This window comes from Microbacterium sp. EG9, from assembly GCF_059759475.1.
The window spans coordinates 842842-900160 of record NZ_CM186217.1; the positions used below are offsets into that span (position 1 = coordinate 842842).

49 protein-coding genes (2 of these 49 running past the window's edge) are annotated in these 57319 nt (G+C 71.8%); 36 read left to right on the forward strand and 13 right to left on the reverse strand.

All coding sequences use genetic code 11. The features are described 5' to 3' along the window. Positions 1-934 carry the 3' portion of an LLM class flavin-dependent oxidoreductase gene (locus AC6CQV_RS03920; RefSeq protein ID WP_292681899.1) on the forward strand. Its footprint begins 263 nt before the window's first position, so 934 of the gene's 1197 nt are visible here — the last part of the coding sequence; its start codon lies beyond the left edge, outside the window; the stop codon is at positions 932-934. Further along, positions 931-1593, forward strand: coding sequence for an FMN reductase (locus AC6CQV_RS03925; RefSeq protein WP_061782126.1), 663 nt, complete (start codon positions 931-933; stop codon positions 1591-1593). The genes AC6CQV_RS03920 and AC6CQV_RS03925 overlap by 4 nt, the downstream gene beginning before the upstream one ends. Before the next feature lie 22 nt (positions 1594-1615). Here the strand turns inward: AC6CQV_RS03925 and AC6CQV_RS03930 are convergent, their stop codons facing one another. Then, positions 1616-3469 carry a glycoside hydrolase family 15 protein gene (locus tag AC6CQV_RS03930; protein WP_498260340.1) on the reverse strand — a complete coding sequence of 618 codons (1854 nt, stop codon included), beginning with the start codon at positions 3467-3469 and terminating at the stop codon, positions 1616-1618. Positions 3470-3520: 51 nt separating this feature from the next. On the opposite strand from AC6CQV_RS03930, the gene AC6CQV_RS03935 reads away from it, so the two are divergent. Further along, on the forward strand, positions 3521-4906 hold the full coding sequence (locus AC6CQV_RS03935) for a glucose-6-phosphate dehydrogenase (protein ID WP_101306584.1): 1386 nt from the start codon (positions 3521-3523) through the stop codon (positions 4904-4906). On the opposite strand, the gene AC6CQV_RS03940 is transcribed toward AC6CQV_RS03935, so the two are convergent. Both AC6CQV_RS03940 and AC6CQV_RS03945 read right to left on the reverse strand, forming a co-directional pair. Beyond that, positions 4907-5587: a response regulator gene (locus AC6CQV_RS03940; RefSeq protein ID WP_498260341.1), complete on the reverse strand. Its 681-nt coding sequence runs from the start codon at positions 5585-5587 to the stop codon at positions 4907-4909. It lies immediately after the preceding gene. After that, positions 5584-6849, reverse strand: coding sequence for a sensor histidine kinase (locus AC6CQV_RS03945; protein WP_061782129.1), 1266 nt, complete (start codon positions 6847-6849; stop codon positions 5584-5586). The genes AC6CQV_RS03940 and AC6CQV_RS03945 overlap by 4 nt, the downstream gene beginning before the upstream one ends. 164 nt (positions 6850-7013) lie before the next feature. Here AC6CQV_RS03945 and AC6CQV_RS03950 point away from each other — a divergent pair, with 164 nt between their 5' ends. After that, entirely contained in the window at positions 7014-8456 is a 1443-nt protein-coding gene (locus AC6CQV_RS03950; RefSeq protein WP_061782130.1) for a cation:dicarboxylate symporter family transporter, read from the forward strand. A 38-nt stretch (positions 8457-8494) separates the two neighbouring features. Here AC6CQV_RS03950 and AC6CQV_RS03955 read toward each other — a convergent pair whose 3' ends face one another. Further along, positions 8495-9097 carry a DedA family protein gene (locus AC6CQV_RS03955; protein ID WP_082808059.1) on the reverse strand — a complete coding sequence of 201 codons (603 nt, stop codon included), beginning with the start codon at positions 9095-9097 and terminating at the stop codon, positions 8495-8497. A 151-nt stretch (positions 9098-9248) separates the two neighbouring features. Here AC6CQV_RS03955 and AC6CQV_RS03960 point away from each other — a divergent pair, with 151 nt between their 5' ends. Beyond that, positions 9249-11207, forward strand: a complete 1959-nt coding sequence (locus AC6CQV_RS03960; protein ID WP_498260342.1) for a GDSL-type esterase/lipase family protein — start codon at positions 9249-9251, stop codon at positions 11205-11207. 30 nt (positions 11208-11237) lie between these two features. On the opposite strand, the gene AC6CQV_RS03965 is transcribed toward AC6CQV_RS03960, so the two are convergent. Continuing rightward, positions 11238-11411: a DUF5302 domain-containing protein gene (locus AC6CQV_RS03965; RefSeq protein WP_157831623.1), complete on the reverse strand. Its 174-nt coding sequence runs from the start codon at positions 11409-11411 to the stop codon at positions 11238-11240. Positions 11412-11697: 286 nt separating this feature from the next. Between AC6CQV_RS03965 and AC6CQV_RS03970 the strand changes: the two genes are divergently transcribed. The 3 genes from AC6CQV_RS03970 to AC6CQV_RS03980 all read left to right on the forward strand — a co-directional run bounded on the left by AC6CQV_RS03970 (position 11698) and on the right by AC6CQV_RS03980 (position 15990). Beyond that, positions 11698-13977 carry a polyribonucleotide nucleotidyltransferase gene (locus tag AC6CQV_RS03970; protein ID WP_060959464.1) on the forward strand — a complete coding sequence of 760 codons (2280 nt, stop codon included), beginning with the start codon at positions 11698-11700 and terminating at the stop codon, positions 13975-13977. Between the two features lie 292 nt (positions 13978-14269). Continuing rightward, on the forward strand, positions 14270-15292 hold the full coding sequence (locus tag AC6CQV_RS03975) for an aldo/keto reductase (protein WP_205283190.1): 1023 nt from the start codon (positions 14270-14272) through the stop codon (positions 15290-15292). A 98-nt stretch (positions 15293-15390) separates the two neighbouring features. Then, complete coding sequence (locus tag AC6CQV_RS03980) at positions 15391-15990, forward strand: histidine phosphatase family protein (RefSeq protein WP_060959466.1); 600 nt, start codon at positions 15391-15393, stop codon at positions 15988-15990. A gap of 140 nt (positions 15991-16130) precedes the next feature. Here the strand turns inward: AC6CQV_RS03980 and AC6CQV_RS03985 are convergent, their stop codons facing one another. Continuing rightward, positions 16131-16610 carry a GNAT family N-acetyltransferase gene (locus AC6CQV_RS03985; protein WP_205283189.1) on the reverse strand — a complete coding sequence of 160 codons (480 nt, stop codon included), beginning with the start codon at positions 16608-16610 and terminating at the stop codon, positions 16131-16133. A 44-nt stretch (positions 16611-16654) separates the two neighbouring features. On the opposite strand from AC6CQV_RS03985, the gene dapB reads away from it, so the two are divergent. Then, positions 16655-17473 carry a 4-hydroxy-tetrahydrodipicolinate reductase gene (dapB, locus tag AC6CQV_RS03990; protein WP_498260343.1) on the forward strand — a complete coding sequence of 273 codons (819 nt, stop codon included), beginning with the start codon at positions 16655-16657 and terminating at the stop codon, positions 17471-17473. Further along, positions 17470-17919 carry a hypothetical protein gene (locus tag AC6CQV_RS03995; RefSeq protein ID WP_205283187.1) on the forward strand — a complete coding sequence of 150 codons (450 nt, stop codon included), beginning with the start codon at positions 17470-17472 and terminating at the stop codon, positions 17917-17919. Before dapB ends, AC6CQV_RS03995 begins: the two co-directional genes overlap by 4 nt. On the opposite strand, the gene AC6CQV_RS04000 is transcribed toward AC6CQV_RS03995, so the two are convergent. From AC6CQV_RS04000 to AC6CQV_RS04010, 3 genes are all read right to left on the reverse strand, one after another. Continuing rightward, a complete protein-coding gene (locus AC6CQV_RS04000; RefSeq protein ID WP_498260344.1) occupies positions 17920-18834 on the reverse strand; it encodes a TIGR01777 family oxidoreductase in 915 nt (304 codons plus the stop codon). Then, positions 18827-19252 (reverse strand): OsmC family peroxiredoxin, encoded by a 426-nt coding sequence (locus tag AC6CQV_RS04005; RefSeq protein WP_498260345.1) that lies wholly within the window; start codon positions 19250-19252, stop codon positions 18827-18829. The genes AC6CQV_RS04000 and AC6CQV_RS04005 overlap by 8 nt, the downstream gene beginning before the upstream one ends. Positions 19253-19338: 86 nt before the next feature. Next, complete coding sequence (locus AC6CQV_RS04010) at positions 19339-19773, reverse strand: TlpA family protein disulfide reductase (protein WP_060959472.1); 435 nt, start codon at positions 19771-19773, stop codon at positions 19339-19341. Positions 19774-19850: 77 nt separating this feature from the next. Here AC6CQV_RS04010 and AC6CQV_RS04015 point away from each other — a divergent pair, with 77 nt between their 5' ends. From AC6CQV_RS04015 to dapF, 17 genes are all read left to right on the forward strand, one after another. After that, positions 19851-20693, forward strand: a complete 843-nt coding sequence (locus tag AC6CQV_RS04015) for a thymidylate synthase (RefSeq protein ID WP_498260346.1) — start codon at positions 19851-19853, stop codon at positions 20691-20693. Further along, positions 20690-21187 carry a dihydrofolate reductase gene (locus AC6CQV_RS04020; RefSeq protein ID WP_498260347.1) on the forward strand — a complete coding sequence of 166 codons (498 nt, stop codon included), beginning with the start codon at positions 20690-20692 and terminating at the stop codon, positions 21185-21187. Before AC6CQV_RS04015 ends, AC6CQV_RS04020 begins: the two co-directional genes overlap by 4 nt. Before the next feature lie 28 nt (positions 21188-21215). Further along, the gene (locus AC6CQV_RS04025; protein ID WP_492491125.1) at positions 21216-21980 is read left to right on the forward strand and encodes an SDR family NAD(P)-dependent oxidoreductase; all 765 of its coding nucleotides are present in this window, start codon (positions 21216-21218) and stop codon (positions 21978-21980) included. A gap of 44 nt (positions 21981-22024) precedes the next feature. Continuing rightward, a complete protein-coding gene (dapA, locus tag AC6CQV_RS04030; protein ID WP_060959476.1) occupies positions 22025-23002 on the forward strand; it encodes a 4-hydroxy-tetrahydrodipicolinate synthase in 978 nt (325 codons plus the stop codon). A gap of 47 nt (positions 23003-23049) precedes the next feature. After that, positions 23050-24726, forward strand: a complete 1677-nt coding sequence (locus AC6CQV_RS04035; RefSeq protein ID WP_060959477.1) for a ribonuclease J — start codon at positions 23050-23052, stop codon at positions 24724-24726. 31 nt (positions 24727-24757) lie between these two features. Further along, positions 24758-25252, forward strand: a complete 495-nt coding sequence (locus AC6CQV_RS04040) for a GNAT family N-acetyltransferase (protein ID WP_060959478.1) — start codon at positions 24758-24760, stop codon at positions 25250-25252. 108 nt (positions 25253-25360) lie between these two features. After that, positions 25361-28048: an FtsK/SpoIIIE family DNA translocase gene (locus AC6CQV_RS04045; RefSeq protein WP_498260348.1), complete on the forward strand. Its 2688-nt coding sequence runs from the start codon at positions 25361-25363 to the stop codon at positions 28046-28048. Between the two features lie 38 nt (positions 28049-28086). Next, complete coding sequence (pgsA, locus tag AC6CQV_RS04050; protein WP_060959480.1) at positions 28087-28677, forward strand: CDP-diacylglycerol--glycerol-3-phosphate 3-phosphatidyltransferase; 591 nt, start codon at positions 28087-28089, stop codon at positions 28675-28677. After that, the gene (locus AC6CQV_RS04055) at positions 28674-29231 is read left to right on the forward strand and encodes a CinA family protein (protein WP_498260349.1); all 558 of its coding nucleotides are present in this window, start codon (positions 28674-28676) and stop codon (positions 29229-29231) included. The genes pgsA and AC6CQV_RS04055 overlap by 4 nt, the downstream gene beginning before the upstream one ends. Before the next feature lie 182 nt (positions 29232-29413). Further along, positions 29414-29734, forward strand: a complete 321-nt coding sequence (locus AC6CQV_RS04060) for a helix-turn-helix domain-containing protein (protein WP_060959482.1) — start codon at positions 29414-29416, stop codon at positions 29732-29734. 1 nt (position 29735) lies between these two features. After that, complete coding sequence (locus AC6CQV_RS04065) at positions 29736-29960, forward strand: DUF3046 domain-containing protein (protein ID WP_060959483.1); 225 nt, start codon at positions 29736-29738, stop codon at positions 29958-29960. A gap of 269 nt (positions 29961-30229) precedes the next feature. Further along, positions 30230-31285, forward strand: a complete 1056-nt coding sequence (gene recA / locus AC6CQV_RS04070) for a recombinase RecA (RefSeq protein WP_191008780.1) — start codon at positions 30230-30232, stop codon at positions 31283-31285. Next, the gene (locus tag AC6CQV_RS04075; protein WP_498260350.1) at positions 31285-32034 is read left to right on the forward strand and encodes a regulatory protein RecX; all 750 of its coding nucleotides are present in this window, start codon (positions 31285-31287) and stop codon (positions 32032-32034) included. Before recA ends, AC6CQV_RS04075 begins: the two co-directional genes overlap by 1 nt. 74 nt (positions 32035-32108) lie before the next feature. Continuing rightward, positions 32109-33659 carry a tRNA (N6-isopentenyl adenosine(37)-C2)-methylthiotransferase MiaB gene (gene miaB, locus AC6CQV_RS04080; protein ID WP_498260351.1) on the forward strand — a complete coding sequence of 517 codons (1551 nt, stop codon included), beginning with the start codon at positions 32109-32111 and terminating at the stop codon, positions 33657-33659. Next, on the forward strand, positions 33656-34570 hold the full coding sequence (gene miaA / locus AC6CQV_RS04085) for a tRNA (adenosine(37)-N6)-dimethylallyltransferase MiaA (protein WP_498260352.1): 915 nt from the start codon (positions 33656-33658) through the stop codon (positions 34568-34570). Before miaB ends, miaA begins: the two co-directional genes overlap by 4 nt. Next, positions 34567-34992, forward strand: a complete 426-nt coding sequence (locus AC6CQV_RS04090; RefSeq protein ID WP_191008776.1) for a GNAT family acetyltransferase — start codon at positions 34567-34569, stop codon at positions 34990-34992. Before miaA ends, AC6CQV_RS04090 begins: the two co-directional genes overlap by 4 nt. Positions 34993-35048: 56 nt before the next feature. Next, positions 35049-35912, forward strand: coding sequence for a diaminopimelate epimerase (gene dapF / locus AC6CQV_RS04095; RefSeq protein ID WP_191008775.1), 864 nt, complete (start codon positions 35049-35051; stop codon positions 35910-35912). A 36-nt stretch (positions 35913-35948) separates the two neighbouring features. Here the strand turns inward: dapF and AC6CQV_RS04100 are convergent, their stop codons facing one another. Further along, positions 35949-36590: a class I SAM-dependent methyltransferase gene (locus AC6CQV_RS04100; protein WP_101306568.1), complete on the reverse strand. Its 642-nt coding sequence runs from the start codon at positions 36588-36590 to the stop codon at positions 35949-35951. A 69-nt stretch (positions 36591-36659) separates the two neighbouring features. On the opposite strand from AC6CQV_RS04100, the gene hflX reads away from it, so the two are divergent. Next, a complete protein-coding gene (gene hflX, locus AC6CQV_RS04105; RefSeq protein WP_101306567.1) occupies positions 36660-38183 on the forward strand; it encodes a GTPase HflX in 1524 nt (507 codons plus the stop codon). Positions 38184-38667: 484 nt separating this feature from the next. On the opposite strand, the gene AC6CQV_RS04110 is transcribed toward hflX, so the two are convergent. Then, a complete protein-coding gene (locus AC6CQV_RS04110) occupies positions 38668-40578 on the reverse strand; it encodes a S9 family peptidase (RefSeq protein ID WP_498260353.1) in 1911 nt (636 codons plus the stop codon). A 313-nt stretch (positions 40579-40891) separates the two neighbouring features. Here AC6CQV_RS04110 and AC6CQV_RS04115 point away from each other — a divergent pair, with 313 nt between their 5' ends. Continuing rightward, positions 40892-41812, forward strand: coding sequence for a methylenetetrahydrofolate reductase (locus AC6CQV_RS04115; RefSeq protein WP_232783914.1), 921 nt, complete (start codon positions 40892-40894; stop codon positions 41810-41812). Beyond that, positions 41809-44130, forward strand: coding sequence for a 5-methyltetrahydropteroyltriglutamate--homocysteine S-methyltransferase (gene metE / locus AC6CQV_RS04120; RefSeq protein WP_498260354.1), 2322 nt, complete (start codon positions 41809-41811; stop codon positions 44128-44130). Before AC6CQV_RS04115 ends, metE begins: the two co-directional genes overlap by 4 nt. Before the next feature lie 43 nt (positions 44131-44173). On the opposite strand, the gene AC6CQV_RS04125 is transcribed toward metE, so the two are convergent. Next, positions 44174-47074 carry a TIM-barrel domain-containing protein gene (locus tag AC6CQV_RS04125; RefSeq protein WP_498260355.1) on the reverse strand — a complete coding sequence of 967 codons (2901 nt, stop codon included), beginning with the start codon at positions 47072-47074 and terminating at the stop codon, positions 44174-44176. Between the two features lie 22 nt (positions 47075-47096). Beyond that, entirely contained in the window at positions 47097-50432 is a 3336-nt protein-coding gene (locus AC6CQV_RS04130) for a TIM-barrel domain-containing protein (RefSeq protein WP_498260356.1), read from the reverse strand. 181 nt (positions 50433-50613) lie between these two features. Between AC6CQV_RS04130 and AC6CQV_RS04135 the strand changes: the two genes are divergently transcribed. From AC6CQV_RS04135 to AC6CQV_RS04160, 6 genes are all read left to right on the forward strand, one after another. Further along, positions 50614-51843, forward strand: a complete 1230-nt coding sequence (locus AC6CQV_RS04135) for an ROK family transcriptional regulator (RefSeq protein WP_061782138.1) — start codon at positions 50614-50616, stop codon at positions 51841-51843. After that, positions 51840-52787 carry a carbohydrate ABC transporter permease gene (locus AC6CQV_RS04140; RefSeq protein WP_082734139.1) on the forward strand — a complete coding sequence of 316 codons (948 nt, stop codon included), beginning with the start codon at positions 51840-51842 and terminating at the stop codon, positions 52785-52787. Before AC6CQV_RS04135 ends, AC6CQV_RS04140 begins: the two co-directional genes overlap by 4 nt. Continuing rightward, on the forward strand, positions 52780-53595 hold the full coding sequence (locus tag AC6CQV_RS04145) for a carbohydrate ABC transporter permease (RefSeq protein WP_060959495.1): 816 nt from the start codon (positions 52780-52782) through the stop codon (positions 53593-53595). The genes AC6CQV_RS04140 and AC6CQV_RS04145 overlap by 8 nt, the downstream gene beginning before the upstream one ends. 47 nt (positions 53596-53642) lie before the next feature. Continuing rightward, on the forward strand, positions 53643-54887 hold the full coding sequence (locus AC6CQV_RS04150) for an ABC transporter substrate-binding protein (protein ID WP_205283172.1): 1245 nt from the start codon (positions 53643-53645) through the stop codon (positions 54885-54887). A gap of 63 nt (positions 54888-54950) precedes the next feature. Then, positions 54951-56075: a glycoside hydrolase family 15 protein gene (locus tag AC6CQV_RS04155; protein WP_498260357.1), complete on the forward strand. Its 1125-nt coding sequence runs from the start codon at positions 54951-54953 to the stop codon at positions 56073-56075. Then, positions 56072-57319, forward strand: the 5' portion of a protein-coding gene (locus AC6CQV_RS04160) for a glycoside hydrolase family 31 protein (RefSeq protein WP_498260358.1). It continues 1017 nt past the right edge of the window; 1248 of the gene's 2265 nt are visible here — the first part of the coding sequence; the start codon lies at positions 56072-56074; the stop codon falls past the right edge of the window. The genes AC6CQV_RS04155 and AC6CQV_RS04160 overlap by 4 nt, the downstream gene beginning before the upstream one ends.

The following is a 57319-nucleotide window of genomic DNA, read 5'->3' on the forward strand; positions in this document are numbered from 1 at the left end:
GGTGAAGATCGCCGAGGACTACGCCATGCTGCAGCACCTGTCGGGCGGACGCATGGACCTCATGCTCGGCCGCGGCAACACCGGCCCGGTCTACCCGTGGTTCGGCAAGGACATCCGTCAGGGTCTGCCGCTGTCGATCGAGAACTACGCGCTGCTGCACACGCTGTGGCGTGAGGACGTGGTCGACTGGGAGGGGAAGTTCCGCACGTCCCTCCAGGGCTTCACCGCGACCCCGCGGCCGCTCGACGGCGTCGCGCCGTTCGTCTGGCACGGCTCGATCCGCACGCCCGAGATCGCCGAGCAGGCCGCCTACTACGGCGACGGCTTCTTCGCGAACAACATCTTCTGGCCCGCCGAGCACTACCAGCGCCTCATCGGCCTGTACCGCCAGCGCTGGGAGCACTACGGTCACGGCGCCCCCGAGACGGCGATCGTCGGCCTCGGCGGACAGGCGTTCATGGCGAAGAACTCGCAGGATGCCGTGAACCAGTTCCGTCCGTACTTCGACAACGCCCCGGTCTACGGTCACGGCCCCTCGATGGAGGACTTCACCGAGATGACGCCGCTGACGGTCGGCTCGCCCCAGCAGGTCATCGACCGCTACGCGGGCATGCGCGACATCTTCGGCGACTACCAGCGCCAGCTGTTCCTCATGGACCACGCCGGACTCCCGCTGAAGACCGTGCTCGAGCAGCTCGACTTCCTCGGCGGCGAGGTCGTGCCCGTCCTGCGCAAGGAGTTCGCGAAGGACCGGCCGGAGAACGTGCCCGACGCGCCCACGCACGCCTCGCTCGTGCGCGCCGCGTACGGCGACGGCCCGGCGCGCCAGGCCACCCCGCGCGCCAACCGCGGCGACAACCTCAGCGGCCCGTCGCCCTATCAGGACGCGCCCGCGCCGGCCGGCGCCGCGTTCGGTGTGGGGGCGACCCGATGAGCGCCCGGCGCATCGCCGTCGTCTCCGCCGGCCTGTCCAACCCGTCGTCCACCCGCATGCTCGCCGACCGTCTCGCGGCCGCGACCGTGACGGCGCTGGGGGAGCAGTCGGGACCCGACGGCGCCCCCATCCAGGCCACCGTCGACACGATCGAGCTGCGCGATCTCGCGCACGACATCACGAACAACCTGCTGACCGGCTTCGCGCCGCCCGCGCTGGAGTCGGCCATCAACACGGTGGTCTCGGCCGACGCGCTCATCGTGGTCACGCCGATCTTCTCGACGAGCTACTCGGGCCTGTTCAAGTCGTTCATCGACGTGCTCGATCCCGACGCCCTCACCGGCATGCCGGTGCTGATCGGGGCCAACGCGGGAACGGCGCGGCATTCGCTCGCGATCGACTACGCCATCCGTCCGCTGTTCGCCTACCTCCACGCCGAGACGGTCTCGACCGGCGTGTTCGCGGCATCCAGCGACTGGGGAGCCGCCGCCGATCAGGTCGCACCGCTGAGCTCGCGCGTCGAGCGCGGCGCCCGCGAACTGGCCGAGGCCGTCGCGCGCCGTCAGCCCGCCGGCAGCGGCGACCCGTTCGACCCGGCGAACTACCTCGGCGAGGGACGCTCGTTCGGCCACCTGCTCGGCGGTCTCGCCGGCGAGTGAGCCCGCACGTCGACGCCCCCGATCACGCTCCGGCGCGGTCGGGGGCGTCGCCGTGCGCCGCCTCGGCGCGGGCGAGGGCGGATGCCGCGCGCACCAGCGCCAGGTGCGACAGCGCCTGCGGGGTGTTGCCGGCCTGCCGTCTGCCGGCCACGTCGTACTCCTCCGACAGCAGGCCGACGTCGTTGGCGCGCGAGCAGGCACGGTCCATGAGCGCGCGGGCGTCGTCGAGCCGGCCGCTCGCGGCGTACTGCTCGACGAGCCAGAAGGAGCAGGCGAGGAACGGGTTCTCGGTGCCCTCGAGGCCGTCCACGCCGGACTCGGTCCGATAGCGCAGCACGAGGCCGTCGACCATCAGCGTGCGCTCGATCTCGGCGACGGTGGCCAGCATCCGCGGGTCGTCGGCGGCGCAGAAACCGACCACCGGCAGCAGCAGGAGCGACGCGTCGACCGCATCGGTGCCGGCGTGCTGCACGAAGTGCCCGCGCGCCGACACGCCGCGCCGATCGATGTCGGCGCGCACGCGATCGCGCAGACGCTCCCACCGCTCGTCCGGCCCGTCGAGGCCGAACTCGCGCACCGACCGGACGCCGCGGTCGAACGCCGCCCACACCATCGCCCGCGAGTGCGTGAACAGCTGCGGGTCGCCGCGGATCTCCCAGATGCCGTTGTCCGGCTCGTCGATGCGCTTCTCGGCCCGGCGCAGCAGGGCACGCTCGAGCGGCCACGAGATGTCCGACTGCTCGATGCCCGCCTGCCGCGCCGCGAACAGGCAGGTCATCACCTCGCCCGTGACGTCGGCCTGGTACTGCCCGGCCGCGCCGTTGCCGATGCGCACGGGGGCGGCGCCCCGGTAGCCGGGGAGGCTCGCCAGCTCGCGCTCGGCGAGGTCGCGCTCGCCGGCGATGCCGTAGACGATCTGCAGGTCGGCGGGATCTCCCGCGATGGCCCGCAGCAGCCACCGCTGCCAGTGCTCCACGACGTGCGCGAAGCCCTGTCCGAGCAGCACCTCGATCGTCAGGGACGCGTCGCGCAGCCACACGAACCGGTAGTCCCAGTTGCGGCCGCCGCCGAACTGCTCGGGGAGGGACGTGGTCGGTGCGGCGATGATCCCGCCGGTGTCGCGGTGCGTCAGCGCGCGCAGGGTCAGCAGCGAGCGCACCACGGCCTCGCGGTGCGGGCCGTGCACGTTGATGCGCTGCGCCCACGTGCTCCACCAGTCGCGGGTGCGGGCGAGAGCCGCGTCGACGTCGAGCGGCTCGGGCGCCGGACGGTGCGAAGCGTGCCAGGTGAGGGTCAGGTCGCGCCGCTCACCCGACGAGACGCGGAACGCACCGCGGTGCAGATGGTCGGTGGCGGTGAGGGCGGCGCCGCGCAGGAGCACCGCATCCGGGCCGGCGATGGCGGTCAGCTCGGGCGCCTCGGCGGTGCCGGTCTGGCGCACCCAGGGCAGGGCCCGCGCGTAGTCGAACCGCAGCCGCACGCGCTGCTCGAACTCCACGCTGCCGGAGAGGCCGACCACGCGCCGGACGAGGTCGGTGCGGCTCGCGGTGTCGAGGTGGTGCGGATCGACCGGGAGGCAGTCGTGCACCTCGGCGACACCGTCGGCGCTCTCCCAGCGCGTGACGAGCGTGAACGTCTCGCCGTCGTAGCGCCGCGTGTGCTGCGCCTGCGGATCGGTCGGGCGCAGCATCCACTGCCCGTGGTGCTCGTCGCCGAGAAGCGCGGCGAACACCGACGCGGAGTCGAAGCGCGGCAGGCAGAGCCAGTCGATCGAGCCCGATCCCGACACGAGCGCCGCCGTGCGGCTGCTGCTCAGCAGCGCGTAGTCCTCGATGGGCGCGGGCGAGGAGTCCGATCCTGCAGGTGCATCTGCCACGCAACGATTCTGCCGTCTCCCCGGGGCGGAGGGGCCACGTAGGGTGTGCTCATGGGCGACGTGTCGACACTGGCCATCATCGGAGCGAGCGGCGATCTGACCGAGCGGCTGCTGCTGCCCGCGGTCGCCGACCTGCTGAAGAGTCAGCCCGATCGCCGCATCCATCTGCTGGGGGTGGGACGCACGGCGCTCAGCGATGCGCAGTGGCGGCGTCGCGTGCGCACCGCGTTTCGCGAAGCGGATGCCGAGGAGGCGTTCGCCGCGGTGGCCTCCACGCCCTACCTCGCCGTCGACGCGACCACCGCCGCGGGGCTGCGCCGCGTTGTGCGCGACGCCCCCGACGGCCGGCTCGTGCTCTACTTCGCCGTGCCGCCGGCGGCCGCGGCGGCCGCGTGCGCCGCGCTGTCGCCGGGCGACCTGCCGGCGGGGACCGTGCTGGCGCTCGAGAAGCCGTTCGGCGAGGACGAGGCGAGCGCCCGCGCGCTGAACGAGGTGCTGCGGACGCTGCTGCCGGAGGAGCAGATCTTCCGCGTGGACCACTTCCTCGGCCGATCCACGGTGCTGAACGTGCTCGGCGTCCGCTTCGCCAACCGCCTGCTCGAGCCCGTGTGGACGGCCGAGCACGTCGAGCGGGTCGAGATCCGGTTCGACGAGACCCTGGGCCTCGAGGGGCGCGCGGGCTTCTACGATCGCGCGGGCGCCCTCGTCGACATGATCCAGAGCCATCTCCTGCAGGTCATGGCGGTGGTCGCGATGGAGCCGCCCGCGGCGCTGAACGCGACCGACGTCCGCGACGCGACCGCCGCGGTCCTGCGCGCCACGCACGTCTGGGAGGACAACGCGGTGCGCTTCTCCCACCGAGCCCGCTACACGGCCGGCACCGCCGGCGGCGAGCAGATGCCCTCCTACGTCGACGAGTCGGGCGTCGACCCCGCACGCGAGACCGAGACGCTGGCACAGGTCACCGTGGAGGTGCGCAACGCGCGGTGGGCGGGCGTGCCCTTCACGCTGCGGTCGGGGAAGGCTCTGGATGCCAAGCGTGCGGAGATCGACGTGGTGCTCCGGCCGGTCCGCCACCTTCCCGCGGGCTTCACCGGCGACGCCGCCGGCAGCGTCATCCGCTTCTCCCTCGGCCCCGACCGGGTCACCATGGACATCTCCGTCAACGGCGGCGACGGGCCGTTCGCGCTGCACCGGGCCCGCCTCGAAGCCGATCTCGGCCTGGGCTCGCACCAGGCCTACACCGAGGTGTTGGCCGCGATCCTCGACGCGGACGCGATGCTCTCGGTGCGCGGCGACGTCGCCGAGGAGTGCTGGCGGATCATCCAGCCCGTCCGCGACGCCTGGCGGCGCGGCGACGTGCCGCTCGAGGAGTACGCCGCCGGATCGAGCGGGATCGGGTGGGACGACGCGGGCGTCGCGGCATCCGGGCGCTGATCAGCGCCAGCGGTACTCCGTCTCGGGACGCCCGCGCGTGCCGTACCGCGGCGAACGCTCGACCCGTCCCGCGTCGGCGAGGTGTTCGAGGTAGCGGCGCGCCGCCACGCGCGACATCCCCAGCGCGTCGGCGGCCTCCGTCGACGAGAGGGGGCCGCGGTCGCGGACCGCGTCCGACACGCGATCGAGGGACGCCGGAGACAGGCCCTTCGGCAGCACGACGGGGCCCGTCGGGCGCAGAGCGCCCAGCATCGCGTCGATCTCCGACTGCGTCGCCGCTCCGGTCGCGGCACGGGCTCGCGCGCGATACGCGCGGTACTGATCCAGTCGATCGTGGAAGGCGGCGAACGTGAAGGGCTTCACGAGGTACTGCACCGCACCGAGCGCGATCGCCTGACGAACCACGTCGGCGTCGCGCACCGAGGTGATCGCGATCACATCGACGTCCGCGGCGCGCGCCCGGATGTGGCGCAGGACGTCCAGCCCCGTGCCGTCGGGCATCGTCATGTCGAGCAGGACGAGATCGATCCGCGACCGCTCGGGCGCCTCGAGCACCGCCGCGACGGCGGCGCGCGCGCCGGCGCATTCGGCGACGACCTCGAAGCCCGGCACGCGGCTGACGTAGGTGCGATGCAGCTCGAGGGTCAGGGCCTCGTCGTCGACCAGCAGCACCCCGATCATGACAGTCCCGTCGGCAGCACCACGCGGAACGTCGTCGGCGACAGCCCCAGCGAGATCGTCCCGCCGACCTCGTCGACGACCGCGCGCACCAGGGCCAGACCCACCCCCCGGCCGTCCGCGCCGGCGGGCTTGGTCGAGAAGCCCCGTTCGAACATCCGCGCGCGGGTGTGCTCGTCGGGCCCCTCGCCCGAGTCGGCGACGCTGAGCAGCAGCTCGTCCTCGGCGGTGCGCGACATGTGCACGCGCACCCAGCGCGGCTCCGGGCCCGCGGCCGCGGCATCCAGGGCGTTGTCGATCAGGTTGCCGACGAGGGCGACCGCGTCGATCGGTCGGAGCAGCGAACGGGGCGCGTCGGCGGCGATGTCCGCGCTCCACTCGATTCCCCGCTCCATCGCCTGGGACGCCTTGCCGAGCAGCAGCGCCCCCACCGTCGGGTCGCCGTCCGTCCGCGCGGCGACCTGGTCGACCAGCGCCTGGCTCTGGCGTGCGGAGTCGGTCAGGATGCCGATGGCGTCGGCGCTCCGGCCGAGCTCGATCAGGGCGACGGCGGCGTGCATCCGATTGCCGTGCTCGTGCGTCTGCGCCCGCAGCGCCTCGCCGAGCGTGCGCATCGACTCGGCCGAGGCGAGGGTGTCGCGGATCGCTCCGGCGGGGAGGTCGCCGGCGACGCTCCGGGTCGCTCGACGTGCGAGCACCGCCCCCGCCAGTCCCGCCCCGACGAGGGCGAGCCCGACCGCCGCGACCACCAGCAGCCGCGGCACGACCTGCGCGGTGACGGTGCGCACCGTCACGCCGACCGACACCCAGCCCACGAGGCGCCCGTCCGCCTCCACCGGCACGATCGTGCGCAGCGACGGACCCAGGGTTCCGGTGAATTCCTCGGTGATCGTCTGCGGCGACGGCGGGATCGTGCCGATGTAGTGCTGGCCGATCTGGGCCGGGTCGCGGTGCGTGATGCGGATGCCGGCCGTGTCCATCACGGTGACGAAATCGACGCCCGCGCTCGACATCACCTCGCGCGCGATCGGCTGGAGCGTGCGCGTGGCCGCCTCGCCGTCGCCCGCCGCGAGAGCGGACCGGACCTCGGGAAGGCCCGCGAGTGTCGCGGCGACGGCCTGGGTCGCTCGCTCCGCCTCGGCGCGGGCCGCCCGCTGGGCCTCCAGCACGAGCAGCCCCGCCGTCCCCAGCGCCAGCACGAGCGCCGCACCGGCGAGCCACAGGAACAGCCGGGACGCGGCGCTGCGTCCGATGCTGCGGGCCATGGCGCCCCTCTCGACGGTGAACGGCGGTGGCGTGCGTCGCCGCCCGGGGGCGGGACCAATACGACCACAAGTGAACCACGAGGTCCCGGCGGGCGCACTCTGGGCACGTGGCCGCCAACGTCGGCGGTCCGCGAACAACGACCCGTTCACACCTGGAGGCGGACATGGCCCTCTCGACGACATCTTTCAGACTCCCCGGCTACAACTGGCGCCGCGGCAAGACGTCCTGGGACAAACACACCTGGCTCTACGTGTCGGTGATCATCGCCGTCGTGCTGGGCGCCGTCGTCGGCCTCGTCTGGCCCGAGTTCGCCAAGGGGCTCGAGCCGATCGGCAAGGCGTTCGTCAACCTCATCAAGATGATGATCGCGCCGATCATCTTCTGCACCATCGTGGTCGGCGTCGGTTCCATCGCCAAGGCCGCCACGGTCGGCAAGATCGGCGGGCTGGCCCTGGGCTACTTCATGGTGATGACGACGTTCGCGCTGTTCATCGGCCTCGTCGTGGGCAACATCATCCACCCGGGTACGGGACTGGACATGTCGAGCTCGACCTACGACGCATCCAGCATCGAGGCCACCTCGACCACCCAGTTCCTCATGGGGATCATCCCCACGACGTTCTTCTCGGCCTTCACCGGCGAGAGCGTGCTGCAGGTGCTCTTCATCGCGCTGCTGGTCGGTTTCGCCCTGCAGGGACTCGGCAGCAAGGGCGAGCCGATCATGTACGCCGTCAAGCAGCTGCAGGTGCTCGTGTTCCGCATCCTCGGGATGATCCTCTGGCTCGCCCCGATCGGCGCGTTCGGCGCGATCGCCGCCGTGGTCGGCAAGACCGGCTTCGCCGCCATCGTCAGCCTCGGCATCCTCATGATCGCGTTCTACATCACGTGTGCCGTGTTCGTCTTCGGCATCCTCGGGGTGCTCCTGTACGCCGTCACCCGCGTGAACATCCTGCGACTGATGAAGTACCTCGGTCGCGAGTATCTGCTGATCGTCGGCACCTCCTCGAGCGAGTCCGCCCTTCCCCGGCTGATCGCCAAGATGGAGCACCTCGGCGTCTCGAAGCCCGTCGTCGGCATCACCGTCCCGACCGGCTACTCCTTCAACCTGGACGGCACGGCCATCTACCTGACGATGGCGTCGCTGTTCATCGCCGCGGGCATGGGAACGCCGATGTCGTGGTCCGAGCAGATCGGCCTGCTCGTGTTCATGATCATCGCCTCCAAGGGCGCCGCCGGGGTCACGGGGGCGGGTCTGGCGACGCTCGCCGGCGGGCTCCAGGCCTTCCGCCCCGACCTCGTCAACGGGGTGGGCGTGATCGTGGGCATCGACCGGTTCATGTCCGAGGGGCGCGCCGTCACGAACTTCACCGGCAACGCCGTCGCGACGCTGCTCATCGGCACCTGGACGAAGCAGATCGACCGCGACCGCGTCCGCGAGGTGCTCGCCGGTCGGGCGCCGTTCGACGAGTCCACCCTCACCGGTGACGGCCACGACGGCATGTCCACCGCGACCGGCGCCGTCGGCACGCAGGGACTCGAGCAGGCTGCCCTCGACGAGGCCGCCGCGAAGGAGGAGCGCGCCCGCCGCCGGGCGGCCGCGCACTGACGGCGCGGTCACGTCGCCGCGTCCGGGCGTGCCTGTCCTCAGGCCTCCGGGGCGCGGCGTCGCCGCGCGCGGCCCGCCACGGCGTCGGCGGCCGCGCCGAGGGCGAGCGCGAGGGCGATCGAGACCGCGACGGCGACGACCGTGCCGCCGGGCACGATCGCGGCGACGGCGGCTCCCAGCAGCGCCTGGTAGAGCGCCCACGCCGTCGCCGCGGGAGCGGCCAGCAGCAGGTACCGCGGCACCGGCATGCGGGAGGCGCCCGCCGCGAGATTGACTGCCAGGCGGGCGAACGGGATGAAGCGGGCCGTGAACATCAGCGTCGCCCCGCGCCGCGCGAGGGCGTCGCGGGCCCAGCCGAACGCGGCGGTCACGCGCGGCCCCCGCATCCATCGCCAGCGATCGAGGCCGACCGTTCGTCCGAGGGCGTAGCAGCCGAGGTCGCCGAGCAGGGCGGCCAGCGCGGCGACGGCGATCACCGCGATCAGCGGCGGCGCGCCCTCGGCCACCGCCAGCGCGCCGAAGGTCGTCACCGCCGCCTCGCCGGGGATCACGACGAGCAGCGCATCGCCCAGCACCAGCCCCGCCATCGCCGGCAGCGCCCACGGGCTGTGCGCGAGAGCCTGGAGCCATGCGTCCGTCACCGTCCCGGAGTAGCACGGGCCCATGAACGCGCGGCGAACGCGCGCGGCGGGGATGACCGTGCGGTGACCGTCCGCGGAGCGTTCGGGGAACACTGCGTTCCCGGGGCCCGTCAGCACGCCCCCGGGGCCGCGCACCCGCGACCCTGGACCCATGAGAGTCGCGTTCGTCGCCGAGTCGTTCCTGCCTCACATGAACGGCGTCACCGGATCCGTCCTGCAGTCCGTGCGTCATCTCACCGCACGCGGCCACGACGCCCTCGTCATCGCGCCGGGTGCGCCGGGTGCGCGCTCGGATGCGACCACCACCCTGCTGCCCTCCGTGCCGCTGCCCGCCTACCGCCAGGTGCGCATCGCGCTGGGGCGCACCGGGACGCTCGCCGGCATCCTGCGCGACTACGCGCCCGACGTCGTGCACCTCGCCTCGCCGTTCGTGCTCGGCTGGCGCGCCGTCGCGGCGGCGGAGGCGCTGGAGCTGCCGACCGTCGCGGTCTACCAGACCGATGTCATCGCCTACGCCCGCAAGTACGGCGTCCCGCGGGCGACCGCCCTGACCGCCGCGCACGTGGCCCGTCTGCACGGCCGGGCCACGCTGACGCTCGCGCCCTCGTCGTCGGCGCTGCGACAGCTCGACGAACTGGGCGTCGATCGCACGCGGCTGTGGGGCCGGGGCGTCGACACCCAGCGCTTCCGCCCCGAGCACCGCAGTGAGGCGTGGCGTTCCTGGATCGCGCCGGGCGAGGTGATCGTCGGCTACGTCGGGCGTCTGGCCCCCGAGAAGCAGGTGGAAGACCTGGCGGTTCTCGCCGACATCCCCGGCGTCCGCCTGGTGATCGTGGGCGACGGCCCCGCCCGCGCGCGACTGGAGCGCGCGCTGCCGCGCGCCGTGTTCCTCGGCCACCTCGCCGGCGCCGAGCTCGCCCAGGCGATGGCCGGCTTCGACGTCTTCGTGCATCCGGGGGAGAGCGAGACGTTCGGGCAGACCATCCAGGAGGCCCACGCCAGCGGCGTACCCGTGGTCGCGACCGGTCGCGGCGGCCCCGTCGACCTCGTGCGCTCCAGCGTCGACGGCTGGCTCTACCGGCCGGGCGACCTCGACGACCTCCGCGATCGCGTGCGCGACCTGGTCGGCGACGCGAGCAAGCGTCAGGCCTTCGGAGCGGCGGCGCGGGCCGGCGTCGAGGGGCGGACCTGGCCTGCCCTCGTCGACACGCTGGAGCAGTACTACCTCGAAGCGCGGCGGCTGCACGGCGCGGAGCGCGGCACACGCGTCGGGTCGACCTCGGCCCCCGCGGCGGAGCGTCCGGCGCCGCCGCCGCGCGGATGGTCGCGCATCATCGCCCTCGGCGACTCGTTGACGGAGGGGCTGTGCGACACGTCGCGGATGCCGGAGGGGGAGTACCGCGGCTGGGCGGACCGCCTGGCGACCCTCCTGGCCCAGCGCTCGCCGACACCGGTGCGCTACGCGAACCTCGCGGTGCGCAGCCGCCGTGTCGGCGACCTCCTGGACGAGCAGCTCCCGCGCGCGCTCGCGATGCGTCCCGAGCTCGCGACCGTGCTCATCGGCGCGAACGACCTCGTGTCGCACCACGTCGACGCCGACACCGTGGCCGCCCGGGTCGATGACGCGGTCGGCCGCCTGCGCGCGGCGGGCAGCGATGTGCTGCTGGTCACGCCGTTCCTGCCCGACCGCCGCGCCTCACGGCTGTTCTCCCGCCGGTTCGCCCGCTTCGCGGTGCGGCTGCGCGAGATCGCCGCCCGGCACGGGGCCTTCCTGCTGGACCTCGAGAGCGATCCCGACATCGGCGAGCGCGAGAAGTGGGCGCACGACAAGGTGCACCTGAGCTCGCGCGGGCATCGGTTCGTGGCGTACCGCGCCGCCGAGGTGCTCGGGCTGCCGGACGTGGAGGCGCTCGGTGCGCTCGACGCCGCCCTGCACGCCGACGACGACCGCCCGGTCAGCGGCACGTGGCTCACCCGCGACGCGCTGCCGTGGGCGTGGCGGCGGCTGCGCGGGCGCACGGCCGGCGACGCCGTGACGGCGAAGCACACCGACTACGTCGATCTTCCCGCCGGCGGGTCGTCCGACCGTGCGCGCACGCCCCAGCGCTGACCCGCGATGACCGCGGGACGCGTCGGCGCGTCAGCCGCTCTTGCGGCGGAACTCCCGCTTGGTGACCGCGCCGTGCGTGCCGTGCACGGCCGAGTCGCCGTCCAGGTGCGCCTCGCCGGTGCGGCTCTGCGCGTTCTTCTTGTCGAGCGCCTCCCTGAACTTGCGCTTCATCTCCTCGGATGCCGTGGTGTCATCGGTGCTCATGCCCCCAACCATACGCAGGCGAGGGCGCGACTGATAGGCTTGGGCAGGTTGCCGTGGATCTTCTGCGGCATCCGGAGCAGGCCGGCAGGAAGCTGGTCCCCTGTGGTGGGTTCCCGTTCGACGCGATCCGATGCGAACGGTGGCTTTCTACTGGTGGCCAGCGCTGACCGTCCCGGCGGCGCCTCACGCGGTGCCGCCGCGCGTCTGGATCTGCCCGTTCCTGCTCCTTCGCACGATCTCGTGCGCGAAACGCGCGCGCGAGTCTAAACAAAGAAGGAGAGACCTCTTGGAAGGTCCAGAAATCACCGCCGCCGAAGCCGTTCTCGACAACGGCCGCTTCGGCACCCGCACGATCCGGTTCGAGACCGGACGACTCGCGCAGCAGGCACAGGGTGCCGTCGCCGCGTACCTCGACGAAGAGACCATGCTGCTGTCGGCCACGAGCGCGGGCAAGCACCCGCGTGAGGGCTTCGACTTCTTCCCGCTGACCGTCGACGTCGAGGAGCGCTCCTACGCCGCCGGCAAGATCCCCGGCTCGTTCTTCCGTCGCGAGGGCCGCCCCTCCACCGAGGCGATCCTCGTCTGCCGCCTCATCGACCGTCCGCTGCGCCCGTCGTTCGTCGACGGCCTGCGCAACGAGGTCCAGATCGTCGTGACCGTGCTGAGCATCGCCCCGGGCGAGTACTACGACGCGCTCGCGATCAACGCGGCATCCCTGTCGACGCAGATCTCCGGTCTGCCGTTCTCGGGCCCCATCGCCGGTGTGCGCCTCGCGCTCATCCCGGGTCACGGCGAGCACGCCGACCAGTGGGTCGCGTTCCCGACGGCCGCCCAGGTCGAGGAGGCCGTGTTCGACCTCATCGTCGCCGGTCGCGTCCTGGAGGACGGCGACGTCGCGATCATGATGGTCGAGGCCGAGGCCACCGAGAACAGCTGGAACCTCATCAAGGCCGGCGCCACCAAGCCCAGCGAGGAGATCGTCGCGCAGGGTCTGGAGGCCGCCAAGCCCTTCATCACCGCGCTCGTCGCCGCGCAGAACGTCGTCGCGAACACCGCGGCCAAGGAGATCCAGCCGTACCCGGTCTTCCCGCCGTACGCGACGGAGACCTACGACTTCGTCGCCGGTCGCGCCTACGACCGTCTGGTGCCGGTGTACCAGATCGCCGACAAGATCGAGCGCCAGAACGCCGACGACGCCGTCAAGGACGACGTCAAGGCTCAGCTGGTCGCCGCCGTCGAGGCGGGCGAGCTGCCCGACAGCGCGCTGGCCGAGTTCGGCGCCGCCTACAAGTCGGTCACCAAGCTGATCGTCCGCGGCCGCATCCTCACCGAGGGCGTCCGCATCGACGGCCGCGGCCTGGCGGACATCCGTCCGCTGGATGCCGAGGTCCAGGTCATCCCGCGCGTGCACGGCTCCGCGATCTTCCAGCGCGGTGAGACCCAGATCCTGGGCGTCACGACGCTGAACATGCTCAAGATGGAGCAGCAGATCGACTCGCTGTCGCCGACCACGAGCAAGCGCTACATGCACCACTACAACTTCCCGCCCTACTCGACCGGTGAGACCGGCCGCGTCGGGTCGCCGAAGCGTCGCGAGATCGGGCACGGCTTCCTGGCCGAGCGCGCGCTCGTTCCGGTGCTGCCCAGCCGCGAGGAGTTCCCCTACGCGATCCGTCAGGTGTCCGAGGCCCTCGGCTCCAACGGCTCGACCTCGATGGGCTCCGTCTGCGCCTCGACCCTGTCGCTGCTGAACGCGGGTGTGCCGCTGCGCGCCCCCGTCGCCGGCATCGCGATGGGTCTGGTCTCCGACCAGGTCGACGGCCAGACGCGCTACGCCGCGCTGACCGACATCCTGGGCGCGGAGGACGCGCTCGGCGACATGGACTTCAAGGTCGCCGGTACCAGCGAGTTCGTCACGGCGATCCAGCTCGACACGAAGCTCGACGGCATCCCGTCGTCGGTGCTGACCGCCGCGCTGACGCAGGCGAAGGACGCGCGCATGACGATCCTGAACGTCCTGAACGCCGCGATCGACGGCCCGGACGAGATGGCTCCGACGGCGCCGCGCGTCATCAGCGTGCAGATCCCGGTCGACAAGATCGGCGAGCTGATCGGCCCGAAGGGCAAGACGATCAACGCGATCCAGGACGAGACGGGTGCGCAGATCTCCATCGAGGAGGACGGCACCGTCTACATCGGCGCGACCGACGGCCCCTCGGCCGAGGCCGCCCGCGCCCAGGTGAACGCGATCGCGAACCCGACCAACCCCGAGGTCGGCGAGCAGTTCCTCGGAACGGTCGTCAAGCTCGCGGCGTTCGGCGCCTTCATCTCGCTGCTTCCCGGCAAGGACGGCCTGCTGCACATCAGCGAGGTGCGCAAGCTCGCCGGTGGCAAGCGTGTCGAGAACGTCGAGGACGTGCTCGGCGTCGGCCAGAAGCTGCTCGTCAAGATCACGAAGATCGACGACCGTGGCAAGCTGTCGCTCGAGCCCGTGCTCGAAGAGGCCGCCGACCAGGAAGGCCGCGCGGCCGCCAGCGAGGGCCCGGAGGCTCCCGCCGAAGGCTGAGCGCACTCGGCGCGGCACCCCGTAGGGTCGCCGCGCCGCCCAAGGACACGGATGCCCGCTTCCTCCCGTCTCGGAGGGGCGGGCATCCGTTCGTTCACGTGATGTCCACCGAATGGCGGACATCCGGTGCCCCGCGTCGGCGTCGTGACGGAAGCGTTATGGAATGTTTACCGTTCGTTCGGCGCGATGCGCGGCGCGGGTGCGGGGCTGGCCTACCCTCGGAACTACACATCGGGGGGTGGGTATCGAGACACACGGGGCCGCAGCGGCGGCAGCGTGAGGGGGTGAACGGATGGGTTACTTCGGCATCGGCGCCACGGCGGCCGGGTCGCGCGTCGTCGCGGCGCCGCACCCCTCCGCGCCCATTCCCGTCCAGGGGGCGCCCGTGGGATCCGTCATCCGCACCGGGCTCGGCGAGTCCGGGCTCGACGTCTTCCCCATCATTCTCGGCGCGGCCGAGTTCGGCTGGCACGTCGACCTCTCCGCCGCCCACGGCATCCTCGACGCGTACCGCGAGTGGGGCGGCAACGCCGTGCACACCTCCGACGGGTACGCCGCCGGGCGCAGCGAGCACATCGTCGGCCAGTGGCTGGGTCGCCGCGGCATCCGTGACGACATGGTGCTGGCCGTGCGGATCGGATCCAACCCCGACAACCCCGGCCTCGGACCGGTCAACCTGATCCGCGCCGTGGAGGCCTCCCTCACGCGGCTGCAGACGGACCGGATCGACCTGCTGTACCTCGACGCGACCTCCGACGACGCGACGACGCTCGAGGACACCCTGGCGACCGTCGAGTGGCTCATCGAGTCGGGGAAGGTGCGCGCCGTCGGCGCGTTCGGTCACTCGGCGGCGCAGCTCGTCGAGGCCCGCATCCTCGCCTCGGCGGGATACCCGCGGTTCACGGTGCTCGACGTGCCCTACAACATCCTCCGCCAGAGCGAGTTCGACGGCGATCTGCGCCTGGTCGCGGGGGCGCAGGGCATCGCGGTCACGCCGTCGCAGGCGCTCGAGCACGGCTACCTCGCCGGCGTGCACCGCGACCGCGCCAACGTCGCGTACTCCGTGCGCGGCATCCAGCTGGCGGCGTCGATGAACAGGCGGGGGTCCCGCACCCTCCGCGCGCTGGATCGGATCGGCGCCGAGCTGGCGATCCCGCCCTCCGCGGTCGCGATCGCGTGGCTGCTCGCGCAGCGCGCCGTCGTCGCACCCATCGTCAACGTCTTCGCCGTCGGTCATGTGGAGGAGCTCGTGCAGGGCGTGGGAGCGCGTCTGAGCCGGGCGCATCTGGCGGAGATCGCCCGCGCGATCCAGTAGTCGTGGCGGCGGCGCGCGGCGCTGTCAAGACCCGGTCGGGCCGCGTCGGCCTGACGTAGGGTGGAAGAGCCCCACCCCCAGGCGAGACGAGTATTGACGTGACGCATTACCTGTACCTCGTGCGACACGGAGAGCATCTCGACGCGGAGCACGGGCTCGAAGACGGTCCGCTGTCGCCGCGCGGTCGCCGCCAGGCGGAGCTGCTGGCCGACCGGCTCTCCGGCGTTCCGCTGGATGCCGTGTGGCACTCTCCCCTCGAACGCGCCGCCGAGACCGCCCGCGCGGTCGCGGGCCGCCTCCCGTCGGTCACGCCCGAGCCGTCGGCGCTGCTGTTCGACTGCATCCCGACCGGCATGCTCCCCGAGACGCCGTCGATCTACGAGCCGTTCTTCGGTTCGTACACCGAGGCGGAGATCGACGCGGGGCGCGCGCAGATGGGCGACGCGGTCGCGGAGTTCCTCGTGCGCAAGCCCGCCGCGCACGAGCTGCTCATCACCCACAACTCCGTGATCGCCTGGTTCGTCCGGGAGGTGCTCGACGCGCCGGACTGGCGCTGGATGACGATCAACCAGGCCCACTGCGGCCTCACGGTGCTCGCCCAGCGCAAGGGGCGGCCGTGGGCGCTCGTGACGCACAACGATCTGGCGCACCTGCCGATGGAGCTGCGCACGGGCCTGCCCGAGGTGCCGCCCGTCTGAGCTCCGGCGTGCGGGAGTGTCGGCGTGCGCAACGTCGGATTCGCTGTCGCCGAGACCCTCCGCGTGCCGTGATCGCGGGGGCTGTGCGGCCCCGACCGTGAGGATCTCCGACGGTCGTCACCCGACGGCGCCGCCGTGATTCACAGCGCCTTGCGCAACCACACCGTCGCGTTGGGGTTGTCGTTGTAGGGCTCGACGGCGGTGAAACCGGAGCGGGCGTAGAGCGCACCGGCCGCGTCGAGGGTGTGGTGCGTGTCGAGCACCAGCTCCGCGGCGCCGAACCCGCGGGCCCGCTCCTCGAGCGCCTCCAGCAGCAGCCGTCCCCATCCCCGGCCGCGCGTGCGCGGCTGGAGGTAGAGGTGCTTCACCTCGTAGCGCGGTCCCGCCGGTCCGTCCTCGATCCGACGGATGCCGCCGCAGCCCGCGTCCGTCGCGTCGGCGCCGTCGTCGTCCACGACGACCAGGAACACGCCGGCCGGGGGAGTGAACACGGATGCCGCGGGAAACACCGGCTGGTAGGCCTGTCCCTGCGGGAAGGCCGCCGCACGCATCCGGAAGTACTCCTCCAGGAGGGCGCGCGAACGGGGATCGTCGGCGGTGAGCGGCTCGAGACGGACCATCCCTCGAGCGTAACCGTGTCGGGTCCACGCCCTAGGCTGGAACCATGACGACGAGAGTGGCCCTCGTGGGCGGCACCGGCAAGCTCGGTGCGATCATCGCCGGCGTGATCGACGAGATGGACGACTTCGAGACGGTCGCCGTGCTCGGCTCGTCGAGCGACCTCGCCGAGATCGACGGCGCCGACCTCGTCGTCGACGCCTCCACGCCCGGCGTCTCGATCGACGTCGTGCGCGCCGCGATCGAGCGGGGCCGGAACGTGCTCGTCGGAACCTCCGGGTGGTCGACCGAGCGGATCGCGCTCGTGCGCCCGCTCGTCGAGGCGGCCGGCACCGGCGCCGTGTTCATCCCGAACTTCTCGCTCGGCTCCGTCGTCGCGACGGCCATCGCCGCGGCCGCCGCACCGCTGTTCCCCTCGATCGAGATCGTCGAGACCCACCGCGAGACCAAGGTGGACTCGCCGAGCGGCACCGCCGTGCGCACGGCCGAGCTCATCGCCGATGCGCGCTCGGCGGTCGGTCCCGTCGCCTCGCCGCACGTCGATCAGCGTGCCCGCGGCCAGCAGGTGGCGAGCGTGCCGATCCACTCACTGCGACGGCCCGGCGTCATCGCGAAGCAGGAGACGATCCTGTCGGGTCCGGGCGAGTCCCTGTCGATCGTGCACGACACGGTCGACCCGGCCCAGGCGTATGCCCCCGGCATCCGCGTCGCCCTCGTCGCCGCCCGCGATGCGCGGGGGGTGACCATCGGCCTCGACGCGCTCATCGATCTCGGGCTCGGTTCCCGCCGCGACGCGGAGACGGCGGAGGCTCGCGTCGACGAGGGCGCGGTCCCCGGCCAGGTCGCCCGCGTCACCGGGGCATGAACGCCCGCATCGGCGTCGCCGTGATGGCGGTGCTGCTGGCGCTCTACATCGTGCTCGTCGCGCAGCGCGCGTGGCTGCTGCTGGTCTCGGGCGAGCCGATCGGCATCGCGATGGGGATCGCCCTGGTGGTGCTGCCGGTCATCGCGGCGTGGGCCCTGTGGCGCGAGCTGGCCTTCGGCCGTGCGGCCGAGCGGCTCGCGAAGCGCCTCGAGGCCGAGCGGGCGCTGCCGGCGGAGGAGCTCGACGTCCGCGTGAGCGGCCGTCCCGACCGGGAACAGGCCGACGCGGTCTTCCCCCTCTACCGCGCGGATGTCGAGCGCCACCCCGACGACTGGCGCGCGTGGTTCCGCCTCGGCCTGGCCTATGACGGCGCCGGCGACCGCCGGCGCGCCCGCGAGGCGATCCGCCGGGCGATCACGATCGAGAAGAACCCGCCGACGGGCTGATCACGCGGGGACGGCGGCGGCCACGGCATCCTCCACCGTGGGGTGGGAGAACGTGAATCCGGATGTCGTGAGCACCTCCGGCACGACGTGCATGTCGCACGTCAGCAAGCCCTCCGCGGCGTCGCGCCCGAGCACGAGCGTGAGCGCCCATTCGGGCACCCGCAGGAGGTAGGGCCGGTTCATCCGGCGTGCGAGGGCGAAGCCGAGGTCGTTCGCCGTCGCGCGCTGGGGTCCCGTGAGGTTGACCGGTCCGGTCGTGCCGGTGTCGATGATGTGGCGGATGGCCCGCACCTCGTCGTCCAGCGAGATCCAGGGCCACACCTGGGTGCCGCGTCCGAGGGGGCCGGAGAGCCCGAGTCTCGTGAGCAGCAGCAGCGGCTTGAGCACGCCGTCGGCGTGCACGACGGGGGCCGTGCGCAGGGTCGTGACGCGAGCCCGGTCGCCCGCCCCGCGCAGCGCCGCCGTCTCCCATTCGCCGCAGAGGTCGGCGAGGAAGGACTCGCCGCGCGGCGAGGACTCGGTGAGGGTCGCGCCGGGGACGGAGGGGTAATAGCCCACCGCGGACGACGAGACGAAGGCCGGTGCGTCGTCGCCGAGGCTGCGCACGGCCGCGGCGAGCGCCTGGGTCGGCGCGATCCGCGACCACACCAGGTCGTGCTTGTAGCGGCGCGTCCACGGGAAGCGTCCCAGGGTGGCGCCGTTGAGGCCGACGACCGCCCGCGCGCCGGCGAGCACCGCCGGGGGCAGGGGCGTGCGGCCGGGGTCCCAGGTGACCTCGTCGCCGGCCGTGCTCGCGCGACGGACGAGGCGGGTCACCGGGATGCCGTCGGCGCGCAGCGAGTCCGACAGCGCTCGTCCGATGAGGCCGGAGGCGCCGGCGATGACGACGCGGCCCTCGGCGGCGGTGTCAGGCAAGCGTGGCCTCGAGCGTGATCTCGATGCCGGTCAGCGCCGCCGACACGGGGCAGCCCGACTTGGCCTCGCCGGCGATGCGCGCGAACTCCTCGGCCGACAGCCCGGGCACGACCGCATTGACGTTGAGGTGCGATCCCGTGATGCCGGTGCCGGGGATGAACGTGACGGATGCCGTCGTCTCGATGCTCTCGGGCGGGGTGCCGTTGCCGGTCAGGGCGTGGGAGAGGGCCATGCTGAAGCAGGAGGAATGGGCCGCGGCCAGCAGCTCCTCGGGCGTCGTGACCGACGAGGAGCCCTCGCTGCGGGCCTTCCAGTCGACCGCGAACGGCCCCTGATTGGAGCTCTCGAGGGCGATCTCGCCGGATCCGTCGGTGAGGGATCCCTTCCAGCTCGTGGACGCTTCGCTCGTGACGCTCATGACTGCTCCTCGATGTCGTGGGGATTCGTTCCCGAGCCTAGACGCGCCCGCCCCGCGACGGAATGGGGGACGCGTGGAGCGCCCGGTCAGACGGCGGCGGCCGCGGTGACGCGATCGAGCTCGAGCTCGATCGCATTGCGGTTGGGCGTGCCGCCGAAGCGCGTCTGGACGACGCCGTGCCGATCCAGGATGAGCGTCGTCGGCGTCTGCAGCACGTGGAAGTGCTTCGCGATGTCGGGGCGGTGCGTGAGGTCGACGTCGAGGTGGAGGACGCCGTCGTGCGCGTCGGCGATCGATCCCAGCACGCGGTGCACGCCCGGGCAGCGGGAGCACATCTCGGTGCTGAACTGCAGGAGCGTCGCCCGCTCGCCGAGCGCCGGGGCCCCGAGCCGCTGCGGCTCGACGACCTCATCGGGGTTCTGCCGGCGAGGACGGCTCTGCTTCCAGCGGAGGAAGAGGCCGACGCCGACGGTGACGGCGAGAAGCGCCGTGAGCAGGAGCACGGCATCGACGATGGTCACAATCTGCCACGATACCGCCGCTTCGGGCTTCGAGGCGCGGTGCGCGGGCAGATGACGGGCCGTGCGTAACAGAGCCGATGTCCGCGCACGCCGGTAGTCTGACTGGCGTGACCGCGGCATCCATCCCCACCCCCTACGAGGATCTCTTGCGCGACGTGCTCGCCCACGGCGTGCACAAGGACGACCGCACCGGAACGGGGACCACGAGCGTCTTCGGTCGGCAGATCCGGTTCGACCTCGCGCAGGGCTTCCCGCTCATCACGACCAAGCGCGTGCACCTGAAGTCGATCGTCTACGAGCTGATGTGGTTCCTGCGCGGCGAGTCGAACGTCGCATGGCTCCAGGAGCACGGCGTGAGCATCTGGGACGAGTGGGCGGATGCCGACGGCGAGCTCGGTCCGGTCTACGGCGTCCAGTGGCGCTCCTGGCCCACGCCGTCGGGTGGTCAGATCGATCAGATCTCGCAGGTCATCGAGCAGATCCGCAGCAACCCCGACTCGCGGCGGCTCATCGTGTCGGCGTGGAACCCGGCGGACATCCCGCAGATGGCGCTGGCTCCCTGCCATGCGCTCTTCCAGTTCTACGTGGCGGACGGCAAGCTGTCGTGCCAGCTGTACCAGCGCAGCGCCGACATGTTCCTCGGGGTGCCGTTCAACATCGCGTCCTACGCGCTGCTGACGCTGATGATCGCGCAGCAGACGGGGCTCGAGCCGGGTGATTTCGTCTGGACCGGGGGCGACTGCCACATCTACGACAACCATGTCGAGCAGGTGCGCGAGCAGCTCTCCCGCGATCCGTATCCGTACCCGCGGCTGTCGTTCGCCCGCACCCCGGCGTCGATCTTCGACTACACGTACGAGGACGTCGTCGTCGAGGACTACCGGCACCACCCCGCGATCCGCGCGGCCGTGGCCGTATGACGCGACTGGGGCTGATCTGGGCCGAGGCGCGTGGCGGCGTGATCGGCAAGGACGGCGGGATGCCGTGGCACGTGCCCGAGGACCTCGCGCACTTCCGCGCCGTGACGACGGGTGCTCCCGTGGTCATGGGCCGGCGCACCTGGGAGTCGTTCCCGCCGCGTTTCCGGCCGCTCCCGGGGCGGCGCAACATCGTGGTCAGCCGCGATCCCGGCTGGGTCGACGAGGGCGCCGAGCGGGCCTCCTCGCTGGACGACGCCCTGGCGCTCGCGGCGCCGGAGCCCGAGGTGTGGGTCATCGGCGGCGCGGGACTGTTCGCGGAGGCGATCGCGCGCGCGGACGTGCTCGAGGTGACCGAGCTCGACCTCGAGGTGGACGGCGACACCTTCGCTCCGGTCCGCGCGGGCTGGAGCGTCGCGCGCATCGACCCCGCCGAGGGCTGGACGGTGTCGCGGACCGGCATCCCCTACCGTTTCCTGACGCTGATCCGTCCCTGATCCTCCCGATCGGCACTAGCGTGGCCCCATGCCCAGGACAGCACTGATCACGGGGGCGAGCTCGGGTCTCGGCGCCGAGTTCGCGCGTCAGCTCGCCGCCCGCGGAGCCGATCTGGTGCTCGTCGCGCGCGATCGCGCCGCACTGGAAGCCCTGGCCGCGCGATTGCGCGCCGACACGGGCGTCGGCGTCGAGGTGCTCGCCGCCGACCTCGTCGCCGACGAGGGCCTGGCGGCGGTGGCCGAGCGCGTCGCCGACCGCCGGCATCCGATCGAGATCCTCGTCAACAACGCGGGCTTCGGTCTCGACCTCGACTTCGCCGCGAACGACATCGCCGACGAGCAGCGTCACCTCGACCTGCACGTGCGGGCGACGATGCGCCTGAGCCACGCGGCACTCGGCGGGATGCTCGAACGGGGGAGCGGTCGTGTCATCAACGTCGCCTCCGTCGCGGGCTTCCTGCCGCGCGGAACCTACGGCGCCGTCAAGGCGTGGGTGATCTCGTTCAGCCGCTGGGCGAACGCGGTCTACCGGCCGCGCGGCGTGACGGTCACGGCCGTCTGCCCGGGCTTCACCCACACCGACTTCCACGCCCGTCTGGGACTGCCCCCGGGGGAGGAGGGCATCCCCGCCGCGATGTGGCTGGAGGCCGCCGACGTCGTCCGTGAGGGGCTGCGCGACGCGGCACGCGGCACGGCGGTGTCCATCCCCTCGCTGCGCTACAAGGTGCTCGTCGGCCTCGCACGCGCGCTGCCCGCGCCCTGGGCGGCGCGACTCGCCGCGACCGGGCGGTGACGGCCCGCTCCGACCTCCGCCCCGCGAGCCGCTAGCCTGGAGGCATGACGCACTCGGGCAATCCCTTCGGACAGGTCCTCGTCGCGCTCGTCACCCCGATGACGGCCGACGGTGAAGTCGACTGGCCCGCCGTCGAGAAGCACATCGACGACGTCATCACCGCCGGCGCCGACGGCATCGTCGTCACCGGCACGACGGGGGAGACGAGCACGCTCACCGACCCCGAGAAGCTCACGCTCGTCGAGGTCGGCAAGTCGGTCTCCGCCGGCCGCGCCAAGATCATCACCGGCGGCGGCTCGAACGAGACGGCGCACGCCATCGAGCTCTACAAGGCGAGCGAGAAGGCCGGCGCCGACGGCATCATGATCGTCACGCCGTACTACAACAAGCCGACGCAGGCCGGCATCCTGACGCACTTCCGCCTCGTCGCCGATGCGACCGACCTCCCGGTCATCCTCTACGACATCCCCGGCCGCACCGGGGTGCCGATCAAGTACGAGACCATCCTGCGGCTGGCCAACCACCCGAACATCCTCGCCGTGAAGGACGCCAAGGGCGACTTCAGCGAGGTGAGCCGGGTGCTCAACCAGACCGATCTCATGTACTTCTCCGGCGACGACGCCAATGTGCTCCCGCACCTGTCGATCGGCGCCGCGGGCCTGATCGGCGTGACGGCGAACATCACCGCGACGCCCTACCGCGTCATCGTGGATGCCGTGAACCGCGGCGACCTGGCCACCGCCACGGCCGCCCACCAGCAGCTCGAACCGCTCGTCCGCGCCGTCATGACCCACGTCCCCGGCACGGTGAGCGCGAAGTACATCCTGCACGGACTGGGCCGCATCTCCAGCCCGCGCGTGCGTCTGCCGCTCGTCGGACCCGAAGAGTGGGAGGCCGCCCTCATCGAGGACGAGCTCGCGCTCGTCACGGGCGTCGACGGTGCAGACTTCTCCAACTTCCGACCCGACCGCAACGCCGCCGCCGGCGGCGCGCTCCCCAAGGTCCACGGCACCACCCGCTGAGCGACCGCGATACCGGTGGATGCCGCGGCATCCACGAAAGGCAGACGATGCCCACGACGTTCTCCGAGCCCCCCGCGCTCGCCCCTCAGACCCTCCGCGTGATCCCGCTCGGCGGGCTCGGCGAGATCGGTCGCAACATGACGGTCTTCGAGTACGAGGGCAAGCTCCTCGTGGTCGACTGCGGGGTGCTCTTCCCCGAGGAGCACCAGCCCGGGGTCGACCTCATCCTCCCCGACTTCGAGCCCATCAAGGACCGGCTCGACGACGTCGTGGGCGTCGTGCTCACGCACGGCCACGAGGACCACATCGGCGCGGTGCCCTACCTGCTGCGCCTGAAGAGCGACATCCCCCTCATCGGCTCGAAGCTGACCCTCGCGCTCGTGGAGGCGAAGCTCAAGGAGCATCGCATCAAGGCGTACACCCTCACGGTCGAGGAGGGGCAGGAGGAGCAGGTCGGCCCGTTCGATCTCGAGTTCGTCGCGGTCAACCACTCGATCCCCGACGCGCTCGCCGTCGCGATCCACACGGATGCCGGCACGGTGCTCGCCACGGGCGACTTCAAGATGGACCAGCTGCCGCTGGACGGCCGCCTCACCGACCTCCGCGCCTTCGCCAGCCTCGGCGAGGACGGCGTGGACCTGTTCCTCGTCGACTCGACCAACGCCGACGTCCCCGGCTTCACGCCGCTCGAGCGCGACATCGGCCCGGTGCTCGACCAGGTCATCGCCAAGGCTCCCCGTCGCGTCATCGTCGCGAGCTTCTCCAGTCACGTCCACCGTGTGCAGCAGGTCATCGACGCGGCCGCCGCCAACGGGCGCCGGCTCGCGTTCCTCGGCCGCTCGATGGTGCGCAACATGACCATCGCCGAGGACCTCGGCTATCTGCACGTGCCCGACGGCGTGCTCATCGACTACAAGAAGGCGCAGGACCTGCCGGACGACAAGATCGTCTACATGTCGACGGGGTCGCAGGGCGAGCCGATGGCCGTGCTCAGCCGCATGGCCAACCTCGACCACGCGATCGAGCCCGGTCCGGGCGACACCGTGATCCTCGCCTCGAGCCTCATCCCGGGCAATGAGAACGCGGTGTACCGCGTGATCGACGGCCTCACCAAGCTCGGCGCGAACGTCGTGCACAAGGGCAACGCCAAGGTGCACGTCTCGGGCCACGCCGCCGCCGGCGAGCTGCTCTACTGCTACAACATCCTGCAGCCGCGCAACGTCATGCCGGTGCACGGCGAGTACCGGCACCTCATCGCGAACGCGAAGCTCGCGCAGGACACCGGCATCCCCGCGGAGAACACGATCATCGCGGAGAACGGCACGGTGGTCGACCTCAAGGGCGGCGTCGCCCGCGTCGTCGGCCAGCTCGACCTCGGCTTCGTCTACGTCGACGGCTCGACCGTCGGCGAGATCACGGATGCGGACCTGAAGGACCGCCGCATCCTCGGCGAGGAGGGCTTCATCTCGGTCATCGTCGTCGTGGACGCCGCGACCGGACGGATCATCACGGGCCCCGAGATCCACGCCCGCGGCTTCGCCGAGGACGACAGCGTCTTCGACGACGTCAAGCCGAAGATCGCCGCCGCGCTCACGGAGGCGGCGCAGTCGGGCGTGCGGGACGCCCACGCGCTGTCGCAGGTCGTCCGCCGCACGATCGGCCGCTGGGTCAACCAGCGTCTGCGCCGGCGGCCGATGATCGTGCCGCTCGTCATCGAGGCCTGAGCGGTCGCGGCGGGGCGCTAGCATCGGCTCCATGCCCGTCAGCTTCCGTGTGCGCCCTGCGACGCAGGCCGATGGCGCGTTCCTCGGCGACATGGTCGTCGAGGCGGCGAACTGGCGGCAGGGCGGAGCGCGTCCGCGGCACGAGGTGCTGACGCATCCGGACCACACCCGCTACATCTCGGGCTGGATGCGGCCCGGCGATGCCGGCTTCATCGCCGTCGACGCGCAGGACGATCCGCTCGGAGCGGCCTGGTACCGGATGCTGCCGCGCACCGACCCCGGCTTCGGCTACATCGGCACGGGCGTGCCCGAGCTCATCATCGGCGTGCGTCCGATCTGGCGAGCCCACGGCGTCGGCCGGGCCCTGCTCCAGCGGCTCTGCGAGCACGCCCGGGCGCAGGGCTACGGCCGGATCAGCCTGTCGGTCGAGCGGGGCAACTACGCCCAGTCGCTCTACCGCAGCGAGGGCTTCGCCGTCACGCAGGCCGGCCACGGTCGCGACACGATGGTCAAGCGCCTGCGCTGATCCCCGGCGGGGCCGGCGAGGCCGGCGCGATCCGGAAGGCGGCGCCGGATGCGGGCTCGGGCCGCGTCAATCCGGCGATCCGGGGTCCCCGCGGCCTACCGTGGAGTAATGGCACGATCCACGAGCACGCCCACGAACGCCCGCGCGTCCGCGAAGGGCTCCTCGTCGCGTGCCCGCAAGCCCGCGCCGGCACCCAAGAAGTACGTCGACGAGGAGGAGCACCCGCCCGTCGCCGTGCGCGCGTGGCTCGGCGTCGCCCATGCCGTCGGCGGAATGTTCCGGGCGTTCGGCCAGGAGACGCTCGAAAAGGACCAGCGTCGCGACGGCTTCCCGTTCCTGCTCGTGCTGCTGGCGACGGCCGGTGCCGTGGTCGAGTGGTTCCTCATCGGGACCGACGTCGGCACGACCATCAGCGCGTTCACCGTCGGCGCGCTCATCGGGCGCGTCGCGTTCATCATGCCCGTGCTGCTGATGCTGCTGGCCGGGTGGCTCTTCCGGCATCCGCCGTCGGTGCACGACAACGGTCGCATCGGCATCGGGTTCGGCCTGTTCGTCCTGGCGATCGCGGGTTTCTGCCACGTCGCCGGGGGGCGTCCGCAGCCGCGCGAGGGACTTCCCGCGCTCAGCACCGCGGGTGGCCTGTTCGGGTGGACCGTGGGCGAGCCGCTCACGCTGCTGACGGAGATCGGCGCCTATCTGGTGCTCGCCGTCGTCACCTTCTTCAGCGTGCTCATCATCACCAAGACCCCGCCGAACCGGATCGGGCGGCGTCTCGGCGACCTGTACGCGTGGATGTTCGGCGCGGAACGGCCGGAGTCGGCACCCGCGGGCGAGACCGCGCCGACCGTCGCCTTCGCCGAGGGCGAGGACGCCGCGCAGAAGGAGCTGCCCTGGTGGCGCCGCAATAAGTCGGGACGCGAGGAGGACGTCGACGGTCATCTGGGCTCCGACGACCTGACGGCCCTTCTGGACACCACCGGCGACGGCGGCTTCGAGCAGGCGGTCGCGGTGCCGCCCGTCCCGCCGCTGCCCCTTGCCGACGCGCCCACCGAGATCATCGACCCCTCGGTGATCGCGAACGCGAAGAAGGCCGCCCGCCGTGCCGACACCGGCATCCGGGAGGACAGCGGCGAGATCATCCTCGACGACGGCACGCTGCCCGGCATCTCCGCCCTCGGCGACGACCACGACGGTCGCCCGCCGCAGGCGCCCTACGTGCTGCCCTCGGTGGCGGCGCTGGCGCAGGGAACGCCGCCGAAGGCGCGTTCCGAGGCGAACGACCGCGTCGTCGCGGCGATCATGGGCGTGTTCGAGCAGTTCGGCGTGGACGCCCGCGTCACGGGCTTCTCGCGCGGACCGACGGTCACCCAGTACGAGATCTCCCTCGGCCCGGGCGTCAAGGTCGAGCGCATCACGGCGCTGACCAACAACATCGCCTACGCCGTCGCCTCCAACGAGGTCCGCATCCTCGCGCCCATCCCGGGCAAGAGCGCGATCGGCGTGGAGATCCCCAACACCGACCGTGAGATCGTCACCCTCGGCGACGTGCTGCGCTCCCCGGCCTCCACGGGCCAGACCCATCCGATGACGATCGGCGTCGGCAAGGACGTCGGCGGCGGGTACGTCGTCGCGAACCTCGCGAAGATGCCCCACCTGCTCGTGGCCGGCTCCACCGGCTCGGGCAAGTCGAGCTTCGTGAACTCGATGATCACGAGCCTCCTCATGCGCGCCAAGCCCTCCGAGGTGCGGATGGTGCTGATCGACCCCAAGCGCGTCGAGCTCACGAGCTACGCCGGGGTGCCGCACCTCATCACGCCCATCATCACGAACCCGAAGAAGGCCGCCGAGGCGCTCCAGTGGGTCGTGAAGGAGATGGACATGCGCTACGACGACCTCGCGTCGTTCGGCTTCCGTCACATCGACGACTTCAACCGGGCCGTGGTCGCGGGCGAGATCAACCTCCCCGTCGGCAGCGAGCGCGTGCTCAAGCCCTACCCCTACCTGCTGGTCGTCGTCGACGAGCTCGCCGACCTCATGATGGTGGCCCCTCGCGACGTCGAGGACTCGATCGTGCGCATCACCCAGCTCGCTCGCGCGAGCGGCATCCACCTCGTGCTTGCCACGCAGCGCCCCTCGGTGGACGTCGTGACCGGTCTCATCAAGGCGAACGTCCCGTCGCGGCTCGCGTTCGCCGTCACGAGCGTCACGGACTCCCGCGTCATCCTCGACCAGCCCGGCGCCGACCGCCTGATCGGCCAGGGCGACGGCCTGTTCCTCCCGATGGGCGCCTCGAAGGCCATCCGCGTGCAGGGGGCGTGGGTCGCCGAGAGCGAGATCGAGAAGGTCGTCACCCACGTCAAGAACCAGGCGCGACCCGACTATCGCGCCGACGTGCAGGCGGTCGCCGAGAAGAAGGAGATCGACGCCGACATCGGGGACGACCTCGACCTGCTGCTGGCGGCGGCCGAGCAGATCATCTCGACGCAGTTCGGGTCCACGTCGATGCTGCAGCGCAAGCTCCGCGTCGGGTTCGCCAAGGCCGGACGACTGATGGACCTCCTGGAGTCCCGCGAGATCGTCGGCCCCTCGGAGGGCTCGAAGGCCCGCGACGTCCTCGTCACACCGGACCAGCTCCCCGAGGTGCTCGCGCGCCTCCGCGGCGACGATCCGCCGGCGGCGGCGGCGTCGGCCGACCCGTACGGTCCGGATGCCGTGACCTCGCAGTTCGAGGGCCTCGATGTCGTGGACGGCGACGAGGGCTCCGAGGATGCCTGGGGTCTGACCGGCCGCGACTGAGCGCGGCGACGCGGCGAGCCCGCGGGTAGGCTCGGCTCGTGGCGATTCCCCGGCAGCTCCCGAACGCGATCACGATCGTGCGCATCCTGTGCGCACCGGTCTTCCTCTGGATGCTCCTCGCCGACCAGGGCGCCGACGGGGCGCTGCGCTGGTGGGCGGGCGCGCTGTTCATCGTGGCGATCGCGACCGACGGCATCGACGGCTACCTCGCCCGCCGGTACGAGATCGTCACCGACCTCGGCAAGCTCCTCGATCCCATCGCCGACAAGGCGCTCACCGGCTGTGCGTTCGTCGGCCTCTCCCTCCTGGGCGAGCTGCCCTGGTGGGTCACGATCCTCGTGCTGGTGCGCGAGGTGGGCATCACGGTGCATCGCCTCGTCGTCGCGAGCGACCACGTCGTGGCCGCCGCGTGGATGGGCAAGCTCAAGACGGTGGCCCAGGCCGTCGCGCTCTCGCTCGCGCTGCTGCCGCTGTGGACCCTCGTCGGCGACGGGATCCACGTGGTCAACACGATCGCCATGGTCATCGCGGTCGTCCTCACCGTCGCGAGCGGTCTCGACTACGTCGTGACCGAGGTGCGCGGCGCGCGCGCGTCGCGGGCGGCCGGATCCGGGGAGCCCCGGCGATGACCGCGTCGCCCACCCCCGCGTCCGGCGAGACCGGCCTCTCCGACGACCTCGAGAGCACCCTCGTCTCGGTCGGTCGCCGCACCGACCCCGAACGCCTCGTGGCCCGGTTGGCGGAGCTGGGCTGGACCATCGCCGCCGCGGAGTCGCTCACGGGCGGTCTCGTCGCCGCCTCCATCGTCTCGGTGTCGGGGGCGTCGCGGGTCTTCCGCGGCGCGGTGGTCGCCTACGCGACCGACGTCAAGGCGAGCCTGCTCGGGGTGGAGCAGCACCTCCTCGACGCGCACGGGCCCGTCCACCCGCGGGTCGCGAGCCAGATGGCCGAGGGGGCCCGCCGCGCCCTCGGACGCGACGGTGTTCCGGCCGATGTCGGCATCGCGACCACCGGCATCGCCGGCCCGGTCTCGTCCGACGGGCAGCCGGTGGGCACCGTGCACATCGCCGTCGCGACGCCCCTGGGCTCGCGGGTGGAGTCGGTGCAGCTAGACGGCGACCGGGACGGCATCCGTGCCGAGACCGCGGCGCGCGCCATCCGACTGGTGCTCGACGCGCTCTGACGCGCCCGCCCGCGCGCGGGCGATGTCGCGGGGAATACCGTTCGTGTCGCGCCGGTTACGTCTGAGCGATTCCCAACCATTACCCAGCACGTGAGGGCTATCGTGGCCAGCAAGTCGGGTACTGTTGTCCACCCGGGTACCGAAACCGGCGAGGGAACACGAGTAGAGGAGGGGGCCCGAACATGATCCTGGTTCGTCAGGAGATCGGCGAAGTCCTGCGCGACTTCCGTCTGCAGAAGGGGCGCACCCTCCGTCAGGTCGCCGGGCGCGCGAGCGTCGCCCTGGGCTACCTCAGCGAGGTCGAGCGCGGTCAGAAGGAGGCGTCGAGCGAGATCCTCGCCGCCGTCGCCGAGGCCCTCGACGTCCCGATCTCGACCATCATGCGCGAGGTGGGCGACCGCCTGTCCGTCCTCGAAGGCCTGCAGGTCTTCCCCGACGTCGTCCCCGACGATCTGGCCGCCCTCGACGGCGGTCTGGTCCAGCCCGAGCTCTCGCTGCGCTGACGTGCGGCGCAGTGAGTTCGCGCGCGCGGTCGCGGACGAATTCGGTCCCCGCGGGTCGAGCCTCGTCGCCGATCTCGCCCTGTCCGGTGTCGGTCATCGCACCGCGGCGCAGGCGTTGGCCGACGGGGTGGATCCGCGGGAGATCTGGCTCGCGCTGTGCGTGGAGACCGACGTGCCTCTCGCGCGCCGACACGGCGTGGGCATGATGGAGCCCCGTCGGCGCTGACGGTGTGCGCGGCGCCACGGCGTGTCGCGATCTCGAAACTCTGTTCGAGGAGCGTAGGCTCCTGCACATGAGGTAGAGCGAGATGTTTGTCCACATCCGTGGGCGTGCCCCCGACCGATGTCGGAGGCGCTCCCTAGCGTGGACATCGTCATCACGACACCTCCGCCTTGTCGCAGCGTCCCTCCCGTCGGGTGGGAGCGCGACAGCCTACAGGCGACGGAATCCCCGACGCGGCCGAGCCGCCGACGGCAGAGCACAAGGAGCACGTCATGCCCTCACCCGCCGACCGCGAGAAGGCCCTCGAATCGGCCCTCGCCCAGATCGACCGGCAGTTCGGAAAGGGCTCGGTCATGCGACTGGGCAGCGACGAGCGCGCCCCCGTCGAGGTCATCCCGACCGGATCCATCGCGCTGGACGTCGCCCTCGGCGTCGGGGGTCTGCCGCGCGGCCGCATCATCGAGATCTACGGTCCCGAGTCGTCGGGTAAGACGACCCTGACGCTGCACGCGATCGCCAACGTGCAGCGCGCGGGCGGCATCGCCGCCTTCATCGACGCGGAGCACGCGCTCGACCCCGACTACGCCCAGAAGCTGGGCGTCGACATCGACCAGCTCCTCGTCTCGCAGCCCGACACGGGGGAGCAGGCCCTGGAGATCGCCGACATGCTGGTGCGCTCGGGCGCGATCGACCTCGTCGTGATCGACTCGGTCGCCGCGCTGGTGCCCAAGGCCGAGATCGAGGGCGAGATGGGAGACTCGCACGTGGGTCTGCAGGCGCGACTGATGTCGCAGGCGCTGCGCAAGCTCACCGGTGGGCTCAACCAGACCAACACCACGATGATCTTCATCAACCAGCTGCGCGAGAAGATCGGCGTGTTCTTCGGCTCGCCCGAGACCACCGCCGGTGGTAAGGCGTTGAAGTTCTACGCGTCGGTGCGCCTCGACATCCGTCGTATCGAGACCCTCAAGGACGGAACCGAGGCGGTCGGAAACCGTACGCGCGTGAAGGTCGTCAAGAACAAGATGGCTCCGCCCTTCAAACAGGCCGAGTTCGACATCCTCTACGGCATCGGCATCTCCCGCGAGGGCTCCCTCATCGACTTCGGCGTGGAGCACGCGCTGGTCAAGAAGTCCGGTGCCTGGTACACCTACGACGGCGAGCAGCTGGGGCAGGGCAAGGAGAACGCGCGCAACTTCCTGCTGAAGAACCCCGACATCGCCGCCGAGATCGAGACCAAGATCAAGCAGAAGCTCGGCATCGGACAGCCGCGCGGCGCGGCCGAGACGGCGCCCGCCGACGATCTGGCTGCGCGCCGCCCGGCCTGATGGGCGGTGCGCGCGACGGGGGCGAGCGCGACGGCCTCGCCCCCGTGATCCCGCTGTTCGGCGGAGCACATCACGCCCGGCGCGACGACGGGGCCGCGGAGGACGCGACTGCGGAGGACAGGACTGTCGGGGACGCGGGCCGCGGGGGAGTGACCCCGTTCCGCGACGCCCCGTCGACGACGTGGCACACGACGTGGACGGACGAGCAGGACAGTCCGGAGGCGGACGCCTGGGATGCCGACACGGCGACTCGTGCGGAGGACGCCGAGGCCGCGCTCGTCAAGCGGCTACGGACGCGGTCGCTCTCGGAGTGGGAGGCGAGGGCCTTCCTCCGCGAGCGCGACCTCGCAGACGACGCGATCGAGCACGTGCTGGCGCGGATGCGCGGCCTCGGCTATCTCGACGACGCGGCGCTCGCGGAGCAGCTCGTCCACAGCGGCGTCGAGCGGAAGGGTCAGGGCCGGGTCATGCTCGCGCAGGCGCTGGCCAAGCGCGGCATCCCTCGTGATGTGGTCGACGAGGCCCTCGGGGCGTTGCCGGACGACGAGGCCGAACGCGCGCTCGACTTCGCGCGCCAGAAGGCGCGATCGCTGCGCGACCTCGATCGCGACACGGCACTGCGGCGACTGTCCGGCCAGCTTGCGCGGCGCGGTTACGGCGCGACGGCGCTGTCGGCCGCCCGGCAGGCGCTCGACGAGCTCGGCCGGCCCGTACGGCGACCGCCCGCGGGTACCGTCCGCTTCGACTGAGCGAGCCCGCCGCCCGCCGCGCCCGCAGTCGCACCGGAGTCCGACGCGTCGTCGGATCGTAGAATGAAGGCACCATGACCTCTCCGTCCGCCGCCCCCACGCTGATCGCGCCGTCGCTCGCCGCCGTCGCCGCCGACGGCCGCACCCGCACCTACGAGGTGCGCACCTTCGGCTGCCAGATGAACGTCCACGACTCCGAGCGGCTGTCGGGTTCGCTCGAGAGCGCGGGATACGTGCGTGCGGATGCGGGGACCGAGGCCGACGTCGTCGTCATCAACACGTGCGCCGTGCGCGACAACGCCGCGGGCAAGCTGTACGGCACGCTCGGACACCTCAAGAGTCGTAAAGACCGCCACGAGGGCATGCAGATCGCGGTCGGCGGCTGCATGGCGCAGATGGACAAGGACGCCGTCCTCGAGAAGGCGCCCTGGGTCGACGTCGTCTTCGGCACCCACAACATGGGATCGCTTCCGCGCCTGCTGGAGCGCGCACGGCACAACGGCGACGCCGAGCTCGAGATCCTCGAGGCCCTCGAGGTGTTCCCCTCCACGCTGCCCACCAAGCGCGACGCCGTCCACAGCGGCTGGGTGTCGATCTCCGTGGGCTGCAACAACACGTGCACGTTCTGCATCGTGCCGAGCCTGCGCGGCAAGGAGAAGGACCGCCGCCCCGGCGACATCCTGAACGAGATCCGGCTCCTCGTCGACGACGGCGCGATCGAGGTCACGCTCCTCGGTCAGAACGTGAACAGCTACGGGGTCGAGTTCGGCGACCGCCAGGCGTTCGGCAAGCTGCTGCGCGCCGCCGGTCAGATCCCCGGCCTGGAACGCATCCGTTTCACGAGCCCGCATCCGGCGGCGTTCACCGACGACGTGATCGACGCGATGGCCGAGACGCCGCAGGTGATGCCTCAGCTGCACATGCCGCTGCAGTCCGGCTCCGACCGGATCCTGCGCGCGATGCGGCGCTCCTATCGCAGCGACCGCTTCCTCGGCATCCTGGACCGGGTCCGTGAGCGGATCCCGCACGCGGCGATCTCCACCGACATCATCGTCGGCTTCCCCGGCGAGACCGACGAGGACTTCGAGGACACGATGCGTGTCGTCGAGCAGGCCCGTTTCGCAAGCGCCTTCACGTTCCAGTACTCCATCCGCGAGGGCACGCCCGCCGCCACGATGCCCGACCAGATCCCCAAGGCCGTCGTCCAGGAGCGCTACGAGCGCCTGGTGGCCCTGCAGGAGCGCATCAGCCTGGAGGAGAACCAGGCCCAGATCGGACGCGAGCTCCAGGTGCTCGTCTCGACGGGCGAAGGGAAGAAGGACGCCGAGACGCGCCGCCTGACCGGCCGCGCGGAGGACAACCGCCTCGTGCACTTCGAGCTGCCCGACGGCTCCGCGGTGCCCCGCCCGGGCGACGTCGTCACCGTGACCGTCACCCACGCCGCTCCCTTCCACCTGCTCGCCGACAGCACCGACGGCGACCCGCTGCAGATCCGCCGCACACGCGCCGGCGATGCGTGGGACCGGACGCAGGCCGAGTCCTGCGGCGTTCCCGCTCCCGCGGGCGCGGAGGGCGGCGCGCCGCGCGCGGTGTCGCTGGGCCTTCCCACGCTGCGCCTCGGGTGACCGGGCGCCTCTGGGCCGTCGTCGGAGCCACCGGCACCGGCAAGACGGACCTGTCGCTGCGCCTCGCCGAGGCGCTGAGCGCCCGGGGACGCGCGGCGGAGATCGTCAACGCCGATGCCATGCAGCTCTACCGCGGGATGGACATCGGGACTGCCAAGCTGCCGGTCGCCGAGCGTCGCGGCATCCCGCACCACCTCTTCGACGTGCTGGAGGTGACCGACGAGGCCGCGGTCGCGGCCTATCAGGATGCCGCGCGCACCGCGATCTCCGACATCTTCTCCCGCGATGCCGACGCCATCCTCGTCGGCGGCTCGGGGCTGTACGTGTCGAGCGTCGTCTACGACTTCCGCTTCCCGCCGCACGACGACGCGGTGCGCGAGCGGCTCGAACAGGACCTCGCCCAGGACGGCCCCGGCGCCCTGCTCGCACGCCTCCGCCTCCTCGATCCGACGACGGCCGAGCGCATCGACGCCCGCAACGGGCGTCGGATCGTCCGTGCGCTCGAGATCGCTCTGCAGGGCGACCGCGGGCACGGCGCGGCACTGCCCGCGGAACCGGTGCGGTGGCATGAGCCCACGATGCTCGTCGGCGTCGAGCTCGACCGTGCGCAGCTCGTCGCACGCCTCGACGAGCGCGTGGAGCGCATGTGGCGCGAGGGGATGCTGGCCGAGGTCGAGGCGCTCCGCGCGCGAGGCCTCGAGCGCGGGGTCACGGCGAGCCGTGCCATCGGGTATGCCCAGGCCGTCGACCAGCTCGCCGGACGCATCGACCAGGCGGAGGCGATCGCGCAGACCCAGGCGTTGACGCGGCGCTACGCGCGGCGACAGGTGTCGTGGTTCCGTCGGTACTCCGGCATCCACTGGGTCGCGCCCGACGCGGACGCCGCCGCGCTGGCAGACTCGACGCCGTGACCGCCGTCGAGATCCGCCCCTTCGCCACCGCCGACACGGACGCCGTCGTCGCGCTCTGGCGAGAGGCGGGGCTGACGCGGCCCTGGAACGACCCCTACCGGGACATCGCCCGCAAGCTCACCGTGCAGCCCGAGCTGTTCCTCGTCGCCCACGATCGGGGCGACCCCGTGGGCACCGTCATGGCCGGCTACGACGGGCATCGCGGGTGGCTGTACTACCTGGCGACGGCCGCGGAGCGTCGCGGCGAGGGGATCGCGCGCCGCCTCGTGGAGACGGCGGAGGAGGGCCTGCGCGCCCTCGGATGCCCGAAGGTGGAGCTGATGGTGCGTCCGGAGAACACCGCGGTCCACGACTTCTACGCCCGCCTCGGGTACGAGCCGTTCGATGTCTGGATGACCGGCAAGCGGCTGATCGCCGACTGACGCGTGCCCGCCGTCCACCCCGCCGGTGCACAGTGCGCGGCCCGTAGACTGGCCGGGTGGCAGAGCCGATCGCATTCACCAAGGGTCACGGCACGGGCAATGACTTCGTGATCGTCCCGGACGACGACGGTGCCCTCGACCTGTCGGCCGACCAGATCGCCGCGCTCTGCGACCGCCGCTTCGGCATCGGCGGCGACGGCATCCTGCGCGTCGTCCGCAGCGCCCGCCTCCGCGAGGGTGAGGCGACGGCGGATGCCGAGTGGTTCATGGACTACCGCAACGCCGACGGATCGGCCGCGGAGATGTGCGGCAACGGCACCCGCGTGTTCGCGAAGTACCTCGTCGACACCGGCCGCGCGAACATCGATGACGCGCCGCTGCGCATCGGCACCCGCGCGGGCGTGAAGACCCTCACCCGCAGCGACCTCGGCTTCGAGGTCGACCTCGGCGTGTTCCGGGTCGACGGCGATGTCGTGGTGAAGGCGAGGGGCCTCGACGTCGCCCGGCCCGGACAGGGCGTCGACGTCGGAAACCCGCACGTGGTCGTTGCGCTCTCCAGCTCCGCGGAGCTCGACGGACTCGACCTCACGGTGCAGCCGCAGCTGCACCCCGACCCGGTCGAGGGCGCCAACGTCGAGTTCGTGGTCCCGGCCGATCCGCTCGTGCAGAACGGCGTCGGAACGATCCGGATGCGTGTGTTCGAGCGGGGCGTCGGGGAAACCCTGTCGTGCGGCACCGGTGTCGCCGCCGCCGCGCTGGCGGTCCGGCACTGGGCGGGGGCCGCGGCGCCGGACCGGTGGAGCGTGGAGGTGCCCGGCGGCACGCTCGGTGTACGCATCGTCGCCGAGGCCGACGGAGACCACGTCCTGCTGTCCGGACCGGCGGCGCTCGTCTACTCCGGCGAGGTCCGTCTCGCCTGAGGCCGGCGCGCCGCCCGCGCCGCCGCCAGGGGCACGTCAGGGAAGCTCGATGGCTCCCGTGCGCACGGCGCCGTGCCGGCGCACCTTCAGCACCCGGAATCCGCGCCCGGTCGCCGCCCGCGTCACGGAGTAGCCGTCGTCGAAGGTGGCCGCGAGCCAGCGCTGCAGCGAATCCGAGCCGAGGTTGCGCTGCACGACGAGCCAGGCGTCGCTGCGCTCGTCGAGCCGCGGAAGCCAGCGCTCCAGAAGGCCGTGCAACTCGTTCTTGCCGACCCGGATCGGGGGATTCGACCGGATGCCGCGGAAGCGGACGTCCTCCGGAACATCTTCTGGGCGTGCGGCGTTGACGTTGTCGAGTCCCCACTCCGCGGCGTTGCGGCGGACGAGATCGAGGGCCCGGTCGTTCACGTCGACCGCCCACACGGTGGCGTGGGGAGACTGGACGGCGAGGCTCAACGCGATCGGCCCCCACCCGCAGCCGAGGTCGAGCAGATGTCCTCCCGGCGGAGGCGGTGGCGTGTTCGCCAGGAGCACGGCCGTCCCGCCATCGACGTGGTCGGGGCTGAACACCCCGCCCGCGGTCGTGACCTCGCCAGAGCGTCCGGCGAGGGACACACGGATGCGGCGGAGGTTCTCGGCGCTGGACGGGGAGGCGCTGAAGTAGTGGTCACTCCCCATCCTGCGAGCGTACCGGAGCCACCCGCCCCCGCGGGAGGCTAGACTGCAAGGCTGACCTGGAAGGAATCCATGACCCACACCACCGAGACCACCGACGCGCACGGCGACGAGACGCCGATCGACCCGGTGGATCGCGTGCTGGCCCACGCCGAGGGGCGTTCGAGCGCGCGCGTCTTCGGGGCCGCCCAGGCGCTGCAGGACTCCGCGACCGTCGCCTATGGCGACACCGACGGCGACCAGTGGGACCGTGAGGAACGCGCGGCGCTGCGCCGCGTGCCCGGGCTGTCGACCGAGCTCGAGGACGTCACCGAGGTCGAGTACCGCCAGCTGCGGCTGGAGAACGTCGTGCTCGTGGGCGTGTACCCCCAGGGATCGCACGAGGATGCCGAGAACTCCCTTCGCGAGCTCGCGGCGCTCGCCGAGACCGCGGGAGCCGTCGTGCTCGACGGCGTGCTGCAGCGTCGCCCGCACCCCGACCCCGCCACCTACATCGGCCGCGGCAAGGCCGCGGAGCTGCGCGACCTGGTGGCGGCCGTGGGCGCCGACACCGTCATCGCCGACACCGAGCTGGCCCCCAGCCAGCGCCGTGCGCTGGAGGACGTGGTGAAGGTGAAGGTCATCGACCGCACCACCGTCATCCTCGACATCTTCAGCCAGCACGCGAAGAGCCGCGAGGGCAAGGCCCAGGTCGAGCTCGCCCAGCTCGAGTACCTGCTGCCGCGCCTGCGCGGCTGGGGCGAATCGATGAGCCGTCAGGCCGGTGGCCAGGTGGGCGCCGGTGGCGCCGGCATGGGCTCGCGCGGTCCGGGTGAGACGAAGATCGAGCTCGATCGCCGCCGCATCCGCACCAAGATGGCCCAGCTGCGCAAGCAGCTGCGCGACTTCGCACCCGCCCGCGAGGCCAAGCGCAGCGAGCGCAAGCGCAACACGATCCCCTCGGTGGCCATCGCCGGCTACACCAACGCCGGCAAGTCCAGCCTGCTCAACCGGCTGACCAGCGCCGGCGTGCTCGTCGAGAACGCGCTGTTCGCGACCCTGGATGCCACGGTGCGCCGGGCCGAGGCGGCCGACGGCCGCGTGTACACGCTGACCGACACCGTCGGGTTCGTGCGGAACCTCCCGCACCAGCTCGTCGAGGCGTTCCGCTCGACCCTGGAGGAGGTGGGCGACGCCGACGTGCTCGTGCACGTCGTCGACGGCTCGCACCCCGATCCCGCCGCGCAGCTCGCGACCGTGCGCGACGTGATGGGCGACGTCGGGGCGCGCTCCACGCGCGAGATCGTCGTGTTCAACAAGGCGGACCTCGTCGACGAGGACACCCGGCTCGTGCTGCGCGGTCTTGAGCCGGGCGCGCTGTTCGTGTCGTCGCGGACGGGCGAGGGCATCGACCAGCTCCGTGCCGTCGTCGAGGAGGCGCTGCCGCTTCCCGCCGTCGAGGTGCGTGCGCTCGTGCCGTACGACCGCGGCGACCTGATCAACGCCGTGCACGAGTCGGGGCACATCGTCTCGACGTCGCACGAGGAGGACGGGACGGCCGTGCACGCGCACGTCTCGGAGCGTCTCGCCGCGGAGCTCGCGCCCTACGCCGTCTGACGGTCGGGCGTTTCGACTCGCTGCGCTCGCTCAACGACCGGTGGTGACGGTCGGGCGTTTCGACTCGCTGCGCTCGCTCAACGACTGGGCGGGGCGGTGGGGCGTTTCGACTCGCTGCGCTCGCTCAACGACCGGTGGTGACGGTCGGGCGTTTCGACTCGCTGCGCTCGCTCAACGACCGGTGGTGACGGTGGGGCGTTTCGACTCGCTGCGCTCGCTCAACGACCGGGCGGGGCGGTCGGGCGTTTCGACTCGCTGCGTTCGCTCGACGACCGGTGGTGACGGTCGGGCGTTTCGACTCGCTGCGCTCGCTCGACGACCGGTGGCGACGGTGGGGCGTTTCGACTCGCTGCGCTCGCTCGACGACCGGGCGGGGCGGTGGGGCGTTTCGGCTCGCTGCGCTCGCTCAAGGACCGGGCGGGGCGGTGGGGGACGGGCCCGGTCGTTGAGCGACGAGCGCAGCGAGGAGTCGAAACGCCCGCACTCACGCGAGCGCGATCGGCGGCACCCCCGGGGTCTCGAAGCCGAACACCCGCCCGAGGAACGCGAGCTCGCTCTCCAACGCGTGCACGACCGACTCCGCGCGCCGGAAGCCGTGCCCTTCGCCCTCGTACAGGACGTACGCGTGGGGGACCCCCCGCGCGGCGAGGGCATCGCGGATCGCCTCGGCCTGCGACGGCGGCACGACCGCGTCCTCCGCGCCCTGCAGCAGGAGGACGGGTACCGCGAAGCCCGCGATGTGCGTCAGGGGCGACCGTTCGACGTACAGGTCCTCGGCCTCCGGCAGCGGGCCGATGAGGCCGTCGAGATAACGGGACTCGAAGTCGTGGGTGTCCGCCGCGAGGGCGCGCGCGTCGCCGACGCCGTAGCGCGAGATGCCCGCGGCGAAGACATCGGTGCGGGCGAGCGCGGCCAGTACCGTCCACCCGCCGGCCGACCCGCCCTTGATCGCCAGCCGGTGCGGGTCCGCCGCGCCGGACGCGGCGAGACCGGATGCCGCGGCCGCGACATCCTGCACGTCGACGACGCCCCACTGGCCGCGCAGGCGCTGCCGGTACGCCCGGCCGTAGCCGGTGGAGCCGCCGTAGTTGACCTCGAGCACCCCGATGCCGCGACTCGTGAAGAACAGCGTCTTGCCGTCGGCGACGCCGCCCTCGTGGCCGGTCGGACCGCCGTGGACGAGCACGAGGTACGGCGGACGCTCACCGGCGGGGCCCGCCGCGTGCGGGTTCGTCGGCGGATGGACGAACGCGTGCACCGGCCCGGTCGGTCCCTCCACCGTGAGCGGCCGCGTCGGCGGCATCCACGAGCCCAGCTCGTCGCCGGGGATCTGCGCCGGCGCCCCGACGACGCGCGTCACATGCGCCGCGTCGGGACCGTCGGTGAGGTCGACGAGCCAGATCCCGCTGACTCCCGGGGCCATCCCCGACACGAGCGCCCGACGACCGGCGACGGCCTCGACGGCCACCGACGCGGTGGCGGGGACGTCGACGGCGGTCGCGGTGCCGGCGGCATCCACCGCCACGAGCTCATCGGCACCCTCGGTCCGCACGGCGAGCAGCCCACCGTCGTCGAGCAGCCCGTACCAGCGGCTGCCGAGAGACCACAGCGGCCCACCCGTGTCGGCGTCCGCGGGGGCGAGTGCGGTACGCGGCAGATCCGCATCGAGCCGCACCCGCCACGGGTTCCAGTGCCCGCTCGCATCGTCGAGGTAGACGAGGTCGTCCTCGTCGGCCCATTCGGGCTGCAGCGCCGCGGAGGCGCCGTCGGTCACGTCCGTCCACTCGACGACGGCGCCGTCGTCGATCCGCCCGACGCGCAGGACCGTGCGGTCCCAGGGCATGTCCGGATGGTTCCAGGCGACCCAGGCGAGGCGATCGCCGCGCGGCGAGAGCACCGGCTGCGCGACGAAGTCGCTGCCGGCGACGAGGTCGCGCGCGCCGGAGCCGTCCCGCTCGATCCGCACGATCGCCCGATCGCGCCCGCCGCGCTCGCGGATGCCGAGGAGCACTCCCGCGCTGACGCGCAGACCGCCGTAGCGGACGTCGGGCTCCGCCGTGAGGGGGCGCGGCTCGTGACCGGGCTCGATCACCCAGACCTGCTGATCGCTGCGCTCGACGAAGAACAGACGGCCCTCGTCATCGGCCGCCCATGACCCGCCGCCGTACTCGTGCACGCCCGAGCGCGCGTTCCACGGCGCCGGCAGCACGGTGTGCACCTCGCCCTGCGCGTCACGGCGGAAGACGGCCGTGCGACCGGCCTCCTCGGGGACGGACTGCCCCCACCACACCTCGTCGCCGACGACGGCGGCGCCGTCGATGCGCGGGGAGGCGGCGGAGGCCCACGCGGCGGTCAGCGGGGAGGGCCAGGATCCGTAGGGGCGTGCGTCGACCATACGTCCCACGCTACGCCGCGGGGCGACGGCATCCTCCCCGCCCGGAGTGAAACGTGTCGTCACACAACACCGGATGCCGCCGTCGTGGCCCTACAGTGGTGCGATCGACGCCCGCGCCAGCGGGCCGCCCGGTACGCCCGGGCAGGAGCGACAGCCGAGCCCGGCACCCGCCCGCGAGAACCGCACCTTCGTGCGCCCCGCGGCCGACCGGCTGAACGACCCTGACCCGAGAGCGAACCGAGCCATGATGTCTCACGAGCCCCGCGCCACCGCGCCGATCGTCGACGACGTGTCCCCGAGGTCCGCTCGGACGGTGCCCTTCTCCTTCGAGATCTATCCGCCCCGGACGGCCGAGGGGCTCCCGGCCCTCCACGAGACGATCCGTGTGCTCGCCGCCACCGGGCCGCGGTTCATCTCCGTCACGTTCGGGGCCGGCGGATCGACCACCGACCGCTCGCTCGCCGTCCTCACCCACATCCTCCGCGAGACGCCCGTGCCCCCGGTGGCCCATCTCACGTGCGTCGGCAGCAGCTACGCGGAGGCCACCACCGTGATCCGGGAGTTCCTCGACGCCGGCATCACCCGCTTCCTGGCCCTGCGCGGCGACCCTCCCGCGGGGGTCGCGGAGGACGAGGTCGCGCTCGGCGACCTCGAGTCGGCGGCGCAGCTCGTGCAGCTGATCGACCGGGTGCAGGCGGAGCGCTCGCCGTATCGCGAGCAGGAGATCCCCGGCGTTCCCGGGGCCGCGCAGGTCGCCGCCGGGGAGCGGGTCGAGATCGCCGTCGCGGCCTTCCCGAACGGCCACCCGCGCTCGCGCCACCGCTTCGAGGACATCGATGCGCTCCTGGCCAAGCAGGCGGCGGGAGCGACCTCGGCGATCACGCAGCTCTTCTTCCGCCCCGCCGACTACCTCGACTTCGTCTCGCGCGCCCGCGCCGCCGGCGTCGTCATCCCGATCCTGCCCGGCATCATGCCGATCACCTCGCCCGCACGCCTGCGCCGCGTCCTCGAGCTCACCGGCGACCCCCGGCCCGACGACCTCGCGGTCGCCCTGGAGGCCGCGACGGATGCCGCCGCGCAGCGCGCGGTGGGCATCGCCCACGCCGCGGACCTCGCCCGCGCCGTGCTCGACGGCGGAGCGCCCGGCATCCACCTCTACGCCTTCAACAACCACGACACCGTCCTGGCCGTGCTCCGCGCCGCCGGGCTCATCCCTGAGGAGACGACCCCATGACCACGTCCTTCCCCGCCGGCACGATCCTCGGTTACCCGCGCATCGGCCGCCGCCGCGAGCTCAAGCGTGCCGTCGAGCGCCACTGGGCCGGTGTGCTCGACGAGGCCGGCCTCGAGACCGAGGCGGCGGCCCTCCGCCGCGCGACGCGCGCGCGGCTCCTCGACCTCGGCCTCGGCCGCGACGACTCGTCCATCCCCGAGACCTTCTCCTACTACGACCAGGTGCTCGACGCGGCGACCGCCGTCGGCGCCCTCCCGGCGCGCTTCGACGCGCTCCGGGGCGAGGACGGCGCCGTGCCGCTCGCGGCCTACTTCGCCGCCGCGCGCGGCGACGGTCATCGTCAGCCGCTCGAGATGACGAAGTGGTTCGACACGAACTACCACTACCTCGTTCCCGAGATCGCTCCCGAGACCCGCTTCGCGCTCTCGCACGACCGGTTCGCCCGGCAGGTCGCGGAGGCCGCCGCGGACGGCGTGACCGTGCGCCCCGTCCTGGTCGGTCCGGTGACCCTCCTCGCCCTGGCGAAGCCCGCCGACGGCGCGCCCGCGGGCTTCTCCCCGCTCGACCGCCTCGAGGATCTCCTTCCGGTCTACGCGTCGCTGCTGCAGTCGCTGCGGGAGGCCGGCGCGTCGTGGGTGCAGCTGGATGAGCCGGCGCTCGTCAGCGAGAGTCTGGGAATCGACGCCGACCGGCTCGCCGCCGCGGCGGAGCGCGCATACGCGGTGCTGGGAGCCGCCGCGGACCGTCCGGCGATCCTCGTGGCGGCGCCCTACGGGCCGCTGACGGCCGACGCGTGGAGCGTGCTGGCCGCGGCGCCCGTCGAGGCCCTCGCGATCGATCTGCACCGTGCCGGCGAGGCGCCCGCCTCGCATCCCGGCCTCGCCGGCAAGACGATCGTGGGCGGTGTCGTCGACGGTCGCAACGTGTGGCGCGGCGATCTGACCGCCGCCGCGGACCGGCTGGAGCGGCTCCGTGCGGTCGGCGCGGCCGCGGTCGCCGTCGGCACCTCGACGTCGCTGCAGCACGTGCCGCACGACGTCGCCGACGAGCCGGCGCTCGACCCGCGTCTCGCGGCATGGCTCGCGTTCGCGGATCAGAAGGTCTCCCAGGTCGCGACCCTCGCGCGCGGTCTCGTCGCCGGGCGCGCCGCGATCGCCGACGAGCTCGCGGCGGCCGACGCCGCCCTCGCCGACCGTCGGTCGGCGCCCGGGGTGGCCGACGGCGACGTGCGCGCGCGTCTGGAGGGGCTGGACGCCGCGGCATCCGACCGCGCGCCGTTCGCCCGGCGATCCGCCGCGCAGACGGCGCTCGGTCTGCCCACGCTGCCGACGACGACGATCGGCTCGTTCCCGCAGACCGCGGACATCCGCCGGGCGCGCGCGGCCCACACGCGCGGTGAGCTGTCGGCAGCGGAGTACGAGGAGTTCCTGCGCGCCGAGATCGATCGCGTCATCGACCTGCAGGAGGACCTCGGCCTCGACGTCCTCGTGCACGGGGAGGCCGAGCGCAACGACATGGTGCAGTACTTCGCCGAGCACCTCGACGGCTTCGCGGTCACCCAGAACGGCTGGGTGCAGTCGTACGGCTCGCGCGCCACCCGCCCCTCGATCCTGTGGGGCGACGTGTCGCGTCCCGCGCCCATGACGGTCGGGTGGTCGACGTATGCGCAGTCCCGGTCGGAGAAGTACGTCAAGGGGATGCTGACCGGACCCGTCACGATCCTCGCGTGGTCCTTCGTCCGCGACGACCAGCCGCTCGCCGCGACGGCCGACCAGGTCGCCCTGGCGCTGCGCGACGAGATCGCCGACCTCGAGGCCGCCGGCATCCGCATCATCCAGGTGGACGAACCGGCCTTCCGGGAGCTCCTGCCGCTGCGGCGGACCGACCAGCCGGCCTACCTCGACTGGTCGGTGCGCTCGTTCCGCCTCGCGACGGCGGGGGCCGCCGACGCCACCCAGATCCACACCCACCTCTGCTACTCCGAGTTCGGTGTCGTGATCGACGCGATCGCCGCGCTGGATGCCGACGTCACCTCGATCGAGGCGGCGCGCAGCCGCGGTGAGGTCATCGACGACATCGCGGCCTCGGGCTTCTCGCACGGCGTCGGGCCGGGCGTGTACGACATCCACTCCCCGCGCGTGCCGAGCGTCGACGAGATCGAGGAGCTCCTGCAGCGCGCCGCGGACGAGCTTCCGCTGCACCAGGTCTGGGTCAACCCCGACTGCGGGCTGAAGACGCGCGGCTACGAGGAGACCGTGGCGGCGCTGCAGAACCTCGTCACGGCCACCGCGCGCGTGCGGGAGCGCGTCGGCGCGTAGCCGGCGTCGACCCGGTCCCCGCGCGGGGACCGGGTCCGCACGGCTAGAACGCGCCCGTCGTGATCCCGGCCGATCCCGACGGGGGAGTGTTCAGCACGTTGTTGCCGCCGGGCTCCCACGCGTCGGCCGTGTTCGGATTGCCCGCTTCCTGCCGCTTGATGCACTTCCACTCGATCGCGCTGGACGGCGGGAGGTTCTCGATCACACCGGTCCAGGTCGGGTACGCGCTCGGGTTCAGCTTGATCGCGCTCGCGGGCGACCAGTTGCCCAGCTGCGGGATGTTCCCCACGACGTAGACCGACTGGCCGAACGTCGTCGTCGCGAACTCGCACGCGAAGGTCGCCCACACCGGGTCTTCGCCCAGGGTGAAGGCGAAGGTCTTCGCGGTGCCGACCGCACTGCTGGCGGCCTTGGCGATGACCGTGTTGCCACCGGCGTTGTACCACCCGCTGGCGGCGGCGTCGAAGGCGGCCTTGTTCGCGTGCTCGGTGAGCGTGCTGCCGTTGAGGGTCACCGAGGCGGCCTGCGTGTCGTCGGTGACGAGCTTGACGATCGTCGGCCGCGACGACGGGGCGCCGGCGTACGTGCCGGATGCTGCGCCCACGGTGACGGTGGCCACGCCGCCGGACGTCGACTGGCTGATCGGCGTCGTGCGCACCGCACCGCTCTGGTACGCGGTGCTCGTGCCGTCGTCCTCGTAGAGGGTGAAGCTGGTCGCGGCGTCGTCGGCGTAGACGGTCGTGATCTGCTCGTCGTGCACGGTCGAGTCCGAGCGCAGGCCCGTGATGTCCTTCGTCTCGGCATCGACGAAGGCCTGCGGGATGATCGCTCCCGCGCGGGCGTAGGCGGGCAGCGTGAACACGCCGCTGCGCCACAGGGGCACGTCCGCGATCCACTGACCCGTGCTGGCGATGCGCTCGTTCGTGTGGATGTCGATCCAGTCGCCGGCGGGCAGGTACACGTCGCGCTCGCGCTCGCCCGACCCGGCCACGATGGCGACCATGAGGTCGCGGCCCAGCATCTTCTGGTGGCCCATCTCGCGGACGTTGTCGTCGTTCTGGTAGTAGTACACGAGCGGCGGAGCCACCGGTTCGCCGTACCGGTTCGCGCGGTGGGCGAGCGAGTACGTGTAGGGCGCGTTCTCGTAGCGGCGCACCAGGTTCGCGCGGTTGCTGTCGACGTCGCCGATCGCGTCGGGCGTGGTCTCCAGGCAGTTGCAGAGGTTCTCGGTGTGCGGGCGCAGCGGCGTGTCGAACCAGGCGCTGTCGGCGAACCACTGCGTGTACAGCTCGTCGGCATCCGCGTCGAGCATCTCGCGGCGGAACCCGCCGACATCCGAGCCGTAGTAGTCGATGCCCGACATCGACATGTGCAGCTGCGTGTTCTGCTGCGACGCGAGGGCCTTCATCGTGGAACCGATGTCGGCCGACCACATGGCCGTCCCGAAACGCTGGATGCCGCCGGCCGCGGCGCGCGAGAGCAGGAACGGGCGGGCGTCCTCGTCGTTGCGCTCGTAGCCGTCGGCGATGCTCTGCGCCCACAGGAGGTTGTAGGCGTTGTGGTAATCGGCGTGCGCGTGCTTGCCGGGGAGGATCCCGGCCGTCCAGTCGTTCGCGTCGTACATCTCCGGCTCGCCGAGGTCGAGCCAGTGCCCCATCACGCCCTCGTCCACGAGGTGCTGGCGCTGCTCGTCGTGCCACGCGGCACCGGCGGCGGGCTGCGTCCAGTCGATCATCCCGCCCTTGCCCCACCACGGGTTGCCGGTGAGGTAGGCCGGGGAGCAGGTCGAGCATCCGGAGCGCACGAGGTAGCCGTCGGCGGCCATGTCGGCGTGCTCGGGCAGGTTCTTGCCGACGTACGACTCTTCGATCGGGATGATGCCGACGCCGTCGGCCTTCAGCGCGGCGATCTTCGACGCCGGGTTCGGGAAGCTCGACGTGTCCCAGTCGAGGGTGCCCATGCGGGTGTCGTCGGAGTCGGCGGTCACGCCTCCGAACCACTGCACGTCGAGCATGGCGCCGTCCACGGGGAAGTCGGCGGCACGGAGCCCGGAGATGGTGTCGTCGAGCTCGGACCAGTCGTCGTAGCCGAACTCCGAGACCCACAGTCCGAACGCCTTCTTCGGGGGCACGGGCGGGGTGCCGGTGAGCTGCATGTAGTCCTCGCGAAGGTCGGGCAGGTCCGGCCCCGCCATGAGGTACCACCGCAGCTGGTCGCCCCACGTGCGCATCGTCCACGGGTCGCCGGTCAGGTTCCACTCCTGCTTGTACAGCTGGTCGACGAACAGGCCGTAGTTGGCGTTGGCGTCGCCCACGGCGAACAGCACCGGGATCTGCGTGTTGCCGACCGGGCCGTTCTCCGCGTCGTAGACCATCGCATTGCCGTAGGTGCCGCCGGGGGAGCGGACGCGCCCCACCCAGTCGCCGTCGGCGCTGGCTCCCGTGAAGAACTGCTGCCCGAGGCCGTAGGCGTTCTCCATCGACGACTTCGTGATGTTCAGGCCCTTCCACGCCTGCGTGAGATCGACCGGGCAGGTCGTCTGGAGGACGAGCTCCGGCGTACGGGTGATGTCGGTCGCCGTCACGCACAGCGTCGACGTGTCGACGTCGAGTCGCAGCCCCGCGGTCTGGATCGTGCCGCCGCTGCGCGTGTAGGTCTCCGGGCCGGGGTAGTCGGTCTTCGCGATCTGCGGCGTCGTGAACAGCGCCGTCGACGTCCCGGGCGACGTGCCGCCGCCGGCGACCTCGAAGTGCACGAGGTCGTCGTCGAGCACCTCGACCACGAGGTAGCTCGATCCGGAGGTGAACTCGGCCCGCTGCACGCCGAGCGGTGCGGCCTGGGCGGGCGCGGCATCCGCCCAGCCGCCGAGGGCGGTCAGGGAGGCCGCCGCGATCGACGCGATGGCGAGGGTGGCGACGCGGCGCCGCAGGGTCAGAGCGTTCATGGTTCTCTCCGCGGGATCCGGCTCAGCGTGCGAGCACGAGGTTGTCGAGGTTGATGCCGCCGGCGCTGCCGCTGTCGTACTCGATGCGCACGGTGTGGCGGCCGGGAGTGAGACTCGCGCCGATCGAGGCGATGCCCCAGCTGTCCCAGGAGCCGGTCGAGGGCAGGGTCAGCGTGCCGACGGACGTCCCGTCGACGCGGACGGTGCGCACGGCCGAGGTCGCCGCGCCGTTGCCGTAGCGCACGCGCAGCTGGTGGGTCGCGTTCGCGTCGGCCCACACGTCGAACTGGACGGCGTCGCCGCTCGTGGCGAACCCGTCCACGAAGCCCGTGCCGGTGTAGCCGGGGTGATCCGTGTTCGTGCCCACGCCCGTCTGCGCGGCGAACTCGGCCTCGTACGCGGCTTTGTCGACGCCGGCCAGCGCGATCGTGCGCGCGGACGTGCTCGCTGCGACCTTGATGGAGGTCAGCTGCTGCACGGCATCCCAGAACCAGCCGGTGCTCGCGGCGGCCAGCGCTGCCACCGACCCGACCTCGGTGAGCGCCGACCCGCCGACCGCCACCGCGGTGGGCTTCGTGCCCGACACCTGGTAGGTCGCCGCGGTGGTCAGCGCCGGAGCCGAGATCGACACGGTGCGCGCCACACGGTCGGAGGTGACCGCGATGGCGCGGTGGGCGTCCGCCGCGTCCTCGAAGTAGTCGTACGTGCTGGAGGCCGACGGGTAGATCCGGAACACCAGGTTGTCGTACGCCTCGACGTCGTTTCCGATCGTGCCGCCCAGCTCGTAGGCGTCGTTGAGGTTGAGGGGGATGACCGCGCCGGCCCGTGCGTACACCGGGATGCTGTCGGTGGCGGCGTAGTACGGCTTCACGCCGTCGCCGAGCGCGCGACCGCCGTTCCAGAAGTCGTACCACTCGCCGGCGGGCAGGTAGACGTCCTTCACGGTCTGGCCCTGCGTCGTGATCGGGGCGACGAGCAGCTGCGAGCCGAACAGATACTGCTGGTCGTAGGTCGCGGCGGTCGCGTCGCCCGGGAAGGCGAGACTCATGGCCCGCATCATCGGCACGCCCGTCGAGGCGCTGTCGTCGGCCTCGGTGTACAGATAGGGGACGAGGTTCATGCGGACGTTCGCGAACTTCGCGAAGGTGGGGACCACACTCGTGTCGCCGGTGCGCGCCTGCACGTTCCAGGGAGTGCGGGCCTCGGACGGCGTGGGGTCGGACTTCTCGGAGTGGTACTGCATGATCGGCGAGAAGGTGGCCTGCGACGTCGAGCGCAGGTAGAGCTCGGCGCTCGGGAACGAGCCGGTGAAGCCCGCGAGGTCCCACGCCCAGAACGGGACGCCCGACTGCCCGGCGCTCTGTCCCGCCCGCACCGCCTCCTGGAAGGCGCCGAAGGTGGAGGACTGGTCGCCCGCCCAGAAGATCGACTGGCTCTGGGCGCCGGAGGTTCCCGCGCGGCTGAAGAGCGTGCCGTCGCCACCGGTCTTCTGCTGCACGACGTCGTTGTAGGCGCGGGTGTACTCGTTCGGGTACGCGTTGTGCATCTCGTCGCCCCGGCGTCCGTCGGCCACCTGGAGGTCGCGGCCGAACAGCGCCTCGCTGCCGTCGGTCTTGAAGCCGTCCACGCCCAGGTCGTCGAACAGATAGGCGCGCTTGCTCATCCACCAGTCGGTGGCGGCGGTGCTCGTGAAGTCGGGCACCGTGCTGTCGCCGAACCACTGGCCCGTCGGGATGCGGTAGGGCTGACCGGCGCCGTCCTTCACGAGGAAGTCCTGCGCGGCGGCGTAGGCCTTGTCGTTGAGGTGCTGCTGCGGAGCGGTGGAGGGGTTGGAGGTGAAGTTCTCCTTGAGCACCGGGATCTGCCAGAGGATGACCTTGATGTTCTGGTCGTGGGCATCCTGGATCATCTGCTTCGGGTCGCTCCACGCCCCGCCGGAGGGGAAGGTGAGGTCGGCGTAGTCGAGGCTGCCGCTTCCCGCGGTCGGCGTGTACTGGGCGTCCTTCCAGAGGTAGAACGTGGCCTCGTCACTCCACTGCTCCAGAACGAGAGCGCTGTGCGGGATGCCGGAGGAGTCCACCTGGTTCAGCCACGTGTCGACCTCGGCCTGCGTGTTCCACTCGTTCGCCGATCCCCAGAGGCCGAAGGCCCACTTGGGCGGCAGGAGCGGACGGCCGGTCTCGGCGGTGAAGTCGTCGAGCAACTCGGTCTGGTCGCCGGTGAAGAACTGGTACGTGAGGGTCGAGTTCACCGCGCCGCCCGTGTCGACGGTGAACCCGGCCATGTCGGAGCGGTAGGTCGCCAGGTTGAAGATCGCGTACCGGGTGCTGGGGACGTGCACGCCGTAGCCGGCGGAGTTCGCGAAGTAGGGCACGGAGTAGTACGTGCGGCGGGTCGCGCCCTGGTCCTGGTACTGGTTGTAGACGTAGTTGTGCACGTCGGTTCCGCGATGGTCGAGTCGGTCGTAGCGCTCGCCGAAGCCCTCGAACCGCTCGCCCGCGGGGCTGAGGAAGTGGTCCTCGATCTTGGTCACGGTGGAGCTGCCGTCGCTGGCCCAGCCGATGTTGCGGAACTGCGCCGGGTCGTACTGGCGTGTGATGAGCGTCGTGCCGTCTCCCTTGTAGACCGAGAGGCGGTAGGGGCTCTTGTCGATCTTGAGGACGAGCTGGCTCGTGGCGATGGTCACCTGCGACGCGCCGTTGGTGAGGGTGTAGTCCGTCAGCCCGCTCAGGTTCAGGCCCGATCCGCTCGGCGCGATCTGCACGTCGTAGCCGTCGAGGCGGGGGAAGGCGAAACGCACCTTCGGAGTGAAGTCGCCGGCGCTGTCGCCCGTCACGATGTCGACCGAGGTGCCGTTGTCGATCACGTTCGTGACGTCGGTGACGGTGCTCCACGAGGTGGTCGCGAACGAGAACGGTCCGATGTCGCGCTGGCCGGCGCCGTTCACGTCGGCGTGCACGGTGTACTGCACGTCGTCGCCGCGGGCGAAGGATCCCAGATCGATCTTCCAGTACGTGTTGTTGCCGGAGTTGTAGTCCCAGCTCGCGCCGCGCGGGGTCTGGGCGACGCCGTTGACGCTCCAGGTGACCCACACCGACTGGCCCGAGGCGATCGGCCACGTCGTGGCGCGGACCGTGACGTCCTCGCCCGCCATCGGGTCGCGCGGCGATCGTTCCGTCGGTTGCGCGGCATACAGCTCGTCGTCGCCGTACGGGTCGTGCCACACCCCGTCCAGCGTGCTCGCCTGTGCCGGGGTCGCCGCGAGAAGGGCGATGACGAGAGCCGTCACCAGACCCGCGGCGAGCACGATCACGCGCCGGGGGCCGACGAGGGGAACAGTCCGTGCAGCAGAAGACATGGGAACCTCTTTGTTCAGGTCTGAATTTAGTGGAGAGTATGGACCACCTGTGCGTCGGATATCAACCCTTTGTTCTCATCGAGCAGTCGCGCGCCGGGCTGATCGGGGCGAAGGGGAATCGAGTTGACGTTCGCGCGCGTCGTGTCCTAATGTTCTTTCAGGCCTAAACAAAGGGGTTCCCGTGCCGTCTTCATCCGCCCGAGCCGATGTCACTCGATCGGCCGTGCTCGCCTTCATCGGCGGCAGCGGTCCCACCTCGCGGGCCGACCTGGCGCGCGAGCTCGACGTCTCGCCCGCGCTCATCACCCAGCACACACGTCAGCTGATCGCCGACGGGCTGCTCGTCGAGCTCGACCACAGCCCCTCCAGCGGCGGACGCCCGGCGCGGCTCCTCGGACTCGTGGCCGACGCGGGTCGCGCGATCGGCGTCAAGGTCGTCGCGGACCACATCACCGTCGTGGAGGTCGGGATCGACGGCACCGTCGTCCGTTCCGCGACCGAGCCCTTCGATGCGGCCTCGGGCACCGCGACGACACGCCTGGCCGAGAAGCTGCGCGCGTTCATCGCCGGGGGCGACGGCGCCCCGCTCCTCGGTCTCGGGGTGGGCGTGCCCGGCAACGTCGAGGAGCAGGCGGTCGGCACCGTCGACTCCACGCAGCTCGGCTGGCAGCGCGTGCCCCTCGGCGAAGCGCTGCGTCGCGAGCTCGACCTCCCGGTCCTCGTCGAGAACAACGTCAACGCCCTCGCGATCGCCGAGGCGCTGCACGGGCAGGCGCGGGGGCACGAGAACGTCCTCGTCCTCACGATCGGCACCGGCGTCGGTGCGGGGCTCGTGGCCGACGGCCGCGTGCTGCGGGGTCGGAGCGGCGGGGCGGGCGAGATCGGGCACGTCCCGGTGGAGGAGGACGGTCCGCTCTGCCAGTGCGGCGGCCGCGGCTGTCTCGAAGCCATCGTCGGCCAGGACGCCCTCGTGCGCCGCGCCCGCGAGCAGGGGATCATCGGCCGTGATGCCGGCATCGGCGCGCTGCGCTCCGCGGCGGACGCGGGCGACGCGGGCGCCCAGCAGCTCTTCTCGCACGCCGGACATCTGCTCGGTCGGGTCCTCGCGGGCGTGGTCAACGTGGTCGACCCCGAGATCGTGATCCTCCTCGGTGAGGGCGTCGAGTCGTGGCGACACTGGTCGTTCGGATTCGAGCCGGCGTTTCGCGCCGGCCTCATCCCGCGCAACCGCGCCGTACCGGTGGCGGTCGAGACGTGGCAGGACGACCGCTGGGCGCAGGGCGCGGCCTCGCTCGTGCTCTCGACCCCGTTCGACGACCAGGGGCGCTCGGGGGAGCAGGGACGTCTCGTGCGCGAGCGGCTCGCCGTGGCGCGTGCGGTCGAGCCCGGAGAAGGCGGCGGCGCGAGATGACCCTCACGGCCCGGCCTCTCCCGGCCACGACGGGACGCGCGGCGATCCGGACCCGGCCCGTGCGGCGGCCCCGGCGACGACTGCGCTACGCGCTCACGGTGCTCGCGTTCCTGCTGCCGAGCGCCATCCCGCTCGCCCTCTTCACGATCTACCCGATGTTCGGCGCGCTGTGGACGAGCCTGCACGAATGGAACCTGCTCGCCCCCATGAAGTGGGTCGGGCTCGACAACTACGTCCACCTCGTGCAGGACCCGGCGACGCAGCGGGCGTTCTTCAACACGCTCTACTACCTCGTCGGCTACCTGCCGCTCGTCTACATCGGCGGTCTCGCCCTCGCCCTCGCCCTCAACGTGCCGCTGCGCGGTCGCAACATCCTGCGCGGTGTGTACTTCCTTCCCGTCGTGACGAGCTGGATCGTGGTCGCCCTGGTGTGGCGCTGGCTCCTCAACCCGTCCGTCGGCATCGTCAACGCGACCCTCGCGGTGTTCGGCATCGACGGGCCGGGCTGGTGGACCGACCCGGCGTGGTCGATGCCCTCGATCATCCTGGCCTCGGCGTGGAAGGACCTCGGGTTCGTCATGATCATCCTGCTCGCCGGGCTCCAGGCCATCCCGCAGGAGATGTACGAGGCCGCGAAGGTGGACGGCGCGGGCCCGTGGCGGCGCCTGTTCAACGTGACCCTGCCGTTGCTGTCGCCCTCGACGTTCTTCGTCGTCGTGATCTCGCTGATCAACGGCTTCCAGGTCTTCGACCAGGTCTACGCGATGACCGGCGGCGGTCCGGCGGGCTCGAGCACCGTCGTCGTGCAGCAGATCTACGACCTGACGTTCCGCTACGGCGCCGCCGGTGAGGCCTCGGCCCTGTCGTGGATGCTGTTCATCCTCGTGCTCGGCGTCACCGTCGTGCAGATCGTCGGCCAGAAGAAGTGGGTGACCTATGCGTGAGAAGACCCAGCGCGCCCTCCTGGCCGCGGTGCTGATCGCCGGCGCTGTCGTGATGTTCTTCCCGTTCCTGTGGACGCTGTCGACGTCGTTCTCGCCGGGCGCCGGCCTGGACGCGACGCCCCGCCTCATCCCGGAGGAGCCGTCGTTCTCCGCGTATCAGACGCTGTTCGCGGAACTGCCGTTCGCCCGCATCATCGCCAACTCCCTCGGTCTGGCCGTCGCCACCGCGCTGCTCCAGCTGATCACCAGCTCGCTCGCGGCCTACGCCTTCAGTCGTCTGCCCTTCCGTGGGCGCTCCGTGGTGTTCGCGGTGTACCTCGCGACGATGATGATCCCCATCCAGGTGCTCATCGTGCCGCTGTTCGTGCAGATGCGAGACCTCGGCCTCGTCGACACCTATCTCGGTGTGCTGCTGCCAGGCGTCGCAAGCGCATTCGGCGTGTTCCTGCTCCGGCAGGCGATGAACGCCGTGCCGCGCGAGCTGGACGAGGCCGCGACCCTCGACGGCGCGGGCCACTTCCGCATCTTCGGCACGGTCGTGCTGCCGCTGGTGGGGCCGACGCTCGCGACGCTGGCCGTGTTCTCGTTCATGAACAGCTGGAACGGCTTCCTGTGGCCGCTCATCATCCTGCGCTCGGCCGAGCTCAAGACCCTGCCGCTGGCGCTCGCCGGGCTGCAGGGCCAGTACACGACCCAGTGGGACGTGATGATGGCGGGCTCGGTCGTCAGCATCCTCCCGATGCTGGCCATCTATCTGTTCGCTCAGCGCTACGTCATCCAGGGCGTCGCCTCCAGCGGCATCAAGTAACACCCGTACGACCTCACCTCGCACACCCGTATCGAAGGAGATATCGCATGAACCGCACAGCACCCATCGCCGGGATCGGCGTCCTCGCCGTCGCCGGCCTCGCCCTCGCCGGATGCTCCGGCTCCACCTCGCCCGCCGCGGGGGGAGACGTGACCATCACGTACTCGAACTTCATCTCGGCCGGCGGCAACGAGAAGAACCTGCAGGCGATCGTCGACGCCTTCGAGAAGGAGAACCCCGGCATCACCGTCGAGGTGAAGACGCTGCCCTACGCCGACTACTTCACGGCGCTGCAGACCGACCTCGCCGGCGGCACGGCCGCGGACGTGTTCGACATCGAGTTCGCGAACTACGCCGCGTATCAGAAGAGCGGCGTCCTCGCCCCGCTGGACGGCGTGGACACGAGCGTCTACCAGACCTCGCTCGTCGACGCCTACGCCACCGACGGCACCTCGTACGCGCTGCCGAGCTCCTTCTCCAACGTGGTGCTCTTCTACAACGCCGACCTGTTCGATGCGGCGGGTCTCGCGTACCCGACCGCCGACTGGACGTGGGCGGACGAGAAGGCCGCCGCCGAGAAGCTCACCGACGCGGGCGCCGGGGTATGGGGCGACTACCAGCCCATCTCGTACCACGAGTTCTACAAGGCCGTCGCCCAGGCGGGCGGGCAGTTCCTCACCGCCGACGGCAAGGTCGGCTTCAACAGCCCGGAGGGCATCGCCGCCGCCACCTGGCTCGTCGGCAAGAGCGGCACGACCATGCCGACGGCCGAGCAGGGTGCGGGCACCCCCGACTTCGACAGCAAGCTGTTCGCGGACGGGAAGCTGGCGATGTGGCACAGCGGCATCTGGATGTTCGGAGGCCTGGCCGACGCCGGCATCTCCTGGGACATCGCCGTCGAGCCGGGTGACACGCAGCACGCGAGCGCGCTGTTCTCCAACGCCGTGGGCGTGTCTGCGGGCACGAAGAACAAGGAGGCGGCCACGAAGTTCGCCGAGTTCCTCACGAGCTCGAAGACGACCGTCGACACGCGTCTGACGGCCGGCTGGGAGCTCCCGCCGATCGCCGACCAGACGGCGCTGTCCGCCTACCTCGACATCACCCCGCCGGCCAACCGCCAGGCCGTGTTCGACTCGCTCGAGGAGGTCGCGCTCGCGCCGTCGATCGGCGACGGCCAGGCCGAGATGCAGGACATCGTCACCGAGGAGCTGACCGAGGCCGCCGCCGGCCGCAAGACGGTCGAAGCGGCCCTCGCCGACGCCGAGAAGCGCATCACGCCCCTCCTCGGCTGACATCCCCTCTGGTCGGGGCGGGTCCGCCCGCCCCGACCACCGCGACTCCCACGGAACGGACCCATGACCACCACACCCCGCGTCGCGCTCGACGCCCTCCTCGACCGCTCCCGCACCGTCATCACCTCGTTGCAGGAGCCCAACGGCGCCTACCCGGCGTCGCCGTCGTTCTCGGCGTACCGCGGGTACTGCTGGTTCCGCGACGGCTCGTTCATCGCCGACGGCGCCTCCGCCGCGGGCGAGGCGGCCTCCGCCTCGGCGTTCCACGACTGGTGCGCGATGGTCGTCGCCCGCTACGCCGACCGCATCCGCGACATCGTCGAAGCGGCGGATGCGGGCACCCCGCTGCCCGACGAAGAGATGCTGCCCGCCCGTTTCACCTTCGACGGCGGACTGGGCTCGGACGACTGGTGGGACTTCCAGCTCGACGGCTACGGCACCTGGCTCTGGGCCGCGGCCACTCACTGCGACCGACACGGCATCGACCCCACGCGGTGGGCGGATGCCGCCGCGCTCACCGTCGACTACCTTCTGAGCTCGTGGGCGCGCCCCTGCTACGACTGGTGGGAGGAGCACGACGAGGCCGTGCACGCCTCGACGCTCGGGTGCATCGCCGCGGGCCTGCGTGCGGCGGCCGACGCCGGACTGGTCACGGGCGAGCGCGCCGCGCGGGCCCGCGCGGGAGCGGCGGAGGTCACCGCCCGTCTCACGCGGGACGCCGTGGTCGACGGGCACCTCGTGAAGTGGATCGGCTCGGATGCCGTGGACGGCAGCCTCAGTGCGCTCCTCGCACCGCTGGGTGTGATCGATGCGCATTCCGCACTGGGGGCGGGGACGCTCCGCGCGGTGTCGGAGCAGCTGGAGGTCGAGGGCGGGGTGTACCGCTTCCGCGCCGACACGTTCTTCGGCGGCGGACGGTGGCCGCTCCTGTCGTGCTTCCTCGGTCTCGCGTACGCGGCGGCGGGCGAGCGCGACGAGGCCCTGCGCCTCCTGGAATGGGCCGCGTCGACCGCCACCGGGGAGGGGATGCTGCCCGAGCAGGTCGACGGGCATCTGCTCGCGCCCGGGTACCGCCAGGAGTGGCTCGAGCGTTGGGGGCCGGTCGCGACCCCGCTGCTGTGGAGTCATGCGATGGTGCTGCGCCTGGCCGTCGAGCTGGGTGTCGGCCGGGGGGAGCTCGCGGCATGATCCGTCATCGTCCCTCCGGGTCCGGGCATCCCTACTCCGACGACACCGAGCAGCGCAGTCCGGTGCAGCCGGTGGCGGGTGAGCCGCTGCGCCTCGGCGTGCGCACGTCGGGAGACATCGACGCGGTCACGGTCGAGCTGCGGGTGGACGACGCCGACGCGGTGATCCTCCCGCTCGCGCGCGTCGCCCGGTCGTCGCGCGGACAGGCCGTCGACGGCGGGCACCTCGCCTCGGCCCAGGCGCGCACCGCGCGGGCCGCGGGCGGGTGGCAGGTGGAGCTGCAGGCTCCGCCGGCCGGCAGCGTGCTGCGCTACCGGTTCGCCGCCGCCGGCACCGACCGCGGCGGCTCCACCCGCTGGTTCGAGACCCGGGTCGCGGCGTGGCGCGACGCGGATGCCGCGGCGCTCGCGGTCGAGGGGACCGCCGTGGACGTCGTGCCGGGCACGCTCCAGGTGCTCGACGACGGCGAGCGGATCCACCGCCTGCGCTTCGCCCTCCCGCTCGCGCCGGGGGAGCACGTCACCGGATTCGGTGAACGCTACGACGCGCTCGATCACCGCGGGGCGCAGTTGGACGCCGTCGTGTTCGAGCAGTACAAGAGCCAGGGGGCGCACCGGCGCACCTACCTGCCCATGCCGTTCGCGCACGTCGTGGGCGGCGCCGGCTGGGGGCTGCACGTGCGGACGTCGCGTCGCGTGTGGTTCGACATCGGAGAGCAGGTCTCCGATCGCCTGGTGATCGAGGCCGACGTGGATGCCGCCTCCGGCGCGCCGGCCGCACTCTCGCTCGCCCTGTACACGGGCGATCCCACGACCGTGCTCGACGCCTTCCTCGCGGAGACCGGACGCCCCCGCGTCCTTCCGGACTGGGTGTTCGGGCTGTGGGCCAGTGGCAACGAGTGGAACACGCAGGCCGAGGTGGAGCGCCAGATGGCGCTCCACCGTGAGCACGACATCCCCGTCCGCAACGTGGTGATCGAGGCATGGAGCGACGAGAAGAGCTTCACGATCTTCCGCGACGCGCAGTACGCGGTGCGCGAGGACGGCGGCCCGATGCGCTTGGCCGACTTCACCTTCCCCGCCGACGGCGCCTGGCCCGACCCGAAGGGCATGGTCGACGCGCTGCATGCGCACGACGTGCGTGTGCACCTGTGGCAGATCCCGCTGCTCAAGCTCCGCCCGCATCCCACCGGCCAGGCGGCCGCGGACGCGCGCGCCGCGCTCGCTGAGGGCGTCGTCATCCGG

Bases quoted from the DNA above. Each gene is read 5' to 3' on its own strand.
- AC6CQV_RS03925 (WP_061782126.1), top strand. From the start codon at position 931: ATGAGCGCCCGGCGCATCGCCGTCGTCTCCGCCGGCCTGTCCAACCCG.
- AC6CQV_RS03935 (WP_101306584.1), top strand. From the start codon at position 3,521: ATGGGCGACGTGTCGACACTGGCCATCATCGGAGCGAGCGGCGATCTG.
- AC6CQV_RS03940 (WP_498260341.1), bottom strand. From the start codon at position 5,587: ATGATCGGGGTGCTGCTGGTCGACGACGAGGCCCTGACCCTCGAGCTG.
- AC6CQV_RS03945 (WP_061782129.1), bottom strand. From the start codon at position 6,849: ATGGCCCGCAGCATCGGACGCAGCGCCGCGTCCCGGCTGTTCCTGTGG.
- AC6CQV_RS03950 (WP_061782130.1), top strand. From the start codon at position 7,014: ATGGCCCTCTCGACGACATCTTTCAGACTCCCCGGCTACAACTGGCGC.
- AC6CQV_RS03960 (WP_498260342.1), top strand. From the start codon at position 9,249: ATGAGAGTCGCGTTCGTCGCCGAGTCGTTCCTGCCTCACATGAACGGC.
- AC6CQV_RS03965 (WP_157831623.1), bottom strand. From the start codon at position 11,411: ATGAGCACCGATGACACCACGGCATCCGAGGAGATGAAGCGCAAGTTC.
- AC6CQV_RS03975 (WP_205283190.1), top strand. From the start codon at position 14,270: ATGGGTTACTTCGGCATCGGCGCCACGGCGGCCGGGTCGCGCGTCGTC.
- AC6CQV_RS03985 (WP_205283189.1), bottom strand. From the start codon at position 16,610: ATGGTCCGTCTCGAGCCGCTCACCGCCGACGATCCCCGTTCGCGCGCC.
- dapB (WP_498260343.1), top strand. From the start codon at position 16,655: ATGACGACGAGAGTGGCCCTCGTGGGCGGCACCGGCAAGCTCGGTGCG.
- AC6CQV_RS03995 (WP_205283187.1), top strand. From the start codon at position 17,470: ATGAACGCCCGCATCGGCGTCGCCGTGATGGCGGTGCTGCTGGCGCTC.
- AC6CQV_RS04005 (WP_498260345.1), bottom strand. From the start codon at position 19,252: ATGAGCGTCACGAGCGAAGCGTCCACGAGCTGGAAGGGATCCCTCACC.
- AC6CQV_RS04015 (WP_498260346.1), top strand. From the start codon at position 19,851: ATGTCCGCGCACGCCGGTAGTCTGACTGGCGTGACCGCGGCATCCATC.
- AC6CQV_RS04020 (WP_498260347.1), top strand. From the start codon at position 20,690: ATGACGCGACTGGGGCTGATCTGGGCCGAGGCGCGTGGCGGCGTGATC.
- AC6CQV_RS04025 (WP_492491125.1), top strand. From the start codon at position 21,216: ATGCCCAGGACAGCACTGATCACGGGGGCGAGCTCGGGTCTCGGCGCC.
- dapA (WP_060959476.1), top strand. From the start codon at position 22,025: ATGACGCACTCGGGCAATCCCTTCGGACAGGTCCTCGTCGCGCTCGTC.
- AC6CQV_RS04035 (WP_060959477.1), top strand. From the start codon at position 23,050: ATGCCCACGACGTTCTCCGAGCCCCCCGCGCTCGCCCCTCAGACCCTC.
- AC6CQV_RS04040 (WP_060959478.1), top strand. From the start codon at position 24,758: ATGCCCGTCAGCTTCCGTGTGCGCCCTGCGACGCAGGCCGATGGCGCG.
- AC6CQV_RS04045 (WP_498260348.1), top strand. From the start codon at position 25,361: ATGGCACGATCCACGAGCACGCCCACGAACGCCCGCGCGTCCGCGAAG.
- AC6CQV_RS04055 (WP_498260349.1), top strand. From the start codon at position 28,674: ATGACCGCGTCGCCCACCCCCGCGTCCGGCGAGACCGGCCTCTCCGAC.
- AC6CQV_RS04060 (WP_060959482.1), top strand. From the start codon at position 29,414: ATGATCCTGGTTCGTCAGGAGATCGGCGAAGTCCTGCGCGACTTCCGT.
- recA (WP_191008780.1), top strand. From the start codon at position 30,230: ATGCCCTCACCCGCCGACCGCGAGAAGGCCCTCGAATCGGCCCTCGCC.
- AC6CQV_RS04075 (WP_498260350.1), top strand. From the start codon at position 31,285: ATGGGCGGTGCGCGCGACGGGGGCGAGCGCGACGGCCTCGCCCCCGTG.
- miaB (WP_498260351.1), top strand. From the start codon at position 32,109: ATGACCTCTCCGTCCGCCGCCCCCACGCTGATCGCGCCGTCGCTCGCC.
- AC6CQV_RS04100 (WP_101306568.1), bottom strand. From the start codon at position 36,590: ATGGGGAGTGACCACTACTTCAGCGCCTCCCCGTCCAGCGCCGAGAAC.
- hflX (WP_101306567.1), top strand. From the start codon at position 36,660: ATGACCCACACCACCGAGACCACCGACGCGCACGGCGACGAGACGCCG.
- AC6CQV_RS04110 (WP_498260353.1), bottom strand. From the start codon at position 40,578: ATGGTCGACGCACGCCCCTACGGATCCTGGCCCTCCCCGCTGACCGCC.
- metE (WP_498260354.1), top strand. From the start codon at position 41,809: ATGACCACGTCCTTCCCCGCCGGCACGATCCTCGGTTACCCGCGCATC.
- AC6CQV_RS04125 (WP_498260355.1), bottom strand. From the start codon at position 47,074: ATGAACGCTCTGACCCTGCGGCGCCGCGTCGCCACCCTCGCCATCGCG.
- AC6CQV_RS04130 (WP_498260356.1), bottom strand. From the start codon at position 50,432: ATGTCTTCTGCTGCACGGACTGTTCCCCTCGTCGGCCCCCGGCGCGTG.
- AC6CQV_RS04140 (WP_082734139.1), top strand. From the start codon at position 51,840: ATGACCCTCACGGCCCGGCCTCTCCCGGCCACGACGGGACGCGCGGCG.
- AC6CQV_RS04145 (WP_060959495.1), top strand. From the start codon at position 52,780: ATGCGTGAGAAGACCCAGCGCGCCCTCCTGGCCGCGGTGCTGATCGCC.
- AC6CQV_RS04150 (WP_205283172.1), top strand. From the start codon at position 53,643: ATGAACCGCACAGCACCCATCGCCGGGATCGGCGTCCTCGCCGTCGCC.
- AC6CQV_RS04155 (WP_498260357.1), top strand. From the start codon at position 54,951: ATGACCACCACACCCCGCGTCGCGCTCGACGCCCTCCTCGACCGCTCC.